The sequence below is a fragment of the Deltaproteobacteria bacterium genome, from assembly GCA_016874755.1.
GTDB lineage: Bacteria > Desulfobacterota > Binatia > UBA9968 > UBA9968 > DP-20.
The window spans coordinates 1-57,671 of sequence record VGTH01000014.1 but is presented as its reverse complement, the minus strand read 5'-3'; the positions used below and the strand labels follow the sequence as shown (position 1 = coordinate 57,671).

Sequence of the window (57,671 nt, the reverse complement as noted above, 5' to 3'; positions counted from 1 at the left end):
GGTGAATGCGATCTGCCCGGGCTATTTAGACAACGAGCTCACCCGCGACAACGCGCGCCGCATGGCACAGAAAACCGGCAGGAGCGAAGCGCAAATCCTTGCGACGTTCGCTGCGAGCGCGCCGCAAAATCGCTTAATCGAGCCCGGAGAAGTGGCGAACCTAGCATTGCTGATGGCATCGGAGAAAATGGCGGGCATGACTGGACAGGCGATCAACGTCGACGGCGGCGCGGTGATGGCGTGATGGGAAATGGGGTGACGCAGTAATGGAGTCTCGGAGTAGTGGGTCGCCGCTGCCGTTCTTCGATCGTGACCATGTCGAGTTGCGCGCGCGTGTGCGCGCCTGGGTCGATGCACATCTAGTCAAATCTGTCGCAGTAGAAGCCGACGTTGAGAAAAGCGCCTGCGCTCTGGTGAAGCAGCTCGGCGCCGCGGGGTTTTTGCGCTATGCCGCCGCGAAACAATATGGCGGGGCGCAAGGTGCCGTCGAGGCGCGCGATCTGAGCATACTGCGCGAGGAGTTGGCGCGCGGCTCAGCTCTGGCCGACACCATGTTCGCGCTGCAGGCGCTCGGCAGTTATCCGATCACGCTGGCCGGCAGCGACGAGCAAAAACAACGCTACCTACCCAAGGTAGTTAGCGGCGAAGCCATCGCGGCCTTTGCGATCACTGAGCCGGAGGCGGGTTCCGATGCGGCGGCGTTGAGCACCACCGCGGTCCTCGATGGCGAGCGCTATCGTCTCAACGGCACCAAACGTTTCATCTCCAACGCCGGAATTGCGGATCATTACGTTGTCTTTGCTTCCACCGCACCGGAACAACGGGCCAAGGGCGTCAGTGCTTTCATCGTGGATGCGACGGCACCGGGTTTGCTGCTGAAAGAGAAAACGGCAATTCTCTCGCCGCACCCCATCGGTATTATTGTTTTTGAGAATTGCCAGGTGGCGAAAGACGCACTTTTAGGAATCGAAGGCGAAGGCTTGAGCCTGGCTTTGCGCGCCTTGGACACTCTGCGTATATCGGTTGCCGCCGCGGCTGTGGGTTTGGCGCAGCGTGCTCTCGATGAAGCGGTTAGCTATGCGCGAGAGCGCCGGCAGTTTGGCCAGGCCATCGGCAACTTTCAAGGCATCCAGTTCAAGTTGGCCGACATGGCAACCGAGCTCGAAGCGGCTCGCTTGTTGGTTTACCAAGCCGCCTGGGCCAACGATGTGGGCGCCGGCGATTTTAAACAGAAATCATCGATGGCCAAGCTGTACGCCACCGAAGCGGCGCAGCGGATTATCGATCAAGCGCTGCAGATCCACGGCGGTGTTGGATTGGTGAGCGGCCATATCATGGAGCGCTTGTACCGCGACATCCGTGCACTGCGCATTTACGAGGGGACGTCGGAGATTCAGAAGATCGTGATTGCGCGGCAACTGCTGAAGGCAACAGGCAATAGGCAATAGGCAATAGGCAACAGGCAACAGTCCGGAACTATTGCCTGTTGCCTCGCGGCTACTGCCTATTTCTGGAGGTTTAATGGATTTTGATTTATCGGAAGAACTGATCGCCGTGCGCGACTTGGCTCGGGAATTCGCCGAAAAAGAAATCGCGCCGACGGCGGCGCAGGATGACAAGGAGAAAAATTTTCGCCCCGATCTGCTGAAAAAAATGGGTGAGCTGGGATTCTTCGGAACCATGATTCCCGAGGCCTACGGCGGCAACGAGCTGGGTTTTCTCGCCATGGTGCTGATTACCGAAGAGATCGCCCGAGTGCACAGCGCCATGCGGGTGTCGATCAACATGCAAATCGGACCGGCGGTGACCGTGCTGCAATTCGGTACCGAGGAGCAAAAAAAGAAATTCATCCCGGGTCTGGTCTCAGGCGACACCATCGGCTGTTTCGCCATCACCGAATCGGACGCGGGCTCGGACGTGGCCGGGATGCGCACGGTGGCGAAGAAAGACGCAGAACGATATCTGCTCAACGGCAGTAAGATTTATATCACCAACGCTCCAGTGACTCAGGGTGGGTTGGTTTACGCTTATACAGACCGCGCGCAAAAACATCGCGGCATGAGCGCCTTCTTTGCCGACTGGAGCCAGCCCGGCCTGGCGCGCCGGACCATCGATGCGTTGGGCGCCCACGCTTCACCGTTGGGTGAGTTGAGCTTCGATAACTTTCCGATCCCTGCTGCCAACCTGCTCGGCAAAGAAGGCGATGGCTTCAAAATCTGCATGTGGCAGCTCAATCAAACCCGACTCAACTGCGCGGCCGGCGCACTCGGTGTAGCTCGCGCGGCAAAGGAAGCGGCTGTGAGCTACTGCAACCAGCGCAGCCAGTTCGGCCAAAAAATCGGCGAGTTTCAAATGAATCAGGACATGATCGCGCAAATGATCGCGCACGAAGAAGCCGCGCGCTTGTTGGTGTATCGCGCCGCGTGGCTAGCGGATCAAAAGCGGCCGAATAATTTGGAAACTTCCATCGGCAAGTACGCCGCGGCGGAGGCGGCCAATTACGCTGCCGACGCTGCAATGAAAATCCTCGGCGCCTACGGCTATACCACGGAATTTCCCGTCGAGCGCTACTACCGCGACGCCAAGTCGTACCAAATCGTCGAAGGCTCTTCGAACGTGCAGAAAATGATCATCGCGCAGGACGCGCTGGGGTATCGCAAGGCGAATCGGTAGTAAGGCTAATCATATTGCTCCGCGTTGTGGGCTATCCGCTCCGTCGCTACTATCGCTGGACTATGGTCACGTGAAGAGCTGAACAATTTCGACCAGCGCGTCGATTGTTGTTTGAGCGTCCATTGTGGCGCGAAAGATCTATGGCAAAGGTCCGCCCCGTGCTGTTATGGGGAATCATGCGATGAAACTAGACCTGCCCCAATTTGCTTTCCTGGATTCAAGCGCTTGACGCCAGCGGGTCTGGATCGATCGTAATGGATGAAAGAACTCAGATCCCAAAGTGAACTCGCAGGGGAGCCGTTTTAACCGCGAACATCTTGACGACCGGTTTACCTGTATATACGATTTGTCCATGCTCTATCGATGGGACGAGGGCAAGCGGAGAGCTAATCTCAAAATTCACAAGCTCGACTTCCGTGATGCACCGGAGGTCTTTGAAGGACCCACAGTAACCTACGAGGATGATCGATTCACCTACGGCGAGGAGCGCTTCGTAACGTTGGGGATTCTTAGAGGGATGGCTGTTTCCATCGTTCATACTGAATCAGAGCAACAAATCCGCGTTATCTCTTTTAGAAAGGCGACACGAAATGAAGAAGCTTATCTCTTCAAAAGCCTCCAAAACTGATTGGAAGGGACTGCGCGCAATGAAGGAGCGCCAGATCAGGCTATCGAAGGAGCATCCGGAGCTCGACTTGAAGCACGTGGCTCGCGCGATCGTGCGCAAGGGGCTGCAACCCGTCCCGCCAAAAACATCGATAGCGCTGCGGGTCGATGCGGACGTCGTGGACTGGTTCAAAGCCCAAGGCCCGGGCTATCAAACGCGGATGAACGCTGTATTGCGCGCCTTCAAAGAAGCCTCGATTTGACGAGCTCGTTGCAATATCGCTTTGGCTCGAACTGTTTAGAACGAGAAAAGATGATTCCAGCGCTATCGCGTCTTAGCCGGTGCCTGGAGGATGATAATTCGGGTAGTAAGCCAAGATTGATGGATCGATCCCCATGAAGAGAAAATCAACGCCCCAGTAAGGAATTCTCCGCCGCCGTCGGCCGCGCGCTGCCGCGCGCGGCCCAAACCGCCAGCAAAAGCGCGCGCATGCACGGTGGCAAGGTAGTGGCGGAAAAGCCGTAGCGGGAAGGGTTCGTTTAACCAGTTGACCGGCGTCCGGCCAAGACCTCTACCGCGCTTGAGGAATTCCTAGCTCGGAAAGGTACTCGAAAGTTGAATCGTAGAACTCAGGAGACCGAGTTGGATCGTTTGGGTCACCAGGTGGGACAAAAATTACCATCCCTTGCCGAGCGCGAGTGAGCAGCACTCGATACGCGTTGCAGAGATAGCGCTGGCTATCAACTTTCCCGATATTGGTCCAACGATCGCCGCGGAAATCATGAAAGGTCCATCCTGAACCGGTAAAACGCAGGTCCCCGTCCCATGTCACGCACGCCCAGTCTAATTCCAAACCCTGCACCTGAAACTCCGTGGCGGCGTCTTCTAGATAATAGCTCGAACGCGTATCCTCTTTGTCATTGAGAAACCAATGCACCGGATCAACATCTACCCGAATATCGATTGCGTGAGGTTTGAGACGCTGTGCCTTCGAGGAAGCGACTAAACCAAATCGTTCAGTTCCCCTAGCACGGGAGCGAATCCATTGCTTTGCTCGACTTAAGTCCCGTGTGACAGCGATAGGAAAGCGATCGGCGAGTTGTGCAAAAGACTTGCGGGCTTGTTGCTTTTCGCAGTCGAGCAGAGCCTTGACGAAAGCTGAAACATTTTCAGCTCGAAAGGATCTCAACGAGACCGCGAGATGCAGGCAGTCGTCGATGTGAGTGTTGCGACGCTGCCGGACGATGTCTAAAGCTTCCCCAGCGGCATATTCGCTGTCGGTGAGTCGCGATGAGATATACATGTGCCAATGTGGGAATCTTGAATTCACGGCTTCAAGCCACGCATCGATTCCAGCTTCGCCCGTGTGAATCTCTTGTCCGCCCCCGACAAGACAAACAATCACAGCCCATTCCGAGTGGCGATCCATACACGAAATCAGGAACTCTGCTTCGGAGTCGGAGAAACCAGGCAGATTCTTTTTTCGCCGCATGAAGCTGGCGGTTTGTGACAAATTCCAAGCACGTTGCGCCTCGTCGAAGATCACAACGTGTTCCGCCGGCGGGCCAGAGTCAACAATGCATCATCGCGAAAGTTATGAACATTCTGGATAAAAGCTTTGACGCTTTCAGCAACTTTTCCCTTTCGCACACGCATGCCCATACTCTTTTGCCGTACAACCTCGTCGCGTGTGAGTGCCTCGCGGAGCACCGCTACAAGCGGACCGTTCCCTGAGAGAAATACGGCATGTGTTGGTTGACGAAGGTCTCGACGGCGGGTGGCAAGATTTAGCCCAACCAGGGTTTTGCCAGCTCCAGGTACACCTGTCACGAAACAAATGATTTTACGTTTTTGTTCTCTAGCTTCATCTACGAGTTCTTCAATCCGCCGAGACGTGAGCCTTAGATTCTGCGCTCCCGCATCGTGTCGAGCTATAGCCTCTACTGAATGCTGGGCGTAAAGAGCCCTAGCGGCTTCATGTGGGGGTGGGATGATATGGCGCTCGCGACCATTTTTGGTCGTCAACTACTTCGCCTATTACTGAGCGCAGTGCCCGCTCTATCGCTTCGCGAAATCCAGTAGGATGGACCAAAACTGGACGGTACACGTTGTCCTCGTCGGCACGTAGGTCAAACGGCGCGGATTTCGGCGCTCCCGTAGCTATGAGAATAGGAACAATTGACACCGCATGGCAGGCTTCATGAAAATTCTTAAGATCCAAAGCATAATCCCACACTTGATCCACTGCCGCACGGTCAAATGCGCTGCTGCCCACTTTGAACTCGATGACAAACACAACAGGGCCGATAAGTAACACCGTGTCAATTCGACGGCCTAAGCGTGGGATGTTGAACTCCAAAAACAACGCGCCTGTCAGACCAACTAGGCGATCTTGTAAAAACCGAATCTCTGCTGACCACGCATCCTTCTGGGTTGATAACACACCAAAGTTACCTTTTAATACCAGTTGTCCAACAATCAAATCGGGGTGGGTTTCCAAGAACTTATCGATGGATGCGCTATACCAGGCTCGAGACAATTCAACCGCGGTGCGAGGTTGTTCGGGCGTAGGTTCCATCGTGGGGATCATGCCAAGAAAGGTTATCGAAGTGAAGCTCTAATTATTGCGGCGGCTCAAACGTTAGGTAAGCCCGACTTTGCAATTCGGAACATACGTTTGTGCTTGTTCGTCGACGGTTGTGTTTGATGTGGCTGCGTAATGTGCAGATCAACAGGGTATATTCGGGCCCGAAGGTTCAAAGAAATCGAAAGCGCGACCGGCAAGTGACGCGAGAGTTGCGCAGCGCAGACTGGCAAGTCCTGCGAATCTGGGAACATCAGCTCTCCGCCAAGTATAACGGGCGCCTGATTCTGAAAATTCGGCGCGCTTTGGCCTGAAAATCAATTGGAGAGCTGGGTGGTGGAGCTGCTCAAAGAGTGAAAAGGTCAGACGGTGTCTGCCAAATCATCAAGCATGATTGCCGAGAAGGGTTCTGGGAAATTGGCGGCGGTGATCAAGTCGAGAGTAAAATAAATGTCAACTTGACTCCCTTTTGCCCCTCATGCATAGTCCAAACGTGAGATCTGAGAGACGGAAATTCGGCAAATCTATTCGAGAACAAGCTGCCTATAGTATCACCGAGGCTTCGCGCTATCTGGCGATACCGAGCGCGACGCTGCGATCTTGGGTTGCGGGTCGTAAATATCCCACGGGTTCAGGTCCGCAGTTTTTTCAGCCCGTTATTCAGCTTCCCGGCGATGTGCGTGAAGGTCTTTCGTTCGTCAATCTAATCGAAGCGCACGTGCTGGATGCGATTCGAAGACAGCACCAAGTCCCGCTAAAAAAAATACGAGATGCCATTCGCTATCTGCGAAAGCATTTTTCTGCTCAACATCCGCTTGCAGAGCAAAAGTTTCAAACTGACGGCATTGATTTGTTTGTCGAAAAGTTTGGCAAGCTCATCAATGTCACGCAAAGCGGGCAGTTCGCATTGCGTGAGCTCTTGAAGGCGTATCTTCAGCGTGTCGAGCGTGACGCGAAAGGGGCGCCCATCAGACTTTACCCCTTTACGCGCAACCGTGACGCCAGCGAACCCAGAGTCGTGGTCATCGATCCGGGTGTATCCTACGGGCGCCCTGTTTTAGTCGGGACCGGAATCCCCACGGCGGTTGTGGCCGATCGCTACAAAGCCGGAGAATCGATTGACGAGTTGGCGGAGGATTATGGCCGGTCGCGCAAAGAGATTGAAGAGGCCATCCGTTGCGAGCTCTCGCTCGAAGCCGCCTGAAGCTCTCGTTTTCTTCATCGATCGTTCCCTCGGCAAGAAAGTCGTTGCTCAAGCGCTGCGGGAAGCAGGCTAGCGAGCTGAAGTTCACGACGACCATTTTGTTCCAGACGCCAAGGACGAAGAGTGGTTAATCGAAGTCGGTAAACGCGATTGGATCGTGCTCACCAAAGACGACCGCATTCGCTACCGAGTTACCGAGCGGGAGGCGCTTGAATCAGCCAAGGTCCGCGCTTTCGTGCTCAGCTCGAGTCAGCTCCAAGGGGCTGAAATGGCCCAGGCCTTTATCAAAGCGCTTCCGAAGATGAAGCGACTCATCGCCAACCATGCTCCGCCTTTCATTGCACGAGTTTTTAGAACCGGCAAGGTTTCGAAGTTATAACGACGAGCCAGTGTCCTGCACCGTCAGCGTTTTCGCTGGCATTGTGACTTCACCGAGCAAACGGCTGGCGCGGCACGAAGTAGCGGCTTCCCTGCTCGTTGTCGCCGACGGCTATTGTGTCCACGTCGAGGAGTGCTTTGATGCTCGCTTCATTGATGACTTCAGCAGCCGGGCCAAAGCTGTGCAGGACTCCATCTTTGAGCAGCAGAGCTTTGTCGGCGAACTGTGACGCTAGGTTTACGTCGTGCAGCACCGTCAGGACAGTTATTCGATTCTCGGTGCACAGTTTTTTCAGACCTGCCAGAATTTGCAATTGGTAATTTAGATCCAGATGCAGCGTCGGCTCGTCGAGCAGCAGAATCGATGCCGACTGTGCTAACGCTCGCGCGATCAGGACCTTTTGTTTTTCACCGCCGCTCAAGATGTTGAAGCTTTTTCTTCTGAGGTGCTCTGCACTGACTTGCTGCAGCGCGTTGGCGATTGCTTGGTGGTCTGATCTCGACAACGTCTGGCGATTTGCGTGCGGATATCTGCCCAAGGACACGAGTTCTTCTACTGTCAAGGGAAAGCTCAAGACTGGCTGCTGCGCTACGTAGGCGATAGTTTTTGCCCTTTCTTTCGGAGCGTAAGATGAAAGAGAGCGATGGTGAATTTTTACTGTGCCGTCGCTTGGGGTTAACAAGTTCAAAAGGATTTTCAGCAAAGTTGTTTTGCCCGAGCCATTGGGGCCGATCAAACCGACTAGCTCGCCAGGAGCGATTGAGAAGGTGAGGTCTTTCAGCAGCGGCTTGTTCTGGTAGCTGAAAGATAGATTGCGCACGGCGATGGCGCTTGTTGATTCCATACTCGTCAGAATCCGTAGTCGCCGGTCTCTTTGCGGACCAGAAAGAGGAAAATCGGCACGCCGACCAGCGAGGTCACGATGCCGACGGGCAGCTCGGCTGGGGCGATGACTGTTCTGGCGGCGGAGTCGCACAGCACAAGAAATATGCCGCCGGCGAAAAACGTCAGCGGGAATAAAACTCGGTGATCGACGCCGAAGAGTAAGCGGATCATGTGCGGCACGATTAAGCCGACGAAACCGATTAAACCCGCGATTGATACTGATATAGAAGTCAGGAGCGCGGCAAGCACGGCGTAGATTAGCTGGACACGTCCGGTGCGCACGCCACTGCTTTGGGCGGTTTCCTCGCCCAGCAGGAGCACGTTCAGTTCGGGCGCGAAGTAGCAGGCGATCACGACCGCCAGCGGTATGCACGCGAGCGAAACCCAGGTGGTGTCCCAGCTCGAGCTGGAGAAGCCGCCGAGGAAGAAAAAGATCAACGCTTTGAGTTCTTCGCCGGCCATGAGCATAAAGATCGCAACCAGTGAAGAGAGAAACAGGCCGACGCCCAAGCCGGAAAGTAGCAAACGGAAAATCGAAAAAGCACCATTTCTTTGGCCGAAATAGAAGACTAGCGCTAATGCCGCGAGCGAGCCGATAAAAGCGAAGAAGCTGATCGCCGCGAAATTTGCGACGGGTGAAGCCAGCCGGAAAACGATCGCGGCGGCGGCGCCGAGGGATGCTCCGGACGAAACTCCGAGCAAATAGCTGTCGGCGAGGGGGTTGCGAAACAGTCCTTGAAAGATCGCGCCGGCCAAGGCCAAACCGCCGCCGACCAGAAACGCCGACAGTACTCGCGGCAGGCGCAGGTTAAACAAGATCTCTTTGTCGGTGGCTGAAAGGTTTCCCATCGAAATCGACACTGGGCCGATGCTCAAGCCTATGGCGATGGCGGCCAGAACCGCTAACCATACGATGAGCATCGGTGAAGGTCTGCGCTTCAATGGCTTGAACCTTTCACTCCGGCGTCGCTGCGAAACAAACAACTGTGCAGCTTGGCCAAACCGTCGACGAACATGATGCTGCGGCGAATGTCGGGCTCGTCGATGAAACAAAAGCGCTCATCGCGCACACCCCGGATCGCCGACCAGCCCGGCCGGCCTGCAAGCGTTTTCACAAACGGGCGCTGTTCCGCCAAGAAGATCAGCACTTCGGGATTGCGCTGGATGAGCGACTCTAAACCGACCTGACCCGAGTCGAACGGCATGTCGCCGAATATGTTGACCCCGCCGGCGGCGTCGACCAGCCAGTCCGTGAAAGACGCTTTGCCGACGGTGATCAAGGGCTCGGTCCACATTTGCAGGTACACGCGCTTTATGGGCTTGTCTTTTCTTGCCGCAACGATGGCAGTGAAACGTCGGCTCATTTCGTCGATGAAACTTTGCGCTTTGTGCCGCTGTCCGAGAAGATCGCCGAGCAGCAAAAAGTCCTTGACTAGCCCGTCTTTATCACGCGGCCACAGGCTGACAACTGAGTAGCCGAGATTCTTTAACGGCACGGCGAAACGTTGTTGGCTCGGCCCGTTGGTGAGAATCAGATCGGGTTGGAGCTGGACGATCTTTTCCAGATTGGCGTCGAAGCCGCCGCCGATCTCCGCGATTTGTTTTGCCGCCATACGCTTCGGCAATTCGGCGGGATAAAAGTCGTAACGCGTGCCGCCAACCAGCCGGTCGCAATCGAGCAGGCAGACCATCTCGGAATTAGTCGGCACCAACGACACGACGCGGCGGATTTTGTCGCGGACCGTAACACGAAAGCCGAGATCGTCGGTGATCGTGCGGCTGTCCGCGGTTCCCGCCAGCGCTCCGACAATCAGCAGAACCCGTACTAGCGCGATCATGGCTCAGTAGCGGAACGAAATGTTGGTGAACAGCGCGGTTCCCGGCGCCGGCACGCGGAACGGCTCCGCACCCAAAATACCATAGGTCGAGTATTTGCGATTCGTTAAGTTGTTGATGGTGATCGACCCAGTCCAGTTCTGCCATTGGTAGCTGGCGCGGCTGCCGAGGACGAAATAACTCGCCAGCTTTTTGCCATTATTGGGTTCATCGTTGTTCAAAAACTGCCGGCCGACGAAATTGCCGAACAAGGACAGTGACAAGTTATCTAGCGGATTCACGGTCACGCCGGTGCTAACGCGATGGCGCGGCACCAGCGGCAGTTCGTCGCCTTTCTCAACCTGCCCCGAGAATAACAATACGTCGGTTTCGAACGTAGCTTTGGTGACGGTGTAGTTGACGAAGTATTCCAAGAGTTTTTGATAGCGCGCTTTGAGCGACAGCTCGACACCGCGGCGCAGGGTGCGGTCGACGTTGGCGTTCTGGCCGGTAAACGTGGTCGCGTCGGTCACTTGAAACAATATCTCGTCGCGCACCGGAATGTAGAAAAGCGCCAGACTCCCTTCAAGCCAGGAATCTACATTGCCGCGCACGCCCACCTCGAAATTGCGCGATTTCACCGGCTTCAATTGAACGACCGTCGGAGTGAAGGTCGGCGGCGGGCCGAAGGCGGCAAACTCCTCGGCTACCGGCGCGCGAAAACCTTCGGCATAATTGAAATAGAAACCGAGATTCTTGAGCGGGTTGTAAGTTAGGCCGGCTTTTGGATTGAGCCGGTTGTAAATTTTTCTGAAACTGAAGGCCGGCGACAGGTGATCGACGAAGTTGATCTGATCCCAGTCATAGCGCAGGCCGGCGACCAGATTGAGGCTTTCGAACAATTGATAGGAGTCTTGCAGATAAGCGCCGAGGATGTTTTCTCGCGTGGCCTTATTGGCGTTGAAATCCAACGCCGTGAGATTGGATGATAAATTGCGGCTGTATTCGATGCCCAAGTCGAGTTTGTTGCGCTTGCCAAAAAGATTACCGTCGTGGGTTAGCTGCGCGGTGCCGCCGGCTTGGAGATAATCGACGAGGGCTCGAAACCGGCCGAATTGGCCTACGGTAAAAAGCTCGGTGTCGTTCTTGCGAAAAAAACTGTTGAGCGCCAGTGAGAGATTGGCCGGCAGTTTTTGCCGGAGATTCAACGCGATTTGGTGCAGGCTGCTCGTCGAGAAATCGCCCGGCGTGAAGTTGTCATCATAGTCCACGCGCAACCGCCTCGCCGGCGCGGCGCCGGCTTGTTTCAAATGGTCAAGCACGCGCGTGTAAGCTAGAGTCGCGTCCGTGCCGTCCCCAAGCTTGTAGCCCAATTTGGTGAAAATTCTTGTCAACCGACCGCCGCTATCCTCGCGAAAACCGGCGCCCAGCTCGCGAGTAACGCCGAGATAGTAGTCGAAATTGGGCAGCGGCAGTGGACCGCCGGCGCTAAAAGAATATTTCTGCCGGCCGTAGTTGCCGCCGCCGATGTCAAAACCGAAATGAACTTTGTCAGTGCGACCTCGCTTGGTCGTAATATTGATTACACCACCGAGCGCGTTGCGGCCAAACAGGGTCGCGGTTCCAGGCAAGATTTCGATCTTCTCAACGTCGTTGATTGGGATCAGATCGAAGTTGACCTGATTGAAATCCGATTCATTGACCCGCACACCGTCGACAAAAACGCTGGTCACCGTGACCGGTTGCCCGTTGAAGCCGCGAAAGTCGATGGTTTGTTGGAAGTCGTTGCCGATCGAGTCGTAAAGGACAACGCCGGTCTGGTATTGGAGAACTTCTTGGACGGTTTTCGCGCCAAGCTTCTGAATCTCCTCGGCAGTGATCGAGATGACTTTGCCAGGAACGCGTGTAACCGGTTCTTCAACATCCCGCAGGCGGCTCGAGGTGACGACGACCGGCGGCAGCGTGTCTTGCGGATACGCGACTGCTGGATGGAAAAGCAAAAATAGAAAAACTAAAGCCCGAGCTTTCATGAAAACCTCCTCGCCCACGAAGGGGTTGTGTTGAGGCAGATCGGATAGGTCTCCTGGCTCGAGCATCAAACCTACTCGCCGCGTCTTCCCGCCCAGACAATTTTAGATTTTGGATTGGCGATTTTGGATGGAACCCAAACACCGCCGTGCCAAAATCTAAGCAAGTTGGAGCAGTGACTCAATTGCGGGTTTCGTAGCTCCTACAGTTGCGGGGCAGCAGAGGCCTATCGAAGTATGAATTATGAAAGACGAAAGAATTCATTCTTCCGTTTTCCGCCTTCATCCTTTCGCGATCACCTCTTTCCCTTACATCCGTCCGCAGTTGTTTTAGCTGGTTTGGTTTTCCTCCCAATTCAGTTTCGTGCTTCGTTCAGGCGAAATTCGATGGGGATTTTGACCCAACTTTCGACCGCCCTCTCACCTTGGCGCGCGGGTGAGAAACGCCAACGTCTAATCGCGTCGCGCGCGGCCTGGTCGAGAACTTCGCTGCCGGAACTTGTGTCGACTTCGACCACTTTCGAGCGCCCTTCTGCATCGACCAACACTTGCAGCAACACGCGTCCTTCTTTGCCTTCGCGACGGGCGCGCTCGGGATAGTCGGGTTTGGTAGTTGTCCGGTAAGAGGCTCCCACGTAGGTTGCAGTTTCTGCTCGCCCGCCCGCGCCATCACTGTTGCTAGCGTGGCCTTGCCCGGTCCGACGGCTCGCCGCTGTGCCAATACCGTCAGCGAAGCCATGTGTGAAACCGCCTTCACTGTTGAGAGTGGTGCCTGTGTGCGGAGCAACGACTGGTTTGACTGATTCCGCGGCGTCTATAACGATGCCACTCTCTGCGCTGACCAGGGGCGCAGTTACGCCGATGGTCTCGTGTGTCACGGACGTTGGTTGCGGTTCGCCGGCCGCCCCTGCGACGCTATTTCGTACCATCTCTGGCGCTCTACTTGGCGACCTCGCGGCTGTGCTAGCCGGCGATGCTTCCATCGCCGTGTCAGCATCGCCGGCGCTAATCACTGTTATGGGCACTGCGGACGTCACCAGCGCTGGCGGGCGCAGATTGCCAATAGGCAGCAGAGCTGCGTGCAACGCAAGCGAAGCAATTAAGAAAGAGGCCATTCTCATGATGACGAAGTCGCTGGCCTCAACAAAACTAAAAAGGGAAAGTGCAACACCTTTCTCTCTTCTCCGGAGAGGCCGGTCGAGATCGCTCCAGGTAGGTCTCCTGACTTATGGGCGCGAAGTTCTCATTCAAGAAATTCGCTTTCCGCAGCCTTCCCATCCTGCGACGATGCTCAGGACAGTGACTTTGTTCGCGGAACTCTTACCCAATCACAGTGGCGGGACCGCGCCGGATTTGCACCGGCTTCCCTTGTCACCTGGAACCGTAAACTGATGGGGAGAATTATACCCGGATCGTTTAACTGTCAAGGAGTTTTTGAAAATGACGGTAGCGGCGACTGTTGGTCGCCTTTACCTAGAGAATCAACCAAAACATGATTGGAATCGTGAACACTGAAATAAAAGTGCTGAGCACGACGATAGACGCGGCGAGATCGGGGTCTTGGCGGTATTTCTCGGTGAGAATGAAATTGATCACCGCTGCCGGCAGACAACCGTAAAGCAAGAGCACTTGGCGGTTGACGCCTTGCGCGCCGATTAGAGTCACCGCAGCAAACGCCGCGGCTGAGCCGCCAAAAATGCGCACCAGCGCGCCGCCAAGGGCGTGGCCCCATTTGATCGATTCGACGTCGTAGAGGCGATAGCCCAGGCTGATCAACATGATGGGGATGCTCGCCTGTCCAAGGAGCGAGAACGGCTGTAGAAGCAATTCGGGAATTTTGAGATGGGTAAGATTGACAGTAAGTCCGGCGATGGTCGCATAGATGAGCGGCAAGCGAAAAGTTTCTTGCCAATTGCCGCGGCCGTTCAGAATATAAATGCCCAGGGTGTATTGCAGAAAAGTGATGATCACGAACATCAACGTCGCGCGCTGCATGCCCGCTTGGCCAAAAGCAAAGAGGGCAAGTGGAATGCCCATGTTGCCTGCGTTCATGAACAACGAAGGCAGGGCGAAACCACGCGAAGAGAACCGAAAGCTCAGAAAGTAGCCTTTGATCAAAAGACCGACGCCAGCAAAAATAATCAGCACACCGAAAAACAACGCGGCAATGTCGGCGAGAAAAATCGGTCGGCTTGCCAGAGAACTGAACACTAACGAAGGCGTCCCGAGATACACGATGATTTCAGTAACCGGAGCCAGATTGATTTTCTTAAAGCGCGCAAAGATAAAACCGGCGGCGACTAGCATGAAGACCGGAACTACTGGCGCAAGAGGTTTGAAGAGGTCCATGTCTTTGAAAGTAAAGAGAAAATTATAGCGACGCGAAAAGTACGAGACTGAGGGTTTCGCTGACCTCGATGAGAGCGCCAAATCGATGATGGCTGATCTCGGACACCTGGCGCTGACAATAAGCGCGAAACAGCAGCGCCACGATAGAAATAGTTAGCCCGACCCATAAACCGGCGCGGCCAGTCAGGTAAATCGTGATCGCTAAAGTCACTGCGGTTGCGACAAACAGATGCCAAGCGGTGACTTGTTTGGCAACGCGCCATGCCAAGTCTTCGCTCTCCAAGTTAGGACCATAGAGAAAAACAACCAAAGCCCAACGCGCGAGCGCCGGGGCGAGCAGCAGGTGGATGGAACGAGTTTCGCCCATGACCTCGATTGCGCGGATTTTGAAAATAATCACCAAGACCACCGCGATCATGCCGTAAACTGTGCCGGCGGAGAGATGGTCGATCTTATGTCGCCGGGCGACCAGTAGGTCGGTGGTTTTTTGCAAGCCCTCCAGGTGAATCGCCGCGGTCACGATGATGAGAGCGAAAACCAAAACCGCGGCCTCGATCTCCGATTCCAGCGCACGGCCAAGCAGCCGATTGAGAACTATCAGCCCCAAACCGATGGCGAATCCAACGAAGGGAAAATAGATGGCGGCCCTGCCGATTTGTTCCGGAGCTCCCGGTGCGGCGCCAAAACGCCCGGCGATGGTCAAGAATTTTGTCGCAATCCTGGCGTTTTTCATGGCCTAACCCTTTTCGCCCACGCCGTAAGCGGTGTCAATCGGGGCGCTTTCGCCTGGGCCCTTGGGAAGGGTGCTAGCCGAGGGCCTGGTGAAGCAAGTTTTTCTTTTAAAATTCGCTATTCCGAGCCTCTGGCGGGACTTTACTTCGCACCCCGTTTCCGGTATATTTTCTAGTGCGCAGAAACTCGTCTAACCCTAGAACTTTTCAGCAAATTTTTCGGATTGTGAATAGGTAGAAATGGCTGAAGCAAAACCCCAGTCAGCGGCCGATTATAACGCCGACAATATCAAAGTTCTCGAAGGGCTCGAGGCGGTCAGAAAACGCCCAGGCATGTACATCGGCGACACTAGCGAGCGTGGTCTGCATCATTTGGTCTACGAAGTTGTTGATAACTCCATCGATGAAGCGCTAGCCGGCCATTGCAGTCAAATCGAAGTCACCATTCACATCGACAGCAGCGTCACCGTTGTTGACAACGGGCGCGGCATCCCGGTGGATATCCATCCAACGGAAAATGTTTCAGCAGCGGAAGTTGTGCTCACCAAACTGCATGCTGGCGGCAAGTTTGACAAATCTTCTTACAAAGTCTCCGGCGGTTTGCACGGCGTTGGTATTTCGGTCGTCAATGCGTTGTCGGAAACTTTAGAAGTCGAGATCAAGCGCGACGGCAAAGTTTACCAACAAGCTTACCGGCGCGGCGACCCCCAGGCACCGCTCAAAGAAGTCGGCGTTACCAAAGAGCGCGGCACCAAGGTCACTTTCAAGCCGGACAATCAGATCTTCGAAACCACCGAATTCAACTACGACATGTTGTCGCAGCGCATGCGCGAGCTGGCGTTTCTCAATCGCGGCGTGAAAATTAACATCGAAGACGAACGGGCGCAAAAAAAGCACGAGTTCTTCTACGAAGGCGGTCTGCTCTCGTTTGTCGAGCATTTAAACCGCGCCAAGACCGCGATCCATCCTAAAGTTGTTCATTTCGAGGGCGAGAAAGATGGCGTTGGTGTCGAGATCGCCATGCAGTGGAACGAAAGCTACGCTGAAAGCGTTTATTCCTTCGCCAACAACATCAACACCATCGAAGGCGGCACCCACCTGATCGGCTTTCGCTCGGCGCTCACCCGCTCGATTAACAATTACGCGGTGAGCAGCAGCATGCTGAAAAAAGACGACGAAAACCTGCAAGGCGACGACGTCCGCGAGGGGTTGACCGCGGTCATCAGCGTCAAAGTCCCGGAACCGCAGTTCGAGGGGCAAACCAAGACCAAGCTCGGCAATAGCGAAGTCAAAGGTATCGTCGAAGCGCTGGTCAATGAAAAATTGAGCAACTTTCTCAACGAGCATCCGGCGGATGGCAAGAAAATCGTGGCGAAGGGCGTCGAAGCCGCGCGCGTGCGCGAGGCGACGCGCAAGGCCAAAGAATTGGCGCGGCGCAAAGGCGCCCTCGATTCCGGTTCGCTGCCCGGCAAGCTTGCCGACTGCCAAGAGCGCGACCCAGCTCTAAGCGAACTCTATCTGGTCGAGGGTGATTCCGCCGGCGGCTCGGCAAAGCAGGGCCGCGACCGGCGCAATCAAGCGATTCTGCCGTTGAAAGGCAAGATCTTAAACGTTGAAAAAGCGCGCTTCGACAAAATGCTGTCATCGCAGGAAATCCGCCTGATGATCACGGCGCTTGGCACCGGCGTCAAGGACGACTATGACGAAAGCAAGCTGCGCTATCATTCGATCATCATCATGACCGACGCGGACGTCGACGGCTCGCATATCCGCACGCTGCTCCTGACATTTTTCTATCGGCAGATGCCCAAGTTGGTGGAAAATGGCCACCTGTTTATTGCCCAGCCACCACTCTACAAAATCAAAAAAGGCAAACAGGAGCGCTATCTCAAAGATGAGGCGATGCTGGAAGATCATCTGATCGAGCTCGGCACCGATAGCGTGCGGCTGCATGCCGCGCAAAATGGCAACGGCAATGGCAGCGGTCTCACCGGTCAGCCGCTGCAGGGCTATATCAAGAAGATCGCGCGCTGGGAAAAGCTGATGGGCACACTCAGCCGCAAACGAAAAAATCGCGTGGTGGTCGAGGCCCTGTTGCTCGAAGAGGGTTTCGGCGAAGCGACGTTAAAAGATAAAAACGCTCTGCAAAGTTTGCAAACGCGGTTGGCTTCCTATGTGGCGTTGGTGGCGCCGGAGCTGGCGCCACTTACCTGCCAACTCGAAGACGACGCCGAGCACAACTGCCATAGACTCGTCGTCGGTGCGCGCGCCAACGGCACCGGCTATCACACGGTGATCGATCGTGAATTTCTCATCAGCCCGGAGTTTCGCGAGATTAAGAAAATCTTCGCCGAGCTTTCCGCCATCGGCATGCCGCCCTATGCGATTGAAAATGGCGATGACAAAACCCAAGCGAAGTCGCTGAGCGAAATCTACTCCTACGTCATGGACGGCGGCAAAAAGGGCCAATACATCCAGCGCTACAAGGGTTTGGGCGAGATGAATCCCGAACAGCTCTGGGAGACGACGATGAATCCCGAATCGCGCGTGCTCTTGCAGGTGCGCATCGAAGACGCGGTCGAAGCCGACGAAATCTTCTCGACACTGATGGGCGACGAGGTCGAACCGCGCCGCAAGTTCATCGAAGAGCACGCCTTGACGGTGAAGAATCTGGATATCTAACGGATTCAGGAAAATTGGCAGGGTGCGCCGTGCGCACGGCGTTCAGATGGTGCGCACGGCGCAGCCTACGCAGAACTAAAATCCCCATTGGGGTCATGCTGAGCATAGCGAGGCATCTACTTTTTCCCGCAGTCGCAGCGGCAGATTCTTCCCTTTTGGCTCAGAATGACAGGGCGGCAGACCTTCACAGGTAGAAAGAACCATCAGCTAAAATAAGCGAGCGTTATGGAAGTCACTACCCGGCCGCCACAAAAAGTTCCGGTTTACATCGAAGAGGAGATGCGCGAGTCATTCATGGCCTATGCCATGAGCGTTATCATCAGCCGCGCTCTCCCCGATGTGCGTGACGGTTTAAAGCCGGTGCATCGGCGCGTGCTCTACGCCATGTACGACGCCGGCAACACTTCCGACAAACCTTACAAGAAATCGGCCCGCTTGGTCGGCGACATCATGGGTAAGTATCATCCCCATGGTGACACCGCGATTTACGACACCATCGTGCGCATGGCGCAGGATTTTAACATGCGCTACCCGCTGGTGGACGGCCAGGGCAACTTCGGTTCCATCGACGGCGACAATCCGGCGGCCATGCGCTACACCGAAATCCGCATGACCCAGTTGGCCGAGGAGATGCTTGCCGATATCGAGAAAGAGACCGTCGATTTTGTCGGCAACTACGACGATTCGCTCAAAGAACCGGCGGTCTTGCCGTCGCGTATCCCGAATTTGCTGGTGAACGGGTCCGCCGGCATCGCGGTTGGCATGGCAACCAACATCCCGCCGCACAACCTGGGCGAAGTGATCGATGGCTTGATCGCGATGATCGACAACCCGGAGATCACGATTCGCGAGCTGATGCAGCATATCCCCGGCCCGGACTTTCCCACCGGAGGCTTCATCCACGGCCGCGATCCGATTGTCCAAGCCTATCATGAGGGCAAGGGCATCGTGCAGATGCGCGGCAAAGCCTTTACCGAGACGGTCAAGCGCACCGGCAAAGAGCAGATTATCATCAGCGAAATCCCCTATCAGGTAAACAAAAAGCGGCTGATCGAAGAGATCGCTGAGCTGGTCAACGACAAAAAGATCGAAGGCATCGGCGACTTGCGCGACGAGTCGGACCGCGAGGGTATGCGCATCGTTATCGAGCTCAAGCGCGACGCGGTGGCGGAAATTGTCATCAACCAACTGCATAAGCATACCCAACTGCAAGATTCTTTCGGCATTAATATTCTGGCGATCGTCGACGGCAGGCCCAAGCTGCTCAATCTCAAAGAGGCGCTGAAATGCTTCCTCGATCATCGCAAAGAAGTCGTCACCCGGCGCACCGCCTACGACTTGCGCAAAGCCGAAGAGCGCTTGCACATCTTGGAAGGCTACCGGATTGCGCTCGATAATCTCGACGCCGTGATCACGCTGATCCGCAACTCGGCGGACGGTAAAGCAGCCAAAGACGGTTTAATGAGCCAATTCGGCCTGAGCGAAATTCAGGCGCAGGCGATTCTCGATCTGCGTTTGCAGCGTTTGACCGGCTTGGAGCGCGACAAGATCATGGAGGATCTGCGCGAAACTCAAGAGCTGATCGGTGAGTTGCAGTCGATTTTGGCCGACGAAAAAGAGATCTACAAAATCATCGTCGATGAGCTCAAAGAGATCAAAGAAAAATACGGCGACGAGCGCCGCACCCAGATTGTCGATCACTCCGACGATATCTCGATCGAGGACATGATCGTCGAAGAAGATATGGCGGTGACGATCTCTCATGAGGGCTACATCAAGCGCAACGCCGTGACGCTCTATCGGGCGCAGCGGCGCGGCGGCAAAGGCAAGATCGGCGCGACGACCAAGGAAGAAGATTTTGTCGAGTCGCTGTTCATCGCCTCGACTCACTCGTCGATTCTCTTCTTCACCACCATTGGCAAGGTTTATTGGATCAAAGTGCACGAGCTGCCGCAGGCGAGCCGGGCGGCGCGCGGCAAGCCGATTGTTAATTTACTGCATCTGGAAGCGGGCGAGCGGATTTCGGCGTTCCTGCCGGTGCGCGAGTTTCAAGAAGGCCGGTTTATCGTTTTCGCGACGAAAAAGGGCCTGATCAAAAAAACCGAGCTGATGGCGTACGCCAACCCGCGCGGCAGTGGTATTCGCGCCATCGGCCTCGAAGAGGGCGACGAAGTGATCGGCGTCGGCCTGACCGATGGCCAACAAGAACTGATTCTCTCGACTGCCGAAGGACAATCGATCCGTTTCAAAGAAGAACAGGTCCGTCCCACCGGCCGCGGCACCTTTGGCGTGGTTGGCATGCGCATGGACGAGGGCGATCAGGTCGTGAGCATGGAAATTTTGGCGCCTGGTTGCGACGTGTTGACCGTGGCGGACGGCGGCTTCGGCAAACGCACGCAGATGGACGAGTATCGTCTGCAGTCGCGCGGCGGCAAGGGCATCATCACCATGAAGACCACGGACAAAACCGGGCGGGTGATCGGTGCATTGCAGGTGACCGAAGAAGATCAACTCATGCTGGTCACCAACACGGGAAAGATTATTCGTCTGCGTATTAGAGACATCCGGGTGATCGGCCGCAACACCCAAGGAGTGCGTTTGATAGAGCTCGAAGAAGGCGAGCGGGTGGTGTCGTTGGCGCGCGTCGCCGAAAAAGAGGACGAAAGCGAAGCTGAGCCGGAGACTGAAAACGGCTCCGAACAAAATTAGCCTGTTCTCGTAAGGCGGACTTACACTACTTGTTGCAGGCAACTAGACATCATGGCAAAGGGAATCGCAGTGGTGGGCGCCGGCGGGTGGGGCATCGCGCTGGCGACCGTGCTTGCCGACAAGCGTGACTCCGTAGCGCTTTGGTGCCACGGCACGGAGAACTTCCGTGAGCTCACCGAGCAGCGCGAGAGCTTGACCTACCTTCCGGGGATTCCGTTAGCATCCAACATTGAAATTTCTCGCTCGCTGGCGCAGGTGGTCGCCGACAAAGAGTTGGTGATTTGCGCCGTGCCATCCCACGCGGCGCGCAGCGTCATGTCAGAAGCGGCCGCAAGCATCGGCCAGCAAGCCATCGTGCTTTGCGGCACCAAAGGGCTGGAGGAGCAAACGCTCAAGACCATGGGCGAGATGCTGGGCGAGATTTTTGGTCCAGAGCGGAAAAGTAGCCTGGCATTTTTGTCTGGCCCAACATTCGCGTTGGAGGTCGCCAAGAAACTTCCCGCCGCGGTGACAGTGGCTGCCAGTGCGGAAGCGGTAGCGGCGCGCGCACAGGAAATGCTCAATACCGAGAGCCTGCGGGTGTACACCTCCGCTGATATCGTTGGAGTGCAGATGGGCGGCGTGATCAAAAACGTCATCGCCATAGCCGCTGGCGTCAGCGACGGCTTGGGGCTCGGACAGAACGCGCGCGCCGCTTTGATCACCCGTGGTTTGGCAGAAATGACAAGACTGGCGGTGCGCATGGGCGCTGAGCCGATGACTTTGGCGGGATTGCCGGGGCTAGGCGACTTGATTCTTACTTGTGCCGGCGATCTAAGCCGTAATCGCCGCTTCGGTTTGCAAATCGCTCAAGGGAACAGTCTGCAAGACATCATCGGCGGCACGCGCATGGTTGCCGAAGGGGTGCGCAATACCCAACTGGTGCACCAGCTGGCGCGCCGGTTAGGCGTCGATATGCCGATTGTCGAGCAGATGCACGCGGTGCTCTATCAAGGGAAGACGCCGGCGGCGGCGGTGCGCGACTTGATGCAGCGCTCGTTAAAGCCGGAAATAGCTTAAATTGACTTCACCAAGTCGGTATGATTCAAATGGTCTTTCGCTGTTGAAACAGATCAGGGAGTTTTTATGAAACGGACTTATCAGCCCAGCAACATTAGAAGGAAAAGAACCCACGGCTTTCTCGCGCGCATGGAAACCCCGGGTGGCCGCAAAGTATTGAAACGACGCCGTGCCAAAGGCCGAAAAAAACTGACGGTGAGCGTACCACCGAAGCGCGCACGCACCTAAGACTCGGCCATGGCGCCGCCAGCCCACGAACAGTTTCCCAAGACCGCCCGCCTGAGAAAACGCCGTGAATTTTTGAGCCTGTCACGCATCGGCAAAAAAGTTCACAGTGCCCATTTCGTCGTGATCAGCAAGAAAATTGCAGGGGATCAGAGGCGGTTGGGCGTTACGGTGAGCAGCAAAGTTGGTAATGCTGTTGCAAGAAACCGGATCAAAAGGCTGGTCCGGGAAAATTTTCGGCGCCACCAGCATGAGATTCTTGCGGGGACAGACATTCTGGTGATCGCACGATCGAGCGCCAAGGGTTTGGCCTTCGTCGAGGTCGGAGCTGAGCTAAAAAGGGGCTTGGCCCATTGTTGGAGTGATCGTAAATCGTGATTCGCAGCGCCTGCGCAGCCGCCATCCTCATTCTCAAGTTTTACCATCGCGTCCTGTCGCCGTTTCTACCGCGAGCCTGCCGCTTCTATCCAAGCTGCTCGGTCTATGCCGCAGAAGCGATTGAAAGACACGGTTTGGCGCGCGGCGCTTGGCTCGGCGCACGGCGGCTTGGCCGATGCCATCCTTGGAGCGCCGGCGGCTATGACCCGGTAAGCAGAACATAGAGGCATCGACCGACAACAAGAATCGGCGTTCAAGAGGCGAGAATTTAGAAAAGACTGATAAATGGATAAACGTGGAATCATCGGAATCGCCCTGTGCATCCTCGTGCTAGTGGCCTATCAAGAGTGGATTACCCGCTACTACGGGCCACAAACCGCACCGGTTACCGCACCCGAACAGAAACAGGAAGCGGCGCCACAGGCGCCAACCTCCGCAACGCCCGGCGCTCCGGTGGCGCCGGCGGCCAGCGCGGCCACGTCAGCCGCGCCAGCGACCAACGTTGCGGCCAAAGAGATAACGGTCGAGACCGACGAGTATGTGGCGGTCTTCACCAATGTCGGGGCGCGGCTCAAGAGCTTCAAGTTCAAAAAATATCGCCGCGAGGCGAATGAAAAAAGCGGGCCATTTGAGATGGTCACGGTAGCTCCCGGCGTGCCGCTGCCGCTTGGCGTGCGCTGGCAGACCGGCGTGCCCTTCGAGGACACCAATCTGGTTTACAATGTCCAAGGCGGCGATCTGAAACTCACGGGCGCGGCTAAGGGCACATTGACGTTTCAAGCAGAGACTCCCAAAGGCGCAGCGATCACGAAGTCTTTTACCTTCTCCGGCGCGACCTACCCGATCCAAATGGACGTGGCGGTCAACGTGGCAGAAGGAAACGCGCCGGCGCCTGAGATCGTGCTGACCGATAAGAAGGATCACCCCGTGCCCAATCCCGACGCGCCCTTCGAAGGCGTGATTGCGCTGGTCGACAATAAGATCAAGCGACAGACCGCCGCCGAGGCGGTCAATGGCCAAGAATTTAGCGGCGACGTCTCGTGGGCGGGCTTCGGTCATACCTATTTTTTCTTTGCCCTGGTGCCGCAGAATGGCGCGGGACACAAAGTTTCAATCCATCCCGCCGATGCGGCGCTCACCGTCGGCGTGTCGAGCAACAAGAGCAGCGATCGCTACACGCTTTATGTCGGCCCTAAAGAACTCGACGTGCTAAAGGCCGTGGGCAATCAGCTGGAGCGCTCCATCGACTTCGGCTATTTCGGCTTCGTGTCGATCCCGTTTCTCTACGCCCTGCACTTTTTTCACCGGTTTACCGGCAGCTATGGCATCGACATTATTCTGCTCACAGTGGTCATTAAACTGCTGATGTGGCCGCTGACGCACAAGAGCTTCACATCCATGAAGCAGATGCAAAAGCTCGGGCCGCAGATGGAAAAGCTCAAGGAAAAATTCGCCAACGACAAAGAGAAGCTCAACAAAGAGATCATGGAGCTCTACAAGCGCAACGGCGTCAATCCGCTGGGCGGCTGTCTGCCCATGGTGCTGCAATTCCCCGTGTTCATCGGGCTTTACAATGCGCTCAGCACGCCCATCGAGCTGCGCCACGCGCCGTTCATGTGGGTCAAGGATCTATCTCGTCCCGATTGGGAATCGTTGCCCTTCATGCTCGGCGGTTGGCAACTTGGCATCCCGGTTTTGACCCTGCTGATGGGCGCGAGTATGTTTCTCCAACAGTGGATGACACCGAGCATCGGCGATCCCAACCAGCGCAAGCTGATGCTATTGATGCCGGTCATGTTTACTTTCATGTTTGTATCGTTTCCCGCGGGCTTGACCGTTTACTGGCTGATCAATAATTTACTCTCGATTGCCCAACAGTATTGGATCAACCGCAGCGATCGCTAGGCAGGAGAGGCTAACCGTCATGGATTTTGTGGAAACCGAGGGCGACACAATCGATCAAGCCATCGAGAACGCGCTGAAACAGTTGGGCGTAGCGCGCGACAAGATCACCGTCGAGGTTTTATCCGAAGGAAAAAAAGGCATTCTTGGTTTTGGCGCACAAAAGGCGCGGGTGCGCGCGGCGTTGCGCAAGCCAGCCGCAGTGGAAAGCCCAGCCGCCGAGGTCAAAGCACCGCCGCCTTTGCGATCGGAAACGGCAGCCACACCGGTGGACTTGGCGCCGGTAGTGGACCTCGATGCAATCACGGCAAGAGCCAAAACCGTGCTGGTCGATATTTTGAGCCTCATGGGCTTGCAGGCGTCGGTGGAAACTTTGCGCAACGAAAAACAGGGCGAGACCATTTTGGAAATCCGCACAGAGAGCAGCGGCCTGTTGATCGGCCGCAAAGGGCAAACCCTGGAAGCGCTGCAATATCTCGTGAGCCGCATCGCCAGCGAGAAACCGAGCCCCGAAATTCCGCACCTGGTCATCGACATCGAGAATTATCGCCAGCGGCGCCGCGCGACTTTGGAAGATATGGCGCTGCGGCTCGGCGAAAAAGCCAAACGGCAGCGCAAAACCGTCAGCGTCGATGCGCTCAGCGCCGCCGACCGGCGCGTGATTCACGCGGCGCTGCAGGACGATCCCTGGTTGACGACCAAGAGCTTGGGGCAGGGTTCCTATCGCCGCTTGTTGATCATTCCCGAGGGCGACCGCCGAACGAAAGACGAACCCGCGCCGGCGCCGACTATCGCAGACAAGCAGGGTCACAAAGCGGCGAAATGACCGTGCTCAGCGCTGGTTGTTTCGGGTTCCGGGTTTCGAGTTTCACGTTTACGGAACCGGCGCGAGAGACTCAGCCAATCACTAGGCAGTAATTTCGATCAACCCGAAACACGGAACTCGAAACCGCAGTGCGAAGCGCGCGCCCGTTGACCCCACGCAACCCCTCCTCTATCATTACCATTAATCATGATTCAAAGACGTAGGACTCGGCAGATCCAGCTTGGCAAGGTCAAGGTTGGCGGCGACGCGCCGATCACGGTGCAGTCGATGACCAAGACCGATACGCGCGACGTCAAGGCTACCGTGCAGCAGATTTGGTCCTTGGAAGCGGCCGGCTGCGAGATCGTCCGCTGCGCCGTGCCGGTGCGTGAAGCGGCGGAGCAATTGGGCGAGATCAAAAAACGCATTCGCATCCCGCTGGTGGCGGACATCCACTTTAATTACAAGCTGGCACTGATCGCCATCGAGCAGGGCGTTGACGGCTTGCGCTTGAACCCGGGCAACATCGGCGCGCGCAAATACGTCGAAGAAGTGACCCGGGCCGCCTCCGAGCGCAAGATTCCGATCCGCATCGGCGTCAACGCCGGCTCCTTGGAAAAAGACTTGCTGCAAAAATACAACGGCCCAACCGCCCAGGGTATGGTCGAAAGCGGCCTGCGCCATATTCGCATTCTCGAAGACGTCGGCTACAACGAAATTAAGATTTCGCTCAAAGCCTCCGACCCGTTGATGATGATAGAAGCCTATCGCATGCTGGCCGATCAAGTGGACTATGCGTTTCACCTCGGTGTGACCGAGGCCGGCACGCCGACCGTGGGCACCATCAAATCGGCGGTGGGTCTTGGCACCCTGCTGGCCGAAGGCATCGGCGACACTATCCGCGTCTCGCTGGCCGCCGATCCGGTGGAAGAGATCCGGGTGGGCAACGAAATTCTCAAAGCGTTGGGGCTCAAGAAAGAAGGTCTGACGTTTGTCGCCTGTCCGTCCTGCGGCCGAGCCGACGTCGATCTGGTCGGCTTGGCCAAAAAGGTCGAAGAGCGCATGCTGCCCTACAACAATTTAAATCTGCACGTCGCCGTCATGGGCTGTGAGGTCAACGGCCCGGGCGAAGCGCGCGCTGCCGATCTAGGTGTCGCCGGCGGCAAAGGCATCGGCTTGATCTTCAAGAAGGGCGAAGTGATCCGCAAAGTGCCCGAAGCGCAGATCGTCGATGCGCTGATGGAAGAAGTGGAAAAGTTCGCCGCTGAGAAAAAAGCCGAACAGGCGGCCGCGGCCAACGACTAATCTTTCCCTGAGCGAAGCTATTTGTTTCAGTAGCAGGCCAACCAGTGAGAGACCGAGCGGCAGCGCCGTGGCGAAGAAGTCGATCCATATGCCGCGATTATGGAGTCAACCCGTAACAGTCTTCGGCGAAAAAGTTCAAGCTGCCCTGAGAACGGTTGCTTTGATGATCCGCGATCGTACGGGAGCGAGCTTTTTGATACAGACAAAAACCACCGGTTGATTCGTGCCTCGGGTACGCTCAGCAAGCTGGCGGCTCCAGTTATTAAATGGCGCATTCCCTTCGATTTGTATAGCAACCTTAGCTTTCGGCGGGATATATTTTTGTGCCCAGGCAGGGTTCTCAGCAACATACCGGTCAAACTCTGATCCCAATTCAGCATTCAGTTTTGTAAAATTCTTCGGCATACTCACTCTCCTAGAAATTCACTCTTATGAATTTCCCAGTTCTCGCGCAGATCATCAAGTGCGTAGGTAAGAGCTTCCTCAAAACTCATTTTGAGATCGCTTTTAACGGGCCTGCCATGTTTGCGATACAGATCTCTGTGGGCAAATCGATGCGAGGTGTCGTAGCGAACCACAGGGCGCCATTTACTCTCCACAAGAACCTCGAGCTGCACGATAAACCTGGTCACCCGCCCCCGCGCAACGCGGTATCGAGCACGCATTCGCGCGTCGATGTCTAGTTGTCGTTCATATTCAATAACTCTCAATGTCGCGGTTTTTCTACCTTCTTCACCGTAAAAATCCAACATACATCAGCCGCGTAAATTTCCAAAGATAACCCATATCCTTTTTTCACTTTCCGTCCCCCACCAAAATAAAAGGAGCCCAGAAGTACGGATGAGATGTGGAAACAGCGTCGGGCTTAGACAGCGTGACGCTGGGAGTCTCGCCGAGTTTGCCGACACCGCCCACGCCGCGGCGGGCGAGTAGCTCGCTGCGGCCTTCGCCGCGAATTAGTTGGAGCTGCGCTTGCCGCAGCGCCTCGACTTTCGTCATCGATTTGAGGTTCTTATAGAAGTTCCCTATCAACTGTGCGGTCGATGCGTCGTCCACTTTCCAAAGACTCGCCACTACGGACGGTGTACCGGCGTAAATGAATGCTCTGGTGAGCCCGACAAGCTCGTCGCCAGTAGACAGCTTTCCCAAGCCGGTTTCACAGCCGCTGCGAACAACCAGATTGGCTTTAAGATCCATGCCAAAGATCTCTCTCACTTCTAACCTGCCGTCTTCTTTTCCGTCCTTCGCCAACAGCACCGCGGATGAAAGCGGATCGTTTTCGTTCAGTTGCGCGTGTGTTGCGAAGTGAATGATGTCGTGGTTGGGCGAAAGAGTCTTGCTCTTTTCCTCCGTTGCATTTTTTCGTACGAACACGTTGGATTCGGGATAGAGCGCCTTAAGTTCCTGTGTTCCTGTGCTTCGAGCTCTGCATAAGCTAAATCTTTTTCAGGATCGTCTAAATCCGGATTGCCAAAAGCTAGGGCTTTTTCTCCATGTGCCTTTCGCTTTTCTTTTGTGAATTGCAGCAAGCTGGCGCTGGATAGATATGAGATGGGGTATATCTCGGTGAGAAATTTTCCTTTAGGATCAATCAACGCCTGGAACGGTAAGTAATGCAGCACGTCGTGCGGTACGATGATGAGTTCCTTGCCGCCGATCTCCGAAATGATCGGCTGGATGAGTTGTCTGTATAGAACAGTTGAGGCTTCTTTCAGGTTTCCAACCCACCGATGTTTGATATCTGTTCCCGAAGTAACTTTATCTGCTTGAGCAGATCGCTTTTTCGCAAAGCCAATCGACGCGAGCTAAGAAACTTCCGTTCGACCACCCAGACAAAGACCTCGGACTCGGTTGTAAAGTATTCCACCAATGTCTGGCCCGGATCGAGAAGTTTTTGTACTTGGCTTGCTGTCAGTGGTTCAACAGTTCTTAACGAAGCCTGTTCTCTATCTCTTTCACGAACTCTCGTTAAGAACGAGCGGTAGGTGCGCTCGGCAGCGGAAAGGCTACGCTTTGCCTCTATGGATACCAGCGTCGTCCCTCCTTCAACATCGACTTGGGCCTTCATTTCGGCAACTAGCCGCTGCAACCTGCGCTCCTCATCAGCCAAGTCGGCCTTCTCTTTCGATAACCGAACCCTGGTTCCCAAAAGGTCCAGGAATACTCGCGAGCGAGAGCGCTCGTTGTAATTGAAAGCGTCAGTAAACCTGTCTTCGGCGTGACGTAATTGAATCATTCCAATGTACGCGCCGAGCCCCTCTTCGAAGTAAGCCTGCCTCCGGTTTTCGTTGTCAATGAGGCCACGAAATGATTCGATGTCTTGAATTGATTTTTCATAATATTGTGCGGCGTCACCGATCCTCTGCTGTTGAAAATACAAACGCCCGATGACACTACTGATCGCAGAAGAAAGAGATACGCGCCCCTGCTTTTCAGCTAGTGAGAGCGCTTTTTCCAGATGTCTCACAGCACGAGCGATCTCTTTTCGGTCCGCATAAAGTCGGCGCAATTCACTATGCAGATTTGCTTCAATCTCGACATGCCAGCCCCTTCTCGAGATTAGGCTGCAGCCCTCTCGTAAGCCATGATGGCCGCTGTTGGATGTCCAGCCATTCTGTACGCCGAACCAAGTGATGTAAGAGTCAGTGCCAAATGATATTCCGCGCGTTCAGCCAGTCGCGCTCCTCCCCTCATTCGAAACTTTGCAATTGCCCATTCCAACGCTTGCACAGCAAAAGTCAGCTGCTCGACTCCCTCACTAATCGCTCCCTCCCGTAAGAGTTCAAGTCCTCTACCACGATACTCTCGTGCCTCAGAAATCTCAGCCGGCATTCTGCGCGCGGTGGACGTGATGTCAACTTTTTCGAGCGAACAACCAGATACCGATAGCAGCAGAATCAGACCGATGAATGCGCTTTTGATCGGGAAGTAATGCAAGAATGTTCGAGCGTTTACAGAGGAACGCAACATTGTTTTTACCACTTAGGTGTGATGACCAGGTTATTGCCCATCCCCCACTAGTATGAATGGCGCCCAGAAATATGGATGCGAGGTAGCGAGGGGTTGTGTAGGGGCGACAGCCCGGTCGCCCTCTGAAGCAGGACTGCCCAGAGAGCTGGGACTTTCTCCCAATTTGCCAATTCCACCGACACCGCGGCGGGCGAGTAGGTCGCTGCGGCCTTCGCCGCGGATTAAACTTAGCTGCGCCTCTCGTAGGGCTTCCACTTTCGTCATGGTTTTTAGATTTTTGTAAAAGTTGCGCATCAAGTGAGCGGTTGCTGCATCATCCACCCGCCACAAGGATACCAGTAGTGAAGAGCTACCGGCGCTTAAAAAAGCCCGGGTAAAACCCCAAAGTTCATCGCCCTTAGAGATTTGACCAAGCCCGGTGTCACACGCACTAAGCAAAGTTAAAGAATTTTCCGTCAAAGCCATGCGATAGACTTCGTGTGCGGCCAAATCGCCTGAACCTTTTTCCGTCGACGCTAAATGAATCACTGAATAAAGTGGGTCAAGCTCGTCAACTTTCGCGTGTGTTGCCAAGTGGATAATGTCTTTATTAGCGGCTGATTGTAAAAGTCGCTGCCTGGTTGCCTGCTGCCGCACGTAAACTTCGGCGGTCGGAAATTGCACTTTGATTTCCTCTACTTCGTGCTGCGCACCCGGTAAATCGAGGTTAGCAGTACCGAGGTCCGGATTACCCAAAGCCAAGATTTGGTTGCTCATACGCTTTTGTCTACCGAGTAGCGTGACATATGCGCTCGCAGAGGGCGCATAGGACACAGCCCGTTCTTCGATGAGATAGCCGCGACTGCCCCTCAGAGCCTGGAAGGCAAGGTAACATTACATGAAATTAACAATCGTCATCTTATTAGCCATTGTGTCATAACTATTTAAAATATAACTATTTTTGGCAAGGGGTCTCGCAAATCATTTTGTTAAGTAACTTTACAAAAAATTTCAAAAAATGCGCATTTTTCGTTTTGTCTTATGATGCTTTGGTTCATCTCACTTTGAAGCTCTCCTGGAGGAATGAAAATATGGTCATCCCCTGCCGCATCCTCAGCACATTACTCTTCACATTGACTCGCGCTTGTTCAAAGATTTGCGCGAGAGCGGATTTATAGACGGACTCTATCGCGGCAGATGACGGCGGTTGGGCAGCGCCGATTTGACAACCTAAATGGGCGCGCACTAGAGTCGGATTATCGATGCAACTAACCCATTCTTTTCACCCGATCACGAGTATCGCGGCCGGAAAAGCGACGACGCTCAACGTCAGCGCCTTGTCCGTTGATTTCGATGCGCTGCGCCGCTTGGTGCTCGAAGACGATCGGTTCGTCGATATCAAGTTTGAGATCGTCCGCCCAGGCGAGAGCTGCCGCGCCGGGCCGATTTTCGACATCGTCGAGCCACGCGCCAAAGCGCCAGGCGGCAGCCCGGATTGGCCCGGTTTACTCGGCCCGCCGCAAAGCGCTGGTCATGGCACGACCCACGTGCTGAAAGGCGCGGCGGTCACGGTCGTGCGCGAGCGGCGCGGCGAGGATGCCCGCGGTGTCACCGGCTACGTCTTGGAAATGTCCGGCGCGCCGGCGGTGATGACCCATCACGCTTCGCTGCATCATTTGATTATGATTCCGCAAACCCAACCGGGTTTGCCGGTGCACGCGCAGCAGCGCGCTTGGCGCATCGCGCAACTTAAAATCTCGGTGCGTTTGGCCCAGGTGGCTTTCGATCATCCGCCGGCGCAAACGGAAAATTTTGACATTGGCGACGACACAGGACGTGACGGTTTACCGCGGGTTGCCTACGTCGGCCAGATCTTTTCGCGCCAACGCAAACCCGAGCAGGACGAATCGATCATTTACGGTGCGGATACCGACGGCATGCTGCCCGTGTTGTTGCACCCTAACGAATGGCTCGATGGCGCGCTGGTGCCCTCTTACCATCCGTCGATTGGCGGCGCGGAAACTTACTTTTATCAGAACCACCCAGTCATCCTGGAGCTCTATCGCCGCCATCAAGCGCGCGAGATCAACTTTGTCGGCACAGTGGCGACCATCGCCTCGGCGAACAATTTCGATCGCGAGCGCAACTGCCGCTTCAATGCCAATTTGGTGAAATGGGCGCTGCGCGCCGACGCGGCGGCGCTGACCAAATCGGGCGGCGGTGTGCCGCATACCGATTTGTCGGAGACGGCGCGCTTGCTGGAGAACATGGGCATCAAGACCGCCGTGCAAGTTACCGATCTGGCGCGCGATCACCGGGTCGAGTCGGCGCTGCTGTTTAATTTTCCCGAAGTCGACGCCATCGTTTGCATCGGCGGCAACGACACCGCGTGGGATTTGCCGCGCGTCGACCGCGTCATCGCCGCCAGTCCGGAAATGACGGAATTGTTAACCGGGCCGCTGCGCATCGAAGCGTTGAACGTCGTCGGTGTTGCCAATCAGCAGGGAGCGTCGAGATTGCGTTCGGCAATCTATTAGGAAACAGGCGTGAGGCAACAGGCAACAGGTCAGAGGTGGGGCAAAGGTCGCATCATTCGCATTTCTTACGGTTGCCTATTGGCTGTTGCGTAACGCCTGTCCCGGAGGAATTATGCGAGTCGTTCACTATCTCAATCAATTCTTTGGCGGTCTCGGCGGTGAAGAGCAAGCGGGGGCGCCGCTCGATGCGCGCGATGGCGCCGTTGGACCAGGCAAACTGTTGGAGCCGCTGCTCGGCGGCGATGCGCGCATCGTCCAGACATTGATCTGCGGCGACAACTACGCAGTCGAGCACCAAGACGCGATGATCGCCGCCGCGCTGGAAAAAATCCGCGCCGCCAATGCCGATCTGTTCGTCGCCGGTCCGTGCTTCAATGCCGGACGCTACGGTGTCGCCGCCGGCGCGCTCTGCGCCGCCGTGCAAGCAAAGCTCAATATTGCAGTGATGACCGGCATGGCCGAAGAAAATCCCGGCACCGATCTCTATAGAGAAGCGCTCTACATCATCGACTCCGGCGACAACGCTGCCAAGATGCGCGAGGTGTTGCAGCGCATGACCGGGTTGGCGCGCAAGATCGTCAACCGCGCGCCCATCGGCACGCCGAAACACGAAGGCTATCACGCGCGCGGTTTGATTCGCGATCAATTTGTCGAGCGCAACTCGGGCCAAAGGCTGGTCGACATGCTGCTTGCGAAAGTGAGCGGCGACGGATTCGAAACTGAAATGCGGCCGACGACGTTTGCCAAGATTCCACTGCCGGCGCCGGTGCGCGATCTCAGCAAAGCGAAAATCATGTTGATTACCGACGGCGGGCTTGTGCCCAAGGGCAACCCCGACAAAATCCAGGGCTCGGCGGCAACCCGTTGGGGCGCCTACAATATCGCCAGTTGCGACGATTTGAAGGGCGAGAGCTACGAAATTTCCCACGGCGGCTACGATCCCCAATTCGTGCGCCAAGATCCCGATCGTTTGGTGCCCCTCGACGTCATGCGTGAGATGGAAAAAGCAGGCGTTATCGGCGCGCTGCACGATGAATTTATTGCCACCTCGGGATTGTCCAATCCCTTATCGAACACGCGCCGCATGGGGCGTGAGATGGCGGCCAAGGCGAAACAGTGCGGCATCGACGCGGTGATTCTCACTTCCACGTGAGGAACCAGCACTCGCAGCGGCGCTGCGATTACCACCGAACTTGAAAAAGCCGGCATTCCCACCGTACAAATCACCGCGGCATTGCCGGTCGCCAAGATGGTCGGTGCCAACCGCGTTGTGTTGGGCAACGGCATCGTGCACGTCGTCGGCGACGCCAAGCTCACGCCTGATAAAGAAAAGGAAGCGCGCCGCGAGCTCATACGCCAGGCGCTGGAAAAGTTGCAATCGGAAAACCCCTCGGGATAGACGCCGCCTGCCCTCGCTTGATTCGCGAAGTTACCTTCCTACTCAAAGCGTCAGCATCTCACTTGTGATCAAGATGCATTGACGACAAGCTCGGCGTGTGATGAACAATCGGTTATGGCAACACGAACAAGCAATTGGAGATGGTCTTCGCGCTCGGAGCACGACAGTTTTCGCCGGCATGACATCGACTATAGCCCCGTTCCTTTAGAGCGTCGTCGCATACGGCTTTCGAGCAAACTCAAGTGGCGTTTGACTCAGTGGTTTGGCGCTGTGGTTGCGCTTTTTGGCCTCGTGGCAATCTTGCTTGCCTATTACACGGTGCCAGGTGTGCTACGCCGGCACGCCATGGACAATGCGCGTCGCCTGGCGGCACCGCCAGCCATTGCAGTCGAGGGAGTCGCCGCGCCGGTGGCGTTGCGCCGAGTCACGATTGTGCCGGAAGTCGATAGGGTTTTCGCTGTGATGACGTTGCTCATTCTATCGGCAATGGTGTTCGGTGTGGTGGCGGCCAGCGTCGTCTTTGGCTGGATCGCTCGCCCGCTGGCCGATCTCGCTGAGCGCGCTCAAGACATCAGCCTGGGACGTCTTAGCGTGCCGATCGCTGTCTCTGGCGCCGATGCTGTGGCTCAGCTAGGCGCTTCGCTAGAACGGATCCGCCGCTTGCTATATGCGGCGATTCGTCGGCTCAACGCCGAACACAGTCTGTCCTTGCCGCCCGGAGCGCGGCGGCTAAGCTTGCCTGACGTCAGCCAAGATCGCTGGCGCCGAGAGTGAAGTGGGAGCGGGTGGGGCGTTGGATGCTGGTTGACGCCGCTGCCCATCTGTGATCAAACCAGCACAGTTGTTCTTTCTGGCGACTCGAACATACAACCAAGGACGGTCACCCGCCATGAGGACGAAGTTTTTCACCAGCTTCTTAGTCGCGGCGTTTTTGTGCTCAGCAGCAGGCGCCAGCATAGCCTACTACCACACCAACGTAGCTCCGTCGCAAACCTTCAACGCCAATCAGTTCAGGGCATTGTTTAGTCCGCCGAGTCTGCCGGGTTTCGGTATCATCGCCGCGATCAGGTCGGCCAGTCCGGAAACTTTGCGTTTCTATTTGCATGATTCGCAATTGATGTTCTACGCTATATTGGCGCTCACAGGACTTTTCTGTTGTGCGGTGGCTTTTGGACGCGCTTTCAGGTTAGCGCACGCCGTCTCAGTATCTTCGGAGGAGAGGATGCAGCAGCTGCACGCCATTAATATCCAGGGTCTCTCCAGCGGCGCACGCCAGCAAGTGGAGCCGTTTTACGGTCTGAAAGGCCGGCTAACCCGCTGGTTTGGCGCCATCGCCGTGCTCCTGAGCAGTGCAAGTTTCCTATACGTTTACACCAGCCTGACTCCTTTAGTGCGCCGACACACTTTCGAACGCGGCCGCGCCATCGCCGCCAGTGTAGCGGAAGCCGCCAAACCACAGCTCACCAACGGCGATGCCACGCAATTGCGCCAGATGCTCAGCGACCAACTGGCTCGCAACAGCCTCGCTTACATTCTGGTCTTTGACGGCAACCAAGCGCCGGTGGCATATGCCGGTCCCGAGGTTAGCGATCCGGCCGACGCTGTGCGCCACGGGTTAACGGTCGATGCCCGGGGCGAGCGCATCAGCCGGTTTCGCAATCAGGTTGTCTACAACATGGTGGCAGGCGTTGACAACGGCGAATCAGGCTCGGTTCAAGTCGGCGTCTGGCGCTCCCGCATCGAAGAGCAGGCAAGAAAGTTTCTTGTGGTAATCGCGGTTCTCTTCATTGCCGCAACCTACGGGGCGATCTTGGGCGCTAACCGCCTGTTTGCGAGAGTCACGCGACCTCTGGAAGAACTCGCCGTGAGCGCGGAGGCGCTCAGCCATGGCAATCTGGAAACACCCATCGCGGCACCTGCCGGCGCTCCCTTGGCGCAGCTTGGCGACTCCCTCGAACAAGTGCGCGCTGCGCTCAAACCGGCAATCAACCGCCTCAAAGCAGATCTCGATGTGCCGGTCCGTTTCACCATCATGGGTGCCATCCTGCGTGACGCCTGGGAAAGGCAGAACAAGAAATCTCGCGGCGGTGAATAAACGCGTGCGCTCTATGTGCTCGCGCGCGAGTGCATTTTGTGGACGCGTCTTATCGTCCGGTTTTCGCTGCAATTTCGTCCAACACGGGCAAAAGGTATTCTCTAAACACCGGATAGTTTTCCGCCATCGGAAAGTGACCGAGTCCCTTCATCTCCGCGAATGTTGCGCCTTTGATTTGCCCGGCGAGTATTCTCGTCTGATCCGGCGAGTTGCCCCAGTCATACTCTCCCGTCAGTAAGTAGACGGCGACTCGTGCAGTGTCGATGGTCGCAGCTTCGCCGCCGGTCAAGTTGTGGTCGATGAAGTTGTAGTAGAGATCACCTTTGGAAACCGGCGGCGCGCTTTGGCCATAGGTCCAGGCGATCTCGCGGCGGCGGGCTTCCGGATTGCCCGGCGCGGTCTTACCGTACATCGACTGCATGCGGAAGTCGTTGCCGATTCTCGGATGATCGTGAAAGTCCAACGTCGGCGCCATGCGCGCGCGGCTCAGGCCGGACTCCAACCCGATGACGGCGCGGAACTCCTGCGGGTATGCGATGGCCAATTCCACCGCAAGCTGTCCGCCCATGGAGCAACCCATGAAGACCGGACGATCGAGCTGCAGCGCGTGGGCAAGCTCGATTTGGCAAGCCATGAAAAAACTTTTGGTGAGGCGATATTCTCTCGTCCACCATTGTATCGATTCCGGCGGCAACGATTTGCCGTGGTAAGGAAGATCGGGAACGATGACACGAAAATTCCGGGTGACTGCTTCGTCGTTTAACAAGTGGCGCCACAGACGGCCGTCGGATGCGGCGGTGTGTTGGCAGATAAGCGGGATGCCGCTGCCGGCTTCTTCAAAATAGACGCGATACTCAACGCCTTCGATGTTCAGGTAAACGTAGCGGCCGGTGATCGGTTCGATGGCGCCATGTCCTTTGTTTGTCACTGGCGTGCGGATTTCGCAGCTAGCGTTATTCTGAAACTCGCGAAAGATCGCCAGCATGCGGCTCACCGCCCAGAAGTGCGCCAGCGCCGCTTCCATATCGCCGCCGAGGTCAAGATTCTTGCGCGAAATACAGCCGTAGAGATCGGTGAAGAAGGGCGGCGGTTTGGGTTGGAGAAAAGTCTCCCAGGCCGCGGCCGAACCCTGGATATAGAAGCTCCAAGGGGTCATGAAGCTTGGATTGTGTTTGATTTCCCTGACTATGCTATCGTGAATTTGGACGATGCATTTCGCGTCGCCGGCGATGAGCAAAATGTCTTTGGAAAAAAAGCGCGCTGCGAGTTGAAACTCCGGGTCGGCGTTGAGGGTCGTGAGAAGCGCAGCGGTTTGCGTCGGATCGACGAAGCAAAGACTCATAATGATTCGGGAGGTTTATTTAACCGCAAAGAACGCAAGGATCGCAAAGGTCCGAAGCAAGGCTCGTGGATGCAACACGGGTTTCGCGTTTCTCATACACATTTGCGGGGGAATCCTGGCCCCGCGAAGACTGACGCAAGGCTTGAAACGCGATCGCAATGGATTGCGCACGTCTTTGGCGTTCTCGGCTTTCTTTGCGGTTAAATTATCTGATCGGTTAGCCTCCGCCTGTTTCAGCGCGTCCGATTGTATGTGTAATCTTCCCGCTCGGTGGCGCCGACGCGCAGCTCGGCTGGTATCGGCGCGCGGGTGGCGTTGACTTTTGAATGTACGTCGAGCGACGCCTGATCTTGCCAGCGTTCGAGAATGACGAGTTTGTCGGGGTTGACGCCGCTCTGAAAAATTTCAAACTGTTCGCAGCCGGGTTCTTTCATGACGTCGGCGCAGCGGCTTTTGTAGATCTGCAGCAGCTCAGCGCCTTTGCCTGGCGCGGCAGTCATAGTGACGATCAATCGTAGAGCCATGGAAATCTCCTTTGTCGGTGAGTTTGTTGCTAAGCAGATTTACTGAATCACGTAGCTCGCCGGATTGCGCGAGGGCCATGAGCAGCGCTTCCTCAATTGAGAAACTTTGCGCTGACCAGATGAATCTTGCCGTAGTTGCAAAAACTGACCGTGCGCTTCTCTCCCGGTGCGAAATCTCTGGTTGTGGTTATTTTGCCCTCGCGAAACGTTGCCTGGATGCGCCGCTGTTCGTGATTGTTTTTGGCGTCAGCGTTGTGCTTTTTGGTTGGGCAGGTGCCGCCGCTGCCGGGATACACAGTAATATAGCTGCGCGCCGGCGGCTCTTTGGTTTTTTTGTCAGCCGCGAACGAATCGGTGATGGCCCATGACAACAGCAACGCTGCGACTGCGACGATGGTTGGGCGCGCGAAAATTGTCATGCTTTATTACCCGGCTTGTAGCTGCTTCATGAACCAATCGGCGATGTAAGTTCGCCGCGTGAAGTTCTTTTCGCCGTGGCCGACGCCGTCGATCATCGAGCGATCGGGTGAGTTGACCGCGTTCTCGTAGAGATTGAGCGCGCCGCGCGGGTCCATCACCCGGTCGTCGTGGCTGTAGCCGACGAGAATCGGGCACTCGATCTTGTTAGCCCGCCCGACCAGCGAAAACTCTTTCATCTTCTCGCGTGCCTCTTTCAAATCTTTGGCGCCCATGAGCCAACGCAGACGGTCTTGGATCGGTGGGTAATAGTCGAAAATATCGTCGACCAGATTGTAGGCGCCGCTCCAGACGGCGACGGCTTTGATTCTTTTCTCGACCGTAGCGCAGCGCGGACCGGAATAGCCGCCCATGCTCGAGCCGTGCAGACCAATGCGATTGGCGTCGACGTCCGAACGTGTGACTAGGTAATCCATCACTGCTTTGGCGACGCGCTCGGAATCGGGCGGCGCGTAGAGCTGGTGATGGCGCAGCGTGCCGCCGTGGCCCGGCCCGTCGACGTCGATGAACGACATGCCTCGGCGCACGTACTGGCCGGCACCGCCGTCTTCGCCGCGCAGCAGGATGCCGTCGGCGCCGCCGTAATTGTAAACGACTGGCAGTTTGGCGCCGGCCTTACCGCGGCCAGGCCAGTACAGCGCTGGCAGTTTGTGGCCTTCGTAGGGAATCTCGACGCGCTCAAAGGGCGGCGTGACTACGCTCCAGGCTTTGTTGAAGTTGTCTTCAAGGCCTTTGTAAGTCGGCAGCATGCGCGGGTCGCTGTCGGCCATGTAGACGACCGCGCGGCGATAGAAATCAGCCGCGCGCAGATAGAATTCGTGGGCGGTTTGCTTGCGATTCTCCTTTTCAAAGCCAGCCGCTAGCTCTTCATTTTTTTTGGCAACTTCGACCCACTCCTTGTGCCAACTTTCCAAGTTGAAAAACTTCACGCGCCGCGCCACGCCGCGCACATCCGGGTCAGGGTGAAACTGCGACACTTCCATGCGCACTTCCAATTGGCCGCCGCCGGGCAGACCCGGCGCAGGATAGAGGGCTTTTTCGGCTTGTTGACGATTCAAAATGTCCATTTGCTCTCCTTCTAAAAAAAACACCGCGAAACACGCGAAGGTCACGAAAAAAAGGACATGGATTGGACGAACCTTTTCGTGCTTTTCGTGGTGAATCCCAATTCGCTCGATACCATACCTACGGAGCTACTAGTTGTGCAAACGGCCGCGCGGCGTAGACAATGCGGCCGCCCACCATGGTCAATAGTGATTCGAGATGGGGAATCTGGTCTTCCGGTACAGTCAGGAAGTCCGCGTTGAGCACCGCGAGGTCGGCGAGCTTGCCGGCCTCGAGGGAGCCTCTGCGCTTCTCGTCGGCGCTGAACCAAGCGCTGCCGATGGTGTAAAGGCGCAGCGCTTCGGCGCGCGTGAGGTTCTGCTGCGGCTCTCGCAGCCGGGTGCCGGCGACGGTCTTGCCAGTGACCAGCCACCAGAGCGACAGCATGGGCGAATAGTTCGATGCGCCAAAGCCGTCGGTGCCGGCGCCGAGCGGCACGCCCGATTGGATCATCGCGCGCAGCGGCGGCGCGTTGCGCGCTCGTTGGTCGCCCCAGGTCTCTACGGTGCGCTCGCCGGTGAGGGCTAGGCGGTTTTGCACGGCGATGCCGCCGCCAAGTTTTTTTATTCGCTCGATGGATGCGGCCGTCGCATCTTCGAAATGGGCGAAGGTGATTTTTTGCTGCTTAAACGGCGTCTCTTGGTGCAGCTGTTCCATGATATCGAGCAGTTGTTGCGCCGGAGCATCAAGCGTGTGCAGGCGAAAACTACTATCCGATTGTGCGAAGAAGCGCAGCACTCTACGAAACCTTTCCTGCGCGGCGGTGTCTAGGACATTGTCTTTAGGATTGGTAAACAGGTCGCTAGCGTCGATGCCGCCCGGCGCAGTTTCGGCGAAGCCGGCAAAACGAAAGAGATCGCTGCTCTCGAATGCGCGGACTTCTTCAAGTATCGCGCGCCGCTGCTCGACTTCATCGCCGGGCCCATTGGCTGCCACGAAATAGCTCAAGCGCAAAGTGAGGCTACGCGCGCGCGCCATGTCGCTCAGGATGCGCCGATGCATGAAGCTGACGCCGGCCGTATGCAAATCGACAACCCCGGTGACGCCAAGCCGATTTAGTTCACGAAAACAATTGCGCAGGTTCTCTGCTATGCGATCGGGGGGCAGCTTGGGAATTTTCCCATAGGCATGTTCCCAAGCGGCAACACCCTGGAGCCAGCCGGTTAACTGACCGCTGCGGTCTTTTTCAAATTTTCCGCCCGCCGGATTGGCCGTTTTGTCGGTAATGCCCGCGGCCACCAGGCCGGCGCTGTTGAGCAGCGCGCCTTGGCGCAGATACTGGATGTAAACCGGATGTTTCGGCGCAATGGAGTCCAACTCTGCGCGGGTGGGAAAGCGGCGCTCGGCAAATTGTGTCGGCACCCAACCGCCACCGACCACAATCCAACTGCCCGGGGATTGGCGTTTGCTTGCGGCAGCGATCAGTTGCAGCCCATCGGCCAACGAATTCAGCCGTTCCCAGTGCAACTCACTATCCCAGTTGCTCCCCGCAGCGGTTGCCTGCATGTGGGCATCGATCAACCCTGGAATCATCGCCCGGCCGGCGAGATCGATCTCGCGCGTCTTGGGACCGCGCCAGGTGCGCACGGCGGCGTTGCTGCCGACCGCGACGATCAGGCCGTCTTTAATCGCCAGCGATTGCTGAATCGAAAAAGTCCTGTCGACGGTGATGATCTTGCCGTTGTGGAACAGCCAGTCGGCGAAGCCCCGCGGCGCGTCGGCGATGTCGATCTCGCGGGCGCTGCAGGAGACAAGAAAAATGGTCGCAAACAATAACAGCCAAAGCCGCCGCATGGTTCTTTGATAGCATGCGCGGCTGGGCTTCTGAAGCACCGAGCGTAGCGTTTGAACCGTTGTGACTACTGACCCGGCTTCTTTGGCATGCCCTCGCACGCCACCGGTTCCAAGTCGACAACTCGGTTGATGTAGGCATCTGGGTAGCCGTACTGTTGCCCGGGAAAGCCGACCAGCTTCCAGCCGATCAAGTTCTTGTTACCGCCGTAGTTGGGCTCGCCGAACACACCTTCGAGGATATGGGCGCGCACGGTCTCGAAGAAATCAGCGGCTTTGGTGAAGGTCGTGACATTTCCGGATTCGAAATCTTTCAAAACCGCGTCCTGTTGCGGCGCACTGAGCTTGAGAAAAGGGACGGCAAATTTTTCTTTAGCATGACTGGCGAGGGCGCGCAGGGCCTTGGTGTAGTAGGGCCGCAACTCTGGATAGGGTCCGGCCAACGCCTGGTCGATGTAGAAAACGGCTCCCGCTTCGACCGCGCCCGGAGTGTCGGTGGTCGGAAAGATCCGCGCCGCGAGGGCATCGATGGTTTTTGCTTGGCGCACGCTTAACGCTTGCAGTTGTTGGTCGCGGTAGGCGCGCGGCTTTACGTTTTTGTCTTTCATCAAAATCTCCAGAGTGGCTCGCTCTTACATCGAGTCGCGCAATGCTGTCAAGGCACGTGCGGCGGCTTGAAAGCCGGAAACAGAAAGGGGGAGGCAATTTCTCGCCTCCCCCTTTTGACGCGAATTCTGTTTCGAGCTCTTACTTGCCGCTCTTGTCTGAGCCGCTCTTGCTCTCAGTGAGCGCGCGGATGATGAGCTTGCCGCCCTCGTCGGCGTAGGTGAGCCGAACCCGGTCGCCGACTTTGACTTTATCAAAGGCGCTCTTTGCTTTGTCACCGATGATGAAGGTCTTCTCGTCGTTGCGGCCTTTGACCTTCAATGTGCCTGCTTTGGTATCAAGTGCCGTGACCGAGCCGCGGAAACGGTGCTCGGTGGTCGCTGCTGGCGTTTTATCCGCGCCGGCCGCAGGCTTTTTATCTTTAGGCGTGTCGGCCGCCACCGCGGCCCCAGCAAGGCTCAAAGCGATCAAACCGGAAACGACGATTCGCGAAAACTGATTCATTGAAAATTCCCCCTTTTTGTATCTATAGACGCAAGGCATCCTACACTTATTCACAGCGCATCCAAGGGTCGGTCTCGGTCTTTGACCTGCAATATTTTCAGTTGCCAACGGGCACCAGTTGTCGTAAGACCATGGAGATATCGTGCTGAATCCACTCAAGCGAGGTGAGCGATGAAACCGGTTCAATTATTTGCCTGGCACTTCATGGCCTATCCCTATCTCGACAAAGACTTCGACAAATCGGGCCACAGCGGCTGGGTAACGGTGCCCAATAAGCTGTGGGACAATTCAAAAGCACGCGGACTTTATCAAGAATATATAGACCAGTTGGCCTACGCCGACGAGCTTGGTTTCGACGGCATGGTGCTAAACGAGCACCATCAAAACATCTATGGCTTGATGCCGTCGCCGAATATGATCGCCTCGGCGCTGACGCAATGCACCTCGCGCGGCAAGATCGTCATTCTGGGTAATTTGCTACCGCTGCACATGAACCCCATGCGCGTGGCCGAGGAGTACGCCATGCTCGACCAGATGAGCAATGGCCGACTGGTGGCGGGCTTCGCACCGGGGGGCGGGCCTGAAACATTCAACTACGACGTGCCATCGGCCAACACGCGCGAGAAGTTCTGGGAGGCGGCGGACTTGATCCGGCGCTCGTGGACCGAAGATGGGCCGTTTGCCCACGAGGGCCGCTATTTCCCGCTGCGCTATGTGAACCTCTGGCCCAAGCCATTGCAGAAACCGTTTCCGCCGATCTGGATTCCCGGCTCGCGTAGCCCGTCGACTATGACCGAAGTGGCTAAGCGCGGCTACTGCTATTTCCTCTCGTCGCGCAGCCACGGCGGCGAGACCCATCGGGCGCAGCAGGAGTTTGCCCAGGTTTTAGAAAAGCATGGCGACAAGTATCACCCGTTTAGATTCGGCATCCTCATGTCGACCTACGTCGCCGAGACCGACCAGCAGGCCCGCGAAGAGTGCGAAGAGGGCGTGTGGTATTTTCTGAAGAATTGTTTGAAGGGCCACCTGCGCAAAGAGGGGCGTCAGCTTACCTATGGCCCGGGCGTGCCTTACATCCCGACTGCCGCGTGGCGCGAATACATGAAGGGCTACACGCCGGGACGCAAGCTCTTGGGCGACGTGGAAAACTGGGAAGAGCTCGAAGCATCGCAGTCGATCATCGTCGGCAGCCCGGAAACTGTCGCCAAGCGCATCGGCGCGCTGATCGAGAAGGCGAAAGTAGGCAATCTGCTGATCCAATTCCAGCTCGGCAACATGCCGGATCATCTAGCACGGAAGAACATGAAATTGTTCGCCGAAAAAGTCGCGCCGATCTTGCGCCACGATTCGTTGAAGCAGTTTACTAGTGAATTCCCCGGCATGAACTTTGAACAGTCGGCGCAGGCAATGCACTAAAAAAGATTTCACCGCAGAGGCACGGAGGACACGGAGTTCGGAGGAAGATATCACCACGAATTTGAGCTACCTATTTTCGCGACTTTCGTGTGTTTTGTGGTTTCTTCTTCCTCCGCGCTCGGCCTCGCCGCGGGTGAATTTCTGAAATCTTGAGGGAGCTATAATACGCATGAGCGGTCGCAGCATCGACGTCCACGGACGCAAAGTTTGGCTACTGGAAAACGGCGGCGGCGCGCCGCTGGTTTATTTGCACGGTTTCGCCGACGTGCATTCGGTCAAAGAGTCGTGGATGCCCTTTCACGATACCTTGGCGCAAAATGCACGAGTCATCGCACCGGCCCATCCCGGCTGCTCCCAGAGCGATGAAAACAAAGACGTCGACGTCATTGAAGACGTCGCGTTTCATTATCTCGAAGTGCTCGATGCCTTAAAGCTCGACAAGTTCGATCTGGTCGGCCACTGCGTCGGCGGCTGGATCGCCGCGGAGCTGGCCGCGCGCCATCCGGAAAAAATCCGCAAGCTGGTTCTGATTGGCGCGAGCGGTTTGTTGGTCGAGGGTTCTCTGATTGGCGATGTCTTCATGCACGCTCAGCCGGAGTTTGGCTCGAGCTACAAGACTTTACGAGAAATGCTTTTCGCCAGTGACAAACAAGCGAATGCACTCGACATGTTCCCGGACGGCAAGGGCGAGATCGAAGACGAGGTGCGCCGCTATCAAATGCTGCGCCTCGGCTCGCGTGTCGGTTTCAAACCGCCATACTTCTACGATTGGCCGCTGCGCAATCGCCTGTATCGCATTGCCGCTCCCACCCTCGTCATCTGGGGCGAAAAAGATGGCTTCGTGCCGCGCGCCCACGGCGAGGCCTACGCCAAGTTAATCCCCAACGCCAAGCTACAGATCGTCGCCGGCGCCGGCCACAGCGCGCCGGCCGAGAAGCCCGCGGAGACGGCTAAGCTAGTGACGGATTTCCTGGCTGACTAACGAGTGTTGTCTTGAGGTAGTTTCTATTCGCAAACAGATGCAAGCCTTACCACTGACATATCGGCTCACTCACGGAGAGGAGTGACATCATGCCGCCGAGGAGTTCCCGCGCCTCGATTCATCTACTTTGTTTGTGGCCGTCTTCATGCCGGCTCAGCCATGGCGAGCACTGGGCTAAACTAAGTCCCCAACCCTCTGCTGGCCACAGCACAATTGGTAGCGGATTATAGCCCCCCCCTTTCAGTCGAAGATTTTGTTCCCGGAGTAGTCAGTATAGAGCCCCTCGCTACGGTTCCTGGCAAGACCTACTCGGGATACGGAGTTAAGATGACCGATTGCCCGGGTAGGGCTGGGCGCGTATCGAGGGGCGCGCCCGCTCAGTATTTCCAGCGGCTCAGTCTTTCACGGGTCAAAATCTGCTTGACTAATACTTTTGGCCTATGCTACGAGGGACGCAAAGTTATTCTAAAAGTATTAAAGCCCAAGAAACACCTCATACTGACTCTGCTCTGATGACGATCCTTCCATCCGGTTCCTTGTCGCCCGCACAAAGCCGCAGATGGTGAGTCTCCCAACCAAATGTCTGAAGATCGCAAACTTTCGCGCCAAGATTTTTCGAGTGATTATGTCGAGGCTTGCGGCCATCCGAAGTCTTTAGAAGCTTAAGTAGGTTTGTCGCAAGCCTCTGACTAGCAATCGTCCGCCGAGTTTCGGCAGGCGCACCCGTGGCAACTGGCTGTGGGGCGATTGGGTCCTGCTTCGATAGCTACAGGGCGTTTACGTGTTGTGTTCTAATGGCTGCACGCGGTCGGCGAGCGCATGGCGTTTGCGGTGACATTGTCGCAACCAAACTAACGGACGAGTTTTCACCTCGAACTAGGAGGAGCCTAGGAAGGAACAATGAACAAAGCAGTTCGCAGAAAAATAGCCACCTTCCTACTCTGCGGCTCGGTTTTCAACACCGTGCTGCAACTCTTGCCGCCGCTGGCGTTGGCGACCGGCGAGCGAACATTTGACAGTCAGGGTGCCAATGGAACAGATGGGATAAATTTTATTTTCGTCGGATTTCCAGGTGGCAATGGAGCGAGCGAGGGACCGGTATCCATAATGGAACCTGGATTCGTGGCGATTGACAGTTCCGTCCAGCCTGGAATCTTCGCGCGCACCCGGGGTGGGAACGGTGGTCTCGGTGGGGACGGCTTTACATTGCCAGCGGTGCCGCCGGCTGGTCCCAACTCATCTGTGACGGGTGGTCTGGGTGGTGCCGGTGGGCGCGGCGGAAATGTCACTGTGAACGTGAGCGGGACCGGTACCATCACAAATGATGGATTTAGCGGCATTCACATTTTAAGTCTGGGTGGCCAGGGAGGTCAGGGAGGACTAGCGCTTGGTCTTCCGCTGACTCTGTTCGGACGATCCGGAGACGGTGGTGCAGGTGGTGCCGGTGGCGATATTACAGTGACGGAAAACAAAGCGGATATCACGGTAAACGGTGGCGTACAGCCCGACCAATTCAGGGCAGGAATCTTGGCGCAAAGCGCCGGGTCGGTCGGCGGCATTGCCGGCGATGCCATTGGATCAGTCGTAAACCAGGTCGGAAACACGGGCGCAAGCGGTGGTGGCGGTAATATCTCAATCACCAATAGTGGCGAAATTACCACCAATCTCGGAATTCGCTCACATGGCATTTTCGCAGAGAGCCCTGGCGGTGCATCCAATACCGCAGGGGGGATTGGTTTTGGCCTGGTGACCTTTGGTGTTAGCCCGGCTGGGAGTGGGGATGGCGGGAGTGTCACAGTCAATAATCACGGCGAGATAACGACCAGTGGCCTGCAGTCACGCGCCCTTAGCCTGCGGAGCGCGGGTGGCGGCGGAGGGGAAGGCGCAACCGCCGTCGGGCTAATAGCCATCGGTGGAAGCGGTGGGAGCGCTGGACATGGCGGCACTGTTGCGCTCAACTCGAACACAGCAAATATTACGACCAGGGGCCGCGAATCCGAAGGTATCTACGCGCAGAGTGTGGGCGGCGGCGGTGGGTCTGGGGGAGGGGCCGTTGGGATCGGCGCGTTTGTTGGATTTGCACTTGGCGGATCGGGAAATGTCGGCGGCGATGGCGGTGAAGTTACTGTGGAGACCGGTTTGGACGCATCGAACGCTCCACACTCGCGACCGCCAATACGCTCAGCACATCGGGTGATTATTCTGGCGGTATTTTTGCCGAAAGCCTTGGTGGTGGTGGCGGTAACGGTGGATTCTCGGTGGTTGCCAGCGGCAGTCTTAAGTTTGGTTCCGTCAGCGTCGGTATCGGGGGCAGCGGCGGTGCCGGCGGGGCTGGTAAGAAGGTCGAAGTGACCAGCGCCAGCAACATCACAACCGGCGCAACCGTTAATCCCAATTCCCCACACCTGGGCTTCTCTTCACCGGGCATCCACGCTCAGAGTATCGGCGGTGGCGGTGGAAGCGGCGGTTTTAGCGTTGCTGCGGCGCTGAGCAACGGTGTCAGCGCCACAGTCGCCGTGGGTGGTAGCGGCAACGCGGCTGGCAATGCCGGCGAGGTTCTTGTTCATCAAAGGGGCTCAGATCGGACGATCGAAACCTTTGGCGGTCAAAGCGACGGTATTTTGGCCCAAAGTGTCGGCGGCGGCGGCGGCAACGGAGGGTTCAGTGTCGCCGCTAGCGGCGGCAAGTACGGAGCAGTTTCCGTGGGCGTCGGCGGTCAGGGCGCCGCGGGCGGCACCGGTAGCCATGTCGGCGTGACCAACGAGAGCACGATCAAAACCCATGGCGCGCAGTCCAACGGCATCGTCGCGCAGAGCACGGGCGGTGGCGGCGGCAGCGGCGGTTTTGCGGTTTCCATCGCAGTGGGCGGCACTGAAGCGATCGGCGATGTCAGCGTCGCCGTCGGTGGCTCTGGCGGCGCGGGAAGCGCGGCGGGACGCGTCGACGTGACGAATCTCCCCAGCGCGAGCATTGAAACGCTTGGCAAGAACTCGATCGGCATTGCGGCGCAAAGCACGGGCGGTGGTGGTGGAAACGGCGGATTTGCCGGCGTGGGTGTGCTCAATATGAAACAGGGCGGCAACTTCAATGTCGGCGTGGCAGTGGGGGGCCGCGGTGGCGTGGGTGGTACCGGTGGTTTGATCGATATCACCTCGGCTGGCGTGATTAACACCCACGGTCACGACTCCTATGGGATCCTCGCGCAATCTACCGGCGGTGGCGGCGGTGTAGGCGGGATGGCGGTAAGCACGATTTTCGGCCTGGCGGGTGACGACGGCGAGTTGAAGGGCGGCAGCTTAAACGTTGCCGTTGCGGTGGGTGGCAACGGCGGCGACGGCAATAGTGGGGGCCTTGTCTCCGTTTTGCAAAGCCAGGGAAGTATCACCACCAAAGGCGACCGTTCCCATGCGATCGCTGCGCTCTCGACAGGCGGTGGCGGCGGTATGGCCGGCGGCGCGGTAGCAGGGACCGTTGTCGCCAACGCGGATACGCCCAGTAAAAAAGTTAGTATTCCGGTATCGATTGGCGGTACTGGCGGCAGCGGCAACTTGGGTGGCAACGTCACGGTAAACAACACCGGGATGCTAAAGACCGAAGGCGAAGGTGCCTATGGCATCCTCGCGCAGTCAATCGGTGGTGGCGGCGGTAATGGTGGGGGTGCCAATTCGTTTTCGTTCTACTTAGGATCACGCTGCCATCTGCCTTTGGGCATAGGCTGTAATAGTCCGGTTAACCTTGGAGAATTTGGCAGTGTCTGTATCCTCGGTCCGTGCTTTGAACCGCCAGCTGCGGGCACGTTGCAGGGGTTTACTTTGGGTGTTGCTGTTGGCGGCACTGGCGGCAACGGTAACCACGGCGGCGCGGTGTCTGTTACCAACAGTGGTTCGATCACAACGGACAAGAAAAACTCCACAGGTATCTTGGCGCAATCCATTGGACAGGGTGGCGGCAACGGCGGCAATGGGGCGATGGGGTTGGGCGACCTTGTGCCAGACTTGGCAAACCTTGCGCTAACGCCGACTGTCTTGCCGTTTTCCAATGCGGGTATTAAATCGACGTTTACCGCCGCGGTGGGTGGCCATGGTGGGGGAAGTGGCAATGGTGGTGAAGTGCAGGTGATGAATTACGGCGCGGTGACAACCAACGGCGTGGACGCCCCCGCCATCTAGGTGCAAAGCATCGGCGCGGGAGGTGGCAGCGGCGGTTCGGGCAACGCCGGGGTCACCGGCACGGTCGCTCTTGGAGGTTGGGCCGGTGCAGCGGGGCACGGCGGCGCCGTCACCGTTTGTAATGTCTCGGGAAACGCTACACACGCTGGTTGCGCAAACCCGATAACCTCGCAGACGACAACACCAACCATAGCGACAAAGCAGGACGGATCGATTGGCATATTCGTCCAGAGCATCGGTGGTGGTGGCGGCGTAAGTGGGACTATGGCAAGCCTGGCGGTTCCCGCGACGACTCCTGGTACCCTAGAAAATATTTCGGCGCCAAACCCGACCACGCGCGCTACCATCAATGTGCGCGGCACGGGCGGCAGATGCAGCGGGCTCATTTGTCTGGGTGGCGCTGGCACGTCGCCGACGGCCGGCGGCTCGCAGGGGCGATGGCGGCACCATTACTATTATCAACGACGGCAATGTTACGACTGGCCAAAGTACTACAGCCAGCGGCGTGACTACGATTACCGGTTTTGGTTCTCATGGCATCTTGGCGCAGTCCATCGGTGGCGGCGGCGGGTTGGGCGGTGCCATTGCGCCGCTCGTCGACCCCATACCAGGGTTCCTCCGGGCGGTTGCGGTCGGCGGTGCCGGCGGCGCCGCGGGCGACGGCGGTGCGGTCACCATCACCAACAGCGGTAGCATTACAACCCGGGATGATAGTGCCAAGGGCGTGTGGGCCCAATCGGTAGGTGGCGGCGGAGGAAGCGGCGGGGCATCGGCGGGACTCATCAGCATCGGCGGCACCGGCGGTGCCAATGGACGTGGTGGTGCGGTAACCATCAACAACAGCGGCAGCAAAGACATGAACAACATATGCAGCACCGGCTGCATCACGACCCATGGCAATGATTCCACAGGAATACTGGCCACCTCGACGGGCGGCGGCGGCGGTGACTTATCTCTAACAGACCCGGCGAGCGGCGGCGGAGCGGGCGGCTCGGTGGGACTGCTTGTCGCCGTTGGCGGCGCGCCGGGAACCTCCGCCAGCGGCGGCGCGGTCACGGTCAATAACAACGGCGGCACGATTACGACCATGGGTGCCCGGTCACACGGCATATCCGCGCTTTCCGTCGGTGGCGGCGGCGGCAACGCCGGTGGATCGATTGGGGCTACGATCCTCCCTATCAATGTCAGTGTAGGTGGCGACGGGGGCGCTGGTGGTAGCGGCGGCAACGTCACAGTGACCAACACCGGTTCCATCACAACCCATGGCGAATCAGCCAACGGCATCGTCGCGCAGTCTCTTGGTGGTGGTGGTGGTAACGGGGGATTGTCGGTATCGGCATCGCTATTCGGACCTGTCAATGTGAGTGTCGGCGGCACCGGTGGTCAAGGCGGCCGGGGCGGCGACGTCACGGTCACCAATGGTCCACCGTTTGGTGGGAGTGCAACGATTACGACCAAGGGCAACAACTCCAGCGGTATTTTCGCGCAGTCCATCGGTGGCGGCGGTGGCAACGGTGGTCTTAGCGTAAGCGCGGCAATTCCACTACCGTTCCTCAACGTTGGTGTTGCCGTGGGGGGTAAAGGTGGTGCTGCTTCAGCTGGTGGTAACGTCAGCGTGACGAACCACAATAGCATCACTATAGAGGGCGACAATTCCACTGGCATTGTCGCGCAAAGCGTCGGCGGCGGTGGTGGAACTGCGAATCTAGGGATTGCGGTTGCTACCGTACCCTTGTTCTTCGGCGGGCAGAATCTGCCAAATTACAACGGTGTTACGGGACATGGGGGCAACGTAACGGTTGTTAACAATAGCGTTGATAGTTCCGGTCGAGGCGGCAACATCAACATCACTGGTAACAACTCCGTGGGGATCTTTGCGCAGTCCGTCGGCGGCGGCGGCGGTAGAGTCACGGTCGAAGGTGGCGCTCTCCAACTCCAGCTCTTGAGTCAGAACATTGGCAACGGCGGGAGCGTCACGGTGAACAACTCCGGAACAATCAACCTGGGCACCGGAACAAACAACGTTGCGTTTCTCGGACAAACCGTGGCGGGCGGTGGCGGAACGGTTAGGTGCAACGGTACCTGTAATTCGTTCATGGGCAGCGCGGGCGGCGCTGGCATTACCCAAGGGATGAGTCTGAGCCAGACCGGTCATCTGATTGCCGCCGGCGCGGACTCTGTAGCTCTCTTGGCGCAGAGCGATGCCACGGGTGTCCGGGGCGACATCACCCTCGACATTTTGAATCAAGATGTCGCGACGCCGAGCGTGATTATGGGCGGCAGCGGCACCGGCGCGGGCGTCAAGATGCTTGGCGGCACCAACAATCGGCTCAATAACAATGGCATTATCACCAACGCTCTTGGAGTCGCCGGCAAGGCGATCGTCGGCGACAAAGGCAACAATCAAATTAACAACTTGGGCCAAGTGATCGGCTCGGTGGACCTTGGCATCGGCGTCGGCGGATTTACCAACAACGCCGCGGCATCTTTTTTGCCGGGCCCGACAGTCAATCTTGGCGGCGGCCCGTTGAACAACAGTGGCGTGTTGTCGCCCGGCGACTTGGGCAAAGCGCAGACGACCGCATTAACGGGAAGTTTTGCGCAGACGAGCGGCGGCAAACTGTTGGTGGACTACGACAACAGTGGCGTGAGCGCGGCGGCGGATCGTATCAATGCGAGTGGCACTGGAAACGGCGCGGGTCGGATCGATTTGAATTTTATCAATCCCGGGTTGACCAAACCCGGGAGCGGCCAGGTGACTCTGTTGTCGGCGGCCGGCGGTTTTACCAATTCCGGATTAACACTGAACTATCAACGCTCCGCGCTGCGGAGCTACGAGCTGGTCTCTCCGAACGCCAACGATGTCAACCTTGCCTACAGCTTAAGTTTTTCCAACCCCGCTGGCGGCGGACTCAACGGCAATCAAACCGCCATCGGCAACTACATCAATAATGTGCAGTTGGCCGGCGGGTTTGCGAGCTTTGCGCCGATCGTCACAACGCTGTTGGGGTTGGCAGATTCACAGAGTCTAGCCAATGCCTACAATCAGCTCAGTCCCGAAGTTCATCTCGAAAAGCAGTTTGCCGCCTGGTTTTCTAACCAACAATTCGGCGACGCCATGCTGAGCTGCCGCGCCCGCGACGGTGCCTATCGCTTCGTGCGCGAGGACGAGTGCGGCTGGATGACGATGGGTGGCAGCGCCATTCACCAAGACAAGACTTCGAGCAATTTCGGTTTTAACCGAAATGCTTTCAAGCTCTCTGGCGGCATGCAGAAAGCGATCAACGCTACTTGGCATTGGGGCATCGGTGCCGGCTATGAACGAAGCTGGCTCAACGTTAAGAACCTGTCGTCGAGCCAAGGCCACGAGTTTCAATTGGGCGGTGTCGTCAAAGCGCGTTTCGGCAGCAGCACGCTCTCTTATTTGTTCGACGTCGGCCATGGTTGGTACGAAACGGCGCGCAAAGTGGGCCTGCTGATTCCGGGAGCGACGGCGAACAGCGATCCGCAGCAAACTTTTGTCACCAACCGGCTCCGCGGGGCGCGCGCCTTCGAGCAAGGCAACTGGTATTGGAAGCCGATGGTCGATCTGGGCGTCAGCTACATTCGCTCGCACAGCTTCAACGAGCATGGCGCGGCGGGAGCTAATTTGTCGGTGCGGGCGCAGGAGCAGACCTATGTGACCTTGAGCCCGGCGCTGGAGATTGGCGGCGAGATCAAAGCCGGAGGTAGTATTCTGCGGCCGTACGCCAAGCTGGGATGGACGCATCTGTTTACCAGCAACACGCCGAGTGTGGAGGCGAGCCTGCGCGGCGCGCCGAGCGTTGCGCCGATGGCGGTGGCGGGCCAGAATGACAAGAACTACGGCGATGTCGCAGTGGGTGTCGACGTATTGAACATCGGTGGCGTGAATCTCAAGGTGGGTTACACCGGCCAGTTCTCCGACCGGACGCGTTCGCATGGCGGCTCGATCAAGTTGGCGATTCCGTTCTAGTGCTGTAAGGCTAACGGAACTGCTAGTGCGGAAGGAAAAAATAGCAATGCGCTCAGGTTTGTTGATTGTTTTGTTAACGGCATTGGTAACCGTAAACTTGCGGGCGAATGGAATCGCTCTCGCGCAGACACCGGAAAAAACGACAAACCAGGCGCACCCCTTCGCCAAGCAGCTTGAAGGCGTCTACCTCAAATATCTCGAAGCCGCGCGCAAGGGCGATGTGAAGGCGACGCTGGCGCTGATGAGCGCGGAGTATGCCAAGATGGCCGACCAGGTTTCGCCGGCCACGCTCAAGGGCATGTCGGCAGACGAGCTTGATCCTAAAGACGCGCAATTCGTCGGCGTCGATGTGACCGCGAACAAACAGACCGCCCGCGCCGTCTACCAAAAGCTCGGCAAGGACCGGAAAGAATGGTCGGCCGTGGTTTTTAGAAACGAGGGCGGCCAGTGGAAGATCGCCAAGGTCTTCAAGCATGGCGTCAGCGGAGCGGAAAAGGGAGACGGTCTCAAGGAGTTGCTCAAACGATCCGACGCGTTCATGGGGCGCTAAGTTCAGCTGGGTGCCTGCGTCCAGCATGGCAGAGCCGCAACCGAAATTAGGAATATCTCTGGCAAAGACGCAAAGCCCGCAAAGTTCGGAGAATTGAAATAAAAGACTCCATGGAATCTTTATCTTTTGTCTTCCGAGCTTGGCGTCTTTGCGGCTTGGCGAGAGGAACATCCGAATCCGAGAATTTGCGCGCCGCGTACAAGCTTGTCTAGCCGACCCGCCTTCTTTCCCATCTAAAAACGTCGAACGCCGAGTGATAACGAATTGTCCCCGACTTTCCGTGCAGGTATCCGGGCTCTAACTCAACGATCATGAAGGCTTCCGGCGGCGCTGCGAATTCGCAGCCAATGCCATATTGCACCGCCGGCGCAAAACCAAAGCGCGGATAGTAGTCTGGATGGCCAAGGACGACGACGGCGCCAAAGTCTAGTTCTTTGCAGCGCGCCAATCCCTCGCGCACGAGCGCGGAACCCACGCCTTGGCGCTGGTGGTCCTTCGCCACGGCCATCGGCGCCAATCCCATCACTTTCAAGTCAGCATGGCCGGTGAGCGTCACCGGAGAAAATAACATGTGGCCGATGACCGTTTCGTCTTGCTCAGCGACAAGTGAGATGATCGGATTGGCTCGGAGCCGAACAATGTCGACCAGATCGGCTTCGGCCGTGGTTGGGAATGCGGCCGCGTTCACTCTGTGCACGGCGGCCCAGTCTTTGGGTTCTTCGAGACGGACGCGCATTAGGTCCGGTAGGCCGCTTCGAACATCCAGCCTGGCAATTCTTTTCCGAGTCCCCGTTCTTTGGCCCGCTTCATCACCGCGGCGCCGACGCCGGCGAATTGCACGCTCAGGCCGTTGTTTTTTAAAATAGTAATTTCTTCGTCGTTTCTGCGCCGCGGCGCTTTGCCGCAGACCAATTCACCGATTTCCCAGATGCGCTCCCAAGTCACTGCGCCGCGTTCCAAGCCTTCGGTCAGCCAGATCGGCTCGTCATTTTTGATTTGATCGCGGGTGCTGACGACGATGAGTGAGGCGCGGCGAAAGCTGTCGTCGTCGAGGTCGCGCCGGCGCAGCACTTTGTCGCTGTTGACGATCGAGCTGATGAAGGTGCCGGGCTCCAGCCAGTTACCATCGAAGACGGGCTCGTTTGAATTCGTTGCGACGACGACAATGTCGCAGCCGGCGACCGCTTCGCGCGGTGAGCTCACGGCAACGACCTCGGTCTTCAGCGCAGTGGTCATTCTAGCCGCGAAGCTTTCGCGGTTTTGTTTCGTGGGACTGTACACGTTAATTCGATCAAATTTCATCACGGCACAGAGCGCTTCCAACTGCGGTCCGGCCTGGGCGCCGGAGCCGAAAATGCCGACGGTTTTGCTGTCGCGTTTGGCGAGATACTTGGCGGCGATGCCGGTCATGGCGCCGACACGCATGCGCTGCAGCGCGCGATCTTCGATGATCGCTGCGAGCTGGCCGGTCGCGACGGCAAAAAGCATCAACCAACCCATGTTGCGGTTGCCGACTTTGCGATTGGTTTCGTGGCCGCTCTCGTTGCGCTCCATCGTCGAGTCGATGCGCAGGATCGAATAGCCCAGAGCCGGCACCGTGCCGGTGAAGACTTTCAAGAAATGGGTCGCGCCGTTTTGCGCCTGGCCGTAAGTGTGAATGCGCGGATTGTTCCACGCCCGCCCCATGCCGAGTTCATGATACGCTTGCTCGACGGTCTCGATGTAGTCGTCCATGGTGAGGAGCTGCTCGACATCTTGGTTCGCGAGAAAAATCGCCATTGAATACTCCCTTGTCCCCCATCGCTGGGATTACCTATAGATAGTATGTCCAGGTGACTTGACGGAGCAAGTAAATCTAAAATATTTCCCGCTCTTGGGACGGGCACAACTAAATGGGGTTTTACGAAAATTGACGCCGCAGAAAAACAACTCGACACCGCCATCAAGCTCTTTTTTGAGGATTTGGACAATTTATCTTGTTATACACTCGCGCGGCATCACGTGAAATTACGGACGACCTATGCGAAAAGCGGAAAACGGAACTTTACCGTGCGGAACTTGAGAGACTCGGAGATCCTCAAAGAGTTCGCCTTTCCTTCCGAGATGAAATGGAGATCCTCATCAAACCTCAACACCTTAAAGAGGCGATGCGTCGTATAAAGATGCCGCAAAATTTCTTAAAACACGCTGATCGAGATCACGATAAAGAGCTCGACGATATATCACTGAAGGAACTATCGTTACTATATCTTTCGCCATCAAAAACTTCGTCTTGCTTGAGAGGCGATGGTCTCCGGCTATGTCGGTTTTCTTTGTTGGTTTACTGCCGCGAATGCTGACTTAATTCATTCAGACGCTCCCAACGACAGTGTCTTTGAACTTGTTGCCAAGATAAGAACAACTTCACCCAATCTCTACGGTAAACAATCTCTGTGGTGGTTTTATGAAATCCTGCGCGTGAATGCACCGTATTTATTTCCTAAAAATCCGCTTTAACGGTATCGCGCTCCCACGTTCAAAAATTGGCTTGGGGTCGGACCGGGCCACGTTGCCGCTACCGACCCGCGCCCCGCCCGTCCCCAGGCGCGGCGATTCGATCTATTTCAAACGACTTGAGGAAACGAAACCATTTGCCAACGCAAGCCGACGGCGCCGCTCGCTCTGAGTTCGAGTGAGTGGCGCCATAAGGAACCAGAGGCGAGGGCGGTTCTGCATTGAGGAAATCTTCCCGGTTAAAGCGCGAAATCAGCTTGAATGCTCGTGCGGAAACATATCACATCTGGCGCCAATTGAGGCGGGCACTCGGGTTGCAAGCGTGAGCGGGCCATATCATTTGTCGGCAAGCGTGTATCCTAAGACGTTCATTTTGCGAGTCGTGCTTTCAATTCTTTCAAAGAAAGTGTCCGTTGCTTACGGCGCTTTTCTATCATTTTCCAAAAGGTCGGTGAGGTTTCGAGGACGATATCTTCCCAGTCCTTTCCCTCGACGCCCACCAACACCGCAGCCGGCTTGCCGTGCCGCGTTACGACCACTTTTTCGGATTGTGAGAGATCGACACACTCCTTAACTTTCTTTTGCAGATCACGTGCCGTTACACTTTTCATAATATCTCCTCCGTCTTTTTACCTGACGGCTTTCGACGCACCGCTCGAACATAAACAGCTTGTTCCTCACGGGACACATCATAAAAGACTCGATACTCGCCGACGCGCAGTTCCCAAACCGGTCCAATCCCCTCCCAAGGAGGTGTGAGGTTCGTTAGAAGCTTTCTGTTCCTTGTCTCGGTGTCGGGAGTGTTTGTCAGTTGTTCCTCTATCGCAGCAAGAATTTGGTTTCTGTAAAAAATGGAAATCTTCTTGAGATCTTCGGCAACGCCTTCCGCGAAGCGGATTGTGAACATGCATATAGTCTTGCATATGCAATTGAAGCGGTCAATCGAGCTGAATCAGGCCATCGGGTTCACGAATCTGGCTGCAAATTCGCAGTCCGAAGACGATCCGCTCGATTCTCTCGCGCTGACCTGCTCAAATTTCGCGACAGACAAGGTGAACCATAAGACTCATGAAGGCTAGGCTAGGGTCGAATCTTTATTTATACCTTTTATGAGAGTAAGCCGTAGGTAAAGATTTGACCCTCTTGTAGCTGCAAGCAAATCTTAAAATCGCCGCTGGTCGCCATCATCCAAGAAAATCGGCTCTTGCCGATCACCTCGGGCTGTCAAATGGTACACCGCGCCGGCGAATTCGAATCGGAGTGCACGCGCAATAGCTGGCCATTTCTATAAAGTAAAGACCCTATCGGTTCCGTTCCGATGCTCGGTCATCCTCCCCGTCCCATATCGACTGCCTTCAAAGTCCTCCGGATCTTCGCGTTAACGCCGGACCGAGAGTTCAAAATGGACGCCTTCGGTTTTCTGCAAGGCAGTGAGGATGCTGGAGAGGTTTGCCGCCGAAGGACTTCCCTTGGGGCCGAGCATCCGCATAAGGCTTTTGGCTGGAATGTCGGTGCGCTCCTCAAGTTTCTGAAAGCCTAAAGTGGCGTTCACGTAATCGCGCAAGATCGCTTTGCCCGTCTCGAGATCGCCCTCCAGGTAGCATTCCACCGCTTCGCGCAAGAGGGCTTGACGAAACTTCGCGTCACGCTGCGCGCGCGCCCGGATGGTTTCTTTAAAGTCATGGGTAAGGGGCATGTTTTTTCCTCCGCTTGTAATCTGCCCAATATTCCTTGGCCTTGGCGATGTCTTTGTCCTGGCGTTTCTTCGTGCCACCGTAGAGGAGGATAATGAGCTGCTCCCCATCTTGCCCAAAATAAATCCGGTAGCCTGGACCAAAATCGATCTTGCATTCCTGAACGCCCGCGCCGACGCCTTTGGCGTTGGAGAAGTTCCCCTGCTCCAATCGGGTGACGGCCGTGGTCACCTTGGCGGCGGTGGTGGAATCGAGCCGTTCGAACCACAGGGCGAAAGGCTTACGATCGTTGGCGTCGACGTAGGCGCGTAGTTGAAACATGATCGGTTCTTTTGCAATGGTAACAAATTTGTTACTCCCGCGTCAAGCTGGTTCATGTTCAAGTCGATGTGAACAAGGCAACGCTGCAGATGCTCGTCTGCTTCAATGGCAGTGGCATGGTAAAGGTCCTCCAGAATGCGCCGTGGCGTCCTTTCCGTTGATTGTATTGTTGGCCGCTGCGGCCGGCGATTAATTGGATACTCTTGGCGATCACATTCGAACTGCTATCTTTGACCAAAAGGTAAATGTGATTGGCAGTAAACGTTTTAGCGAAAGGCGAGCTATGATCAAAGCGTGTGGAAATAGGAAATAGGTAGGCGTACCCTTTCGCGAATCTAAAAACGAAAGGCTGCCTGTTGGCGCAGGCAGGAAAGGATACGCCGATGAGAGAAAAGCACACTGAGG

51 protein-coding genes, 3 pseudogenes and 2 riboswitches (1 of these 56 running past the window's edge) are annotated in these 57,671 nt (G+C 56.5%); of the genes and pseudogenes, 26 read left to right on the top strand and 28 right to left on the bottom strand.

Going from position 1 to position 57,671, the window contains the following annotated elements:
• The 5 genes from FJ145_10715 to FJ145_10695 form a co-directional block, all read left to right on the top strand.
• Window positions 1-244, top strand: partial view of an SDR family oxidoreductase gene (locus tag FJ145_10715; protein MBM4261889.1) — the final stretch only. It extends 536 nt beyond the left edge of the window; only the last 244 of its 780 coding nucleotides appear in the window; the start codon falls outside the window, past its left edge; it ends in the stop codon at window positions 242-244.
• Window positions 245-266: 22 nt separating this feature from the next.
• On the top strand, window positions 267-1,448 hold the full coding sequence (locus FJ145_10710; GenBank protein MBM4261888.1) for an acyl-CoA dehydrogenase: 1,182 nt from the start codon (window positions 267-269) through the stop codon (window positions 1,446-1,448).
• 73 nt (window positions 1,449-1,521) lie between these two features.
• The gene (locus FJ145_10705; GenBank protein ID MBM4261887.1) at window positions 1,522-2,673 is read left to right on the top strand and encodes an acyl-CoA dehydrogenase; all 1,152 of its coding nucleotides are present in this window, start codon (window positions 1,522-1,524) and stop codon (window positions 2,671-2,673) included.
• Between the two features lie 352 nt (window positions 2,674-3,025).
• A complete protein-coding gene (locus tag FJ145_10700) occupies window positions 3,026-3,301 on the top strand; it encodes a BrnT family toxin (protein ID MBM4261886.1) in 276 nt (91 codons plus the stop codon).
• Window positions 3,264-3,542 (top strand): BrnA antitoxin family protein, encoded by a 279-nt coding sequence (locus tag FJ145_10695; protein MBM4261885.1) that lies wholly within the window; start codon window positions 3,264-3,266, stop codon window positions 3,540-3,542. Before FJ145_10700 ends, FJ145_10695 begins: the two co-directional genes overlap by 38 nt.
• Window positions 3,543-3,851: 309 nt before the next feature.
• On the opposite strand, the pseudogene FJ145_10690 reads toward FJ145_10695, so the two are convergent.
• Window positions 3,852-5,858, bottom strand: a pseudogene (locus tag FJ145_10690) (DUF2075 domain-containing protein).
• A 484-nt stretch (window positions 5,859-6,342) separates the two neighbouring features.
• Here FJ145_10690 and FJ145_10685 point away from each other — a divergent pair.
• Together FJ145_10685 and FJ145_10680 are read left to right on the top strand one after the other, a co-directional pair.
• Window positions 6,343-7,068, top strand: coding sequence for a DUF433 domain-containing protein (locus FJ145_10685; GenBank protein MBM4261884.1), 726 nt, complete (start codon window positions 6,343-6,345; stop codon window positions 7,066-7,068).
• Window positions 7,004-7,447, top strand: a pseudogene (locus FJ145_10680) (hypothetical protein). Before FJ145_10685 ends, FJ145_10680 begins: the two are co-directional and overlap by 65 nt.
• 49 nt (window positions 7,448-7,496) lie before the next feature.
• Here FJ145_10680 and FJ145_10675 read toward each other — a convergent pair.
• From FJ145_10675 to FJ145_10645, 7 genes are all read right to left on the bottom strand, one after another.
• Window positions 7,497-8,291: an ABC transporter ATP-binding protein gene (locus tag FJ145_10675; protein ID MBM4261883.1), complete on the bottom strand. Its 795-nt coding sequence runs from the start codon at window positions 8,289-8,291 to the stop codon at window positions 7,497-7,499.
• Between the two features lie 5 nt (window positions 8,292-8,296).
• Window positions 8,297-9,253, bottom strand: a complete 957-nt coding sequence (locus tag FJ145_10670) for an iron ABC transporter permease (GenBank protein ID MBM4261882.1) — start codon at window positions 9,251-9,253, stop codon at window positions 8,297-8,299.
• A 17-nt stretch (window positions 9,254-9,270) separates the two neighbouring features.
• Entirely contained in the window at window positions 9,271-10,170 is a 900-nt protein-coding gene (locus tag FJ145_10665; protein ID MBM4261881.1) for a hypothetical protein, read from the bottom strand.
• A gap of 3 nt (window positions 10,171-10,173) precedes the next feature.
• Window positions 10,174-12,177 (bottom strand): TonB-dependent receptor, encoded by a 2,004-nt coding sequence (locus tag FJ145_10660; protein ID MBM4261880.1) that lies wholly within the window; start codon window positions 12,175-12,177, stop codon window positions 10,174-10,176.
• Window positions 12,178-12,202: 25 nt separating this feature from the next.
• Window positions 12,203-12,508, bottom strand: a riboswitch (cobalamin riboswitch).
• Window positions 12,509-12,530: 22 nt separating this feature from the next.
• Window positions 12,531-13,295, bottom strand: a complete 765-nt coding sequence (locus tag FJ145_10655) for an energy transducer TonB (GenBank protein MBM4261879.1) — start codon at window positions 13,293-13,295, stop codon at window positions 12,531-12,533.
• A 72-nt stretch (window positions 13,296-13,367) separates the two neighbouring features.
• Window positions 13,368-13,600: riboswitch (cobalamin riboswitch) on the bottom strand.
• A gap of 47 nt (window positions 13,601-13,647) precedes the next feature.
• Window positions 13,648-14,523: an AEC family transporter gene (locus FJ145_10650; protein ID MBM4261878.1), complete on the bottom strand. Its 876-nt coding sequence runs from the start codon at window positions 14,521-14,523 to the stop codon at window positions 13,648-13,650.
• Window positions 14,524-14,545: 22 nt separating this feature from the next.
• On the bottom strand, window positions 14,546-15,256 hold the full coding sequence (locus FJ145_10645) for a hypothetical protein (protein MBM4261877.1): 711 nt from the start codon (window positions 15,254-15,256) through the stop codon (window positions 14,546-14,548).
• 238 nt (window positions 15,257-15,494) lie between these two features.
• Here FJ145_10645 and gyrB point away from each other — a divergent pair, with 238 nt between their 5' ends.
• From gyrB to ispG, 9 genes are all read left to right on the top strand, one after another.
• Window positions 15,495-17,936, top strand: a complete 2,442-nt coding sequence (gyrB, locus tag FJ145_10640; GenBank protein ID MBM4261876.1) for a DNA topoisomerase (ATP-hydrolyzing) subunit B — start codon at window positions 15,495-15,497, stop codon at window positions 17,934-17,936.
• Window positions 17,937-18,161: 225 nt separating this feature from the next.
• On the top strand, window positions 18,162-20,645 hold the full coding sequence (gyrA, locus tag FJ145_10635) for a DNA gyrase subunit A (protein ID MBM4261875.1): 2,484 nt from the start codon (window positions 18,162-18,164) through the stop codon (window positions 20,643-20,645).
• Window positions 20,646-20,696: 51 nt separating this feature from the next.
• A complete protein-coding gene (locus tag FJ145_10630) occupies window positions 20,697-21,704 on the top strand; it encodes an NAD(P)-dependent glycerol-3-phosphate dehydrogenase (protein ID MBM4261874.1) in 1,008 nt (335 codons plus the stop codon).
• 66 nt (window positions 21,705-21,770) lie between these two features.
• Complete coding sequence (gene rpmH / locus FJ145_10625) at window positions 21,771-21,932, top strand: 50S ribosomal protein L34 (GenBank protein ID MBM4261873.1); 162 nt, start codon at window positions 21,771-21,773, stop codon at window positions 21,930-21,932.
• Window positions 21,933-21,941: 9 nt separating this feature from the next.
• Complete coding sequence (gene rnpA / locus FJ145_10620) at window positions 21,942-22,307, top strand: ribonuclease P protein component (GenBank protein MBM4261872.1); 366 nt, start codon at window positions 21,942-21,944, stop codon at window positions 22,305-22,307.
• Window positions 22,301-22,531 (top strand): membrane protein insertion efficiency factor YidD, encoded by a 231-nt coding sequence (gene yidD, locus FJ145_10615; GenBank protein MBM4261871.1) that lies wholly within the window; start codon window positions 22,301-22,303, stop codon window positions 22,529-22,531. The genes rnpA and yidD overlap by 7 nt, the downstream gene beginning before the upstream one ends.
• A gap of 61 nt (window positions 22,532-22,592) precedes the next feature.
• Window positions 22,593-24,212 (top strand): membrane protein insertase YidC, encoded by a 1,620-nt coding sequence (yidC, locus tag FJ145_10610; GenBank protein ID MBM4261870.1) that lies wholly within the window; start codon window positions 22,593-22,595, stop codon window positions 24,210-24,212.
• Window positions 24,213-24,231: 19 nt separating this feature from the next.
• Window positions 24,232-25,035, top strand: a complete 804-nt coding sequence (locus tag FJ145_10605; GenBank protein MBM4261869.1) for a KH domain-containing protein — start codon at window positions 24,232-24,234, stop codon at window positions 25,033-25,035.
• A 186-nt stretch (window positions 25,036-25,221) separates the two neighbouring features.
• A complete protein-coding gene (ispG, locus tag FJ145_10600; protein MBM4261868.1) occupies window positions 25,222-26,319 on the top strand; it encodes a flavodoxin-dependent (E)-4-hydroxy-3-methylbut-2-enyl-diphosphate synthase in 1,098 nt (365 codons plus the stop codon).
• 135 nt (window positions 26,320-26,454) lie between these two features.
• On the opposite strand, the gene FJ145_10595 is transcribed toward ispG, so the two are convergent.
• From FJ145_10595 to FJ145_10570, 6 genes are all read right to left on the bottom strand, one after another.
• Window positions 26,455-26,724, bottom strand: coding sequence for a hypothetical protein (locus tag FJ145_10595; GenBank protein MBM4261867.1), 270 nt, complete (start codon window positions 26,722-26,724; stop codon window positions 26,455-26,457).
• Window positions 26,725-26,726: 2 nt separating this feature from the next.
• Entirely contained in the window at window positions 26,727-27,071 is a 345-nt protein-coding gene (locus tag FJ145_10590; GenBank protein MBM4261866.1) for a hypothetical protein, read from the bottom strand.
• Between the two features lie 43 nt (window positions 27,072-27,114).
• Window positions 27,115-27,693, bottom strand: coding sequence for a CHAT domain-containing protein (locus tag FJ145_10585; protein ID MBM4261865.1), 579 nt, complete (start codon window positions 27,691-27,693; stop codon window positions 27,115-27,117).
• Window positions 27,603-28,115, bottom strand: coding sequence for a CHAT domain-containing protein (locus tag FJ145_10580; protein ID MBM4261864.1), 513 nt, complete (start codon window positions 28,113-28,115; stop codon window positions 27,603-27,605). Before FJ145_10580 ends, FJ145_10585 begins: the two co-directional genes overlap by 91 nt.
• Entirely contained in the window at window positions 28,031-28,786 is a 756-nt protein-coding gene (locus FJ145_10575; GenBank protein MBM4261863.1) for a hypothetical protein, read from the bottom strand. Before FJ145_10575 ends, FJ145_10580 begins: the two co-directional genes overlap by 85 nt.
• 533 nt (window positions 28,787-29,319) lie before the next feature.
• Window positions 29,320-30,141 carry a CHAT domain-containing protein gene (locus FJ145_10570; protein MBM4261862.1) on the bottom strand — a complete coding sequence of 274 codons (822 nt, stop codon included), beginning with the start codon at window positions 30,139-30,141 and terminating at the stop codon, window positions 29,320-29,322.
• 389 nt (window positions 30,142-30,530) lie between these two features.
• Between FJ145_10570 and FJ145_10565 the strand changes: the two genes are divergently transcribed.
• The 4 genes from FJ145_10565 (at window position 30,531) to FJ145_10550 (ending at window position 35,299) form a co-directional block, all read left to right on the top strand.
• Window positions 30,531-31,805: a hypothetical protein gene (locus FJ145_10565; GenBank protein MBM4261861.1), complete on the top strand. Its 1,275-nt coding sequence runs from the start codon at window positions 30,531-30,533 to the stop codon at window positions 31,803-31,805.
• Between the two features lie 112 nt (window positions 31,806-31,917).
• Window positions 31,918-32,958, top strand: coding sequence for a glycine/betaine/sarcosine/D-proline family reductase selenoprotein B (locus FJ145_10560; protein ID MBM4261860.1), 1,041 nt, complete (start codon window positions 31,918-31,920; stop codon window positions 32,956-32,958).
• A 360-nt stretch (window positions 32,959-33,318) separates the two neighbouring features.
• Complete coding sequence (locus FJ145_10555; protein MBM4261859.1) at window positions 33,319-33,978, top strand: HAMP domain-containing protein; 660 nt, start codon at window positions 33,319-33,321, stop codon at window positions 33,976-33,978.
• A 115-nt stretch (window positions 33,979-34,093) separates the two neighbouring features.
• A complete protein-coding gene (locus FJ145_10550) occupies window positions 34,094-35,299 on the top strand; it encodes a HAMP domain-containing protein (GenBank protein MBM4261858.1) in 1,206 nt (401 codons plus the stop codon).
• 49 nt (window positions 35,300-35,348) lie between these two features.
• On the opposite strand, the gene FJ145_10545 is transcribed toward FJ145_10550, so the two are convergent.
• The 7 genes from FJ145_10545 to FJ145_10515 form a co-directional block, all read right to left on the bottom strand.
• On the bottom strand, window positions 35,349-36,284 hold the full coding sequence (locus FJ145_10545; GenBank protein ID MBM4261857.1) for an alpha/beta hydrolase: 936 nt from the start codon (window positions 36,282-36,284) through the stop codon (window positions 35,349-35,351).
• 590 nt (window positions 36,285-36,874) lie between these two features.
• Window positions 36,875-37,165 carry an antibiotic biosynthesis monooxygenase gene (locus FJ145_10540; GenBank protein MBM4261856.1) on the bottom strand — a complete coding sequence of 97 codons (291 nt, stop codon included), beginning with the start codon at window positions 37,163-37,165 and terminating at the stop codon, window positions 36,875-36,877.
• Between the two features lie 92 nt (window positions 37,166-37,257).
• Window positions 37,258-37,584, bottom strand: coding sequence for a hypothetical protein (locus FJ145_10535; protein MBM4261855.1), 327 nt, complete (start codon window positions 37,582-37,584; stop codon window positions 37,258-37,260).
• A 6-nt stretch (window positions 37,585-37,590) separates the two neighbouring features.
• Window positions 37,591-38,709: an alpha/beta hydrolase gene (locus tag FJ145_10530; GenBank protein MBM4261854.1), complete on the bottom strand. Its 1,119-nt coding sequence runs from the start codon at window positions 38,707-38,709 to the stop codon at window positions 37,591-37,593.
• 118 nt (window positions 38,710-38,827) lie between these two features.
• Complete coding sequence (locus FJ145_10525; GenBank protein ID MBM4261853.1) at window positions 38,828-40,540, bottom strand: amidohydrolase; 1,713 nt, start codon at window positions 40,538-40,540, stop codon at window positions 38,828-38,830.
• 65 nt (window positions 40,541-40,605) lie between these two features.
• Window positions 40,606-41,145 (bottom strand): gluconate 2-dehydrogenase subunit 3 family protein, encoded by a 540-nt coding sequence (locus FJ145_10520; protein ID MBM4261852.1) that lies wholly within the window; start codon window positions 41,143-41,145, stop codon window positions 40,606-40,608.
• Between the two features lie 139 nt (window positions 41,146-41,284).
• Window positions 41,285-41,647: a hypothetical protein gene (locus FJ145_10515; protein ID MBM4261851.1), complete on the bottom strand. Its 363-nt coding sequence runs from the start codon at window positions 41,645-41,647 to the stop codon at window positions 41,285-41,287.
• A gap of 171 nt (window positions 41,648-41,818) precedes the next feature.
• Here FJ145_10515 and FJ145_10510 point away from each other — a divergent pair, with 171 nt between their 5' ends.
• The 6 genes from FJ145_10510 (at window position 41,819) to FJ145_10485 (ending at window position 52,758) form a co-directional block, all read left to right on the top strand.
• Window positions 41,819-43,063: an LLM class flavin-dependent oxidoreductase gene (locus tag FJ145_10510; protein ID MBM4261850.1), complete on the top strand. Its 1,245-nt coding sequence runs from the start codon at window positions 41,819-41,821 to the stop codon at window positions 43,061-43,063.
• A gap of 169 nt (window positions 43,064-43,232) precedes the next feature.
• Window positions 43,233-44,045 carry an alpha/beta hydrolase gene (locus FJ145_10505; protein ID MBM4261849.1) on the top strand — a complete coding sequence of 271 codons (813 nt, stop codon included), beginning with the start codon at window positions 43,233-43,235 and terminating at the stop codon, window positions 44,043-44,045.
• Between the two features lie 900 nt (window positions 44,046-44,945).
• Window positions 44,946-46,397, top strand: a complete 1,452-nt coding sequence (locus FJ145_10500) for a hypothetical protein (GenBank protein ID MBM4261848.1) — start codon at window positions 44,946-44,948, stop codon at window positions 46,395-46,397.
• Window positions 46,304-48,214, top strand: coding sequence for a hypothetical protein (locus FJ145_10495; GenBank protein MBM4261847.1), 1,911 nt, complete (start codon window positions 46,304-46,306; stop codon window positions 48,212-48,214). The genes FJ145_10500 and FJ145_10495 overlap by 94 nt, the downstream gene beginning before the upstream one ends.
• 349 nt (window positions 48,215-48,563) lie before the next feature.
• Window positions 48,564-52,208 (top strand): autotransporter domain-containing protein, encoded by a 3,645-nt coding sequence (locus tag FJ145_10490; GenBank protein MBM4261846.1) that lies wholly within the window; start codon window positions 48,564-48,566, stop codon window positions 52,206-52,208.
• A 46-nt stretch (window positions 52,209-52,254) separates the two neighbouring features.
• Window positions 52,255-52,758, top strand: coding sequence for a nuclear transport factor 2 family protein (locus tag FJ145_10485; GenBank protein ID MBM4261845.1), 504 nt, complete (start codon window positions 52,255-52,257; stop codon window positions 52,756-52,758).
• A gap of 208 nt (window positions 52,759-52,966) precedes the next feature.
• Here FJ145_10485 and FJ145_10480 read toward each other — a convergent pair whose 3' ends face one another.
• The 7 genes and pseudogenes from FJ145_10480 to FJ145_10450 all read right to left on the bottom strand — a co-directional run bounded on the left by FJ145_10480 (window position 52,967) and on the right by FJ145_10450 (window position 57,465).
• The gene (locus FJ145_10480; GenBank protein MBM4261844.1) at window positions 52,967-53,494 is read right to left on the bottom strand and encodes an N-acetyltransferase; all 528 of its coding nucleotides are present in this window, start codon (window positions 53,492-53,494) and stop codon (window positions 52,967-52,969) included.
• On the bottom strand, window positions 53,494-54,537 hold the full coding sequence (locus FJ145_10475; GenBank protein ID MBM4261843.1) for an ornithine cyclodeaminase family protein: 1,044 nt from the start codon (window positions 54,535-54,537) through the stop codon (window positions 53,494-53,496). The genes FJ145_10480 and FJ145_10475 overlap by 1 nt, the downstream gene beginning before the upstream one ends.
• Window positions 54,538-55,619: 1,082 nt before the next feature.
• Window positions 55,620-55,862 (bottom strand): type II toxin-antitoxin system Phd/YefM family antitoxin, encoded by a 243-nt coding sequence (locus FJ145_10470; GenBank protein MBM4261842.1) that lies wholly within the window; start codon window positions 55,860-55,862, stop codon window positions 55,620-55,622.
• Window positions 55,859-56,158 (bottom strand): type II toxin-antitoxin system RelE/ParE family toxin, encoded by a 300-nt coding sequence (locus FJ145_10465; GenBank protein ID MBM4261841.1) that lies wholly within the window; start codon window positions 56,156-56,158, stop codon window positions 55,859-55,861. Before FJ145_10465 ends, FJ145_10470 begins: the two co-directional genes overlap by 4 nt.
• Before the next feature lie 471 nt (window positions 56,159-56,629).
• Window positions 56,630-56,947 carry a transcriptional regulator gene (locus FJ145_10460; GenBank protein ID MBM4261840.1) on the bottom strand — a complete coding sequence of 106 codons (318 nt, stop codon included), beginning with the start codon at window positions 56,945-56,947 and terminating at the stop codon, window positions 56,630-56,632.
• Window positions 56,931-57,266, bottom strand: coding sequence for a type II toxin-antitoxin system RelE/ParE family toxin (locus FJ145_10455; protein ID MBM4261839.1), 336 nt, complete (start codon window positions 57,264-57,266; stop codon window positions 56,931-56,933). Before FJ145_10455 ends, FJ145_10460 begins: the two co-directional genes overlap by 17 nt.
• A gap of 53 nt (window positions 57,267-57,319) precedes the next feature.
• Window positions 57,320-57,465: pseudogene (locus FJ145_10450) on the bottom strand (transposase).
• Window positions 57,466-57,671: the final 206 nt, after the last annotated feature.

Excerpts from the sequence above, each read along its gene's own strand:
- FJ145_10710 (MBM4261888.1), top strand. The coding sequence starts at position 267 with ATGGAGTCTCGGAGTAGTGGGTCGCCGCTGCCGTTCTTCGATCGTGAC.
- FJ145_10705 (MBM4261887.1), top strand. The coding sequence starts at position 1,522 with ATGGATTTTGATTTATCGGAAGAACTGATCGCCGTGCGCGACTTGGCT.
- FJ145_10700 (MBM4261886.1), top strand. The coding sequence starts at position 3,026 with ATGCTCTATCGATGGGACGAGGGCAAGCGGAGAGCTAATCTCAAAATT.
- FJ145_10695 (MBM4261885.1), top strand. The coding sequence starts at position 3,264 with ATGAAGAAGCTTATCTCTTCAAAAGCCTCCAAAACTGATTGGAAGGGA.
- FJ145_10685 (MBM4261884.1), top strand. The coding sequence starts at position 6,343 with ATGCATAGTCCAAACGTGAGATCTGAGAGACGGAAATTCGGCAAATCT.
- FJ145_10675 (MBM4261883.1), bottom strand. The coding sequence starts at position 8,291 with ATGGAATCAACAAGCGCCATCGCCGTGCGCAATCTATCTTTCAGCTAC.
- FJ145_10670 (MBM4261882.1), bottom strand. The coding sequence starts at position 9,253 with ATGCTCATCGTATGGTTAGCGGTTCTGGCCGCCATCGCCATAGGCTTG.
- FJ145_10665 (MBM4261881.1), bottom strand. The coding sequence starts at position 10,170 with ATGATCGCGCTAGTACGGGTTCTGCTGATTGTCGGAGCGCTGGCGGGA.
- FJ145_10660 (MBM4261880.1), bottom strand. The coding sequence starts at position 12,177 with ATGAAAGCTCGGGCTTTAGTTTTTCTATTTTTGCTTTTCCATCCAGCA.
- FJ145_10655 (MBM4261879.1), bottom strand. The coding sequence starts at position 13,295 with ATGAGAATGGCCTCTTTCTTAATTGCTTCGCTTGCGTTGCACGCAGCT.
- FJ145_10650 (MBM4261878.1), bottom strand. The coding sequence starts at position 14,523 with ATGGACCTCTTCAAACCTCTTGCGCCAGTAGTTCCGGTCTTCATGCTA.
- FJ145_10645 (MBM4261877.1), bottom strand. The coding sequence starts at position 15,256 with ATGAAAAACGCCAGGATTGCGACAAAATTCTTGACCATCGCCGGGCGT.
- gyrB (MBM4261876.1), top strand. The coding sequence starts at position 15,495 with ATGGCTGAAGCAAAACCCCAGTCAGCGGCCGATTATAACGCCGACAAT.
- gyrA (MBM4261875.1), top strand. The coding sequence starts at position 18,162 with ATGGAAGTCACTACCCGGCCGCCACAAAAAGTTCCGGTTTACATCGAA.
- FJ145_10630 (MBM4261874.1), top strand. The coding sequence starts at position 20,697 with ATGGCAAAGGGAATCGCAGTGGTGGGCGCCGGCGGGTGGGGCATCGCG.
- rpmH (MBM4261873.1), top strand. The coding sequence starts at position 21,771 with ATGAAACGGACTTATCAGCCCAGCAACATTAGAAGGAAAAGAACCCAC.
- rnpA (MBM4261872.1), top strand. The coding sequence starts at position 21,942 with ATGGCGCCGCCAGCCCACGAACAGTTTCCCAAGACCGCCCGCCTGAGA.
- yidC (MBM4261870.1), top strand. The coding sequence starts at position 22,593 with ATGGATAAACGTGGAATCATCGGAATCGCCCTGTGCATCCTCGTGCTA.
- FJ145_10605 (MBM4261869.1), top strand. The coding sequence starts at position 24,232 with ATGGATTTTGTGGAAACCGAGGGCGACACAATCGATCAAGCCATCGAG.
- ispG (MBM4261868.1), top strand. The coding sequence starts at position 25,222 with ATGATTCAAAGACGTAGGACTCGGCAGATCCAGCTTGGCAAGGTCAAG.
- FJ145_10595 (MBM4261867.1), bottom strand. The coding sequence starts at position 26,724 with ATGCCGAAGAATTTTACAAAACTGAATGCTGAATTGGGATCAGAGTTT.
- FJ145_10590 (MBM4261866.1), bottom strand. The coding sequence starts at position 27,071 with ATGTTGGATTTTTACGGTGAAGAAGGTAGAAAAACCGCGACATTGAGA.
- FJ145_10565 (MBM4261861.1), top strand. The coding sequence starts at position 30,531 with ATGCAACTAACCCATTCTTTTCACCCGATCACGAGTATCGCGGCCGGA.
- FJ145_10560 (MBM4261860.1), top strand. The coding sequence starts at position 31,918 with ATGCGAGTCGTTCACTATCTCAATCAATTCTTTGGCGGTCTCGGCGGT.
- FJ145_10555 (MBM4261859.1), top strand. The coding sequence starts at position 33,319 with ATGGCAACACGAACAAGCAATTGGAGATGGTCTTCGCGCTCGGAGCAC.
- FJ145_10550 (MBM4261858.1), top strand. The coding sequence starts at position 34,094 with ATGAGGACGAAGTTTTTCACCAGCTTCTTAGTCGCGGCGTTTTTGTGC.
- FJ145_10545 (MBM4261857.1), bottom strand. The coding sequence starts at position 36,284 with ATGCTGGCGATCTTTCGCGAGTTTCAGAATAACGCTAGCTGCGAAATC.
- FJ145_10540 (MBM4261856.1), bottom strand. The coding sequence starts at position 37,165 with ATGGCTCTACGATTGATCGTCACTATGACTGCCGCGCCAGGCAAAGGC.
- FJ145_10535 (MBM4261855.1), bottom strand. The coding sequence starts at position 37,584 with ATGACAATTTTCGCGCGCCCAACCATCGTCGCAGTCGCAGCGTTGCTG.
- FJ145_10530 (MBM4261854.1), bottom strand. The coding sequence starts at position 38,709 with ATGGACATTTTGAATCGTCAACAAGCCGAAAAAGCCCTCTATCCTGCG.
- FJ145_10525 (MBM4261853.1), bottom strand. The coding sequence starts at position 40,540 with ATGCGGCGGCTTTGGCTGTTATTGTTTGCGACCATTTTTCTTGTCTCC.
- FJ145_10520 (MBM4261852.1), bottom strand. The coding sequence starts at position 41,145 with ATGAAAGACAAAAACGTAAAGCCGCGCGCCTACCGCGACCAACAACTG.
- FJ145_10515 (MBM4261851.1), bottom strand. The coding sequence starts at position 41,647 with ATGAATCAGTTTTCGCGAATCGTCGTTTCCGGTTTGATCGCTTTGAGC.
- FJ145_10510 (MBM4261850.1), top strand. The coding sequence starts at position 41,819 with ATGAAACCGGTTCAATTATTTGCCTGGCACTTCATGGCCTATCCCTAT.
- FJ145_10505 (MBM4261849.1), top strand. The coding sequence starts at position 43,233 with ATGAGCGGTCGCAGCATCGACGTCCACGGACGCAAAGTTTGGCTACTG.
- FJ145_10500 (MBM4261848.1), top strand. The coding sequence starts at position 44,946 with ATGAACAAAGCAGTTCGCAGAAAAATAGCCACCTTCCTACTCTGCGGC.
- FJ145_10490 (MBM4261846.1), top strand. The coding sequence starts at position 48,564 with ATGTGCGCGGCACGGGCGGCAGATGCAGCGGGCTCATTTGTCTGGGTG.
- FJ145_10485 (MBM4261845.1), top strand. The coding sequence starts at position 52,255 with ATGCGCTCAGGTTTGTTGATTGTTTTGTTAACGGCATTGGTAACCGTA.
- FJ145_10480 (MBM4261844.1), bottom strand. The coding sequence starts at position 53,494 with ATGCGCGTCCGTCTCGAAGAACCCAAAGACTGGGCCGCCGTGCACAGA.
- FJ145_10475 (MBM4261843.1), bottom strand. The coding sequence starts at position 54,537 with ATGGCGATTTTTCTCGCGAACCAAGATGTCGAGCAGCTCCTCACCATG.
- FJ145_10470 (MBM4261842.1), bottom strand. The coding sequence starts at position 55,862 with ATGAAAAGTGTAACGGCACGTGATCTGCAAAAGAAAGTTAAGGAGTGT.
- FJ145_10465 (MBM4261841.1), bottom strand. The coding sequence starts at position 56,158 with ATGTTCACAATCCGCTTCGCGGAAGGCGTTGCCGAAGATCTCAAGAAG.
- FJ145_10460 (MBM4261840.1), bottom strand. The coding sequence starts at position 56,947 with ATGCCCCTTACCCATGACTTTAAAGAAACCATCCGGGCGCGCGCGCAG.
- FJ145_10455 (MBM4261839.1), bottom strand. The coding sequence starts at position 57,266 with ATGTTTCAACTACGCGCCTACGTCGACGCCAACGATCGTAAGCCTTTC.